This is a genomic window from Dactylosporangium sp. NPDC051484 (genome assembly GCF_040689395.1).
GTDB lineage: Bacteria > Actinomycetota > Actinomycetes > Mycobacteriales > Micromonosporaceae > Dactylosporangium.
Window position 1 is genome coordinate 535,425 of the sequence record NZ_JBFAZX010000001.1, and the last position, 57,671, is coordinate 593,095.

The following is a 57,671-nucleotide window of genomic DNA, read 5'->3' on the forward strand; positions in this document are numbered from 1 at the left end:
GGTCCAGCCGGAACAGGTTGGCCAGCTGGTCGGGGTCGGTCTCCGCCGACTCCAGCTGGTCCAGCAGCTGGAGCTGGCGCTCGACCAGCGTCTGCGACCGGCGGGCCAGGTTGATGAACATCGCGTTGACGTTGCGCCGCATGACCGCCTGCTCGACGGCCAGGCTGACCGCGCTGCGGTGCACGGCGGTGAACGCGTCGGCGACCTCGCCGATCTCGTCGGAGGAGCGGACCCGGGTCGTGGTGTCGACCGTGACCGTCTCACCGCGCGGCAGCGTCCTCAGGCGCTGGATCGCCTCGGGCAGGCGGTGCTGGGCCACGTCGAGCGCCTGCGCCCGCAGCTGGCGCAGTGAGCGGGCCATCGACCGGCCGATGAGCCAGGACAGCAGCAGCGCCAGGAGCATGACCAGCACGATGGCCGAGGTGGCGACGATCGCGTTGTTGCGCTGGGTCGTGCTGCGTTTGCCGGCGCCCTTGATGGCGTCCTCCAGCATCTCCTTCTCGATGCTGCGGAGGTAGTCCAGCTCCTGGGTGCTGGCGCGCCACCAGTCCTCGGCGGAGACGCCGACCGCGGCGCCCCGGGCGCGGGAGATGACTTCCCGCTGTAGCCGGGCGACGGTGGAGACCGCGGACTGGCGCAGGTTGCGGTCGTAGAGGGCGAGGTGGCGGGGGCTCGCCGAGGCACGGAACCGCTCGACGGCGGCGACCTGCCGGGCCTGGATCTCCGAGAACGTCTCGAAGTCGTCGGGCGCGAACCTGCCCGCGCTGGCCGCGGCGAAGATCCGCCCGCGCAGCTGGTCCTTGAGCTCCTTGGACTGCGCGAGATCCATCAGCGAGGAGACCTCGGCGACGGACTGGGAGTCACCGCCGATGTCCGGGCGGGCCGGCACCAGGTCGAAGAGGTGCTGGATCGTCACGGAGTACTGCGTGAAGACCGCCTCCTCGCGCAGCCAGCGCGACTTCACGCCGGCGCGCACGAGCGCGAGGTCTTGGAAGTCGGCGGTGACCCGGTTCTGCGTCTGGCTGAAGGCCGGGTTTTCCAGCAGCGGGTGGGCCTGCGTGGAGAAGGCCTGCAGCGCCGCGTCGGTCGCGGCGTAACTCGCCGCGAGCTCGTCGGCGGAGTTCGGGCCGGTGGGCGCGGCGGGGGTGTTCGACTTGGCGAGAACTCCGGCCGTTCGGTCCCTTTCGATCTGCAACTGGTGGATGAGTTCGGTCAGTTGGCGGCCGACCTTGACCCCTTGGGCGAATTGACTCAGCTTCGTCGCGTCCTGCACCGAGAGGTTGATCTGCACGCCGGCGATGACGAGGAAGGCGACGGCCGGCAGGACGAGGACGGCCGCGAGCTTGGTGGGCACGCGCCAGTCGCGCACCCGGAACAGCGATGCGCTGCGGCGTTGCGGTTCCCCCAGCCGTCTCCGCCGATGGCTGTTCACCTTCATTACGACGGCCGGAGCCGGCGTGGGAGGCGGCGAAGCGAAAGTCTGCACCCCTTCACACCTTTCGCATGCGTCATCGCGCTGCCTGAGCAGCGTGCGGCCCTTATCAAACCAGGGATGCGACTCGTGTCCAACCACGTCATAGTGGCGCAGGTCACATTACTCCAAGGCGGACGGCGGGCTTGCTCCGCATTGAGCGGACGGGAAGGATACGGCCGTCCGACCTGCCGCGCACCGCAAGGAGTCTTTCGCCGTGCTCACCCGGGGTCTCCGGCCCGCAGTGACCGCCCTGGTGCTCGCGTCGGCGTTACTCATGTCGGCCTGCACGGGCGGCGACACGCCGAGATCGCGCGCGCCGGCCACGATCGCGATCGGGCTGCTGGTGCCGACCAGCGGTGCCAACGCCGCCCTCGGCCAGCAGGCCACGCTGGGCGCGAAGCTCGCCATCGAACTCGTCAACCGGGACGTTCCGGCCCAGCCGCTGCCCCTGCCGCTCGGTCCCGGCGCCGGACTGCGTAACGGCACGAAGCTGACGCTGATTACGGGCAACACCGAGAGTGCGCCGGAAAAGGTCGAGAAGGAGGCCACCCGGCTGGTCGAGGAAGGCGCCGTTGGCCTTGTGGTGGCCGACACGATCGACGTGGCGTTGCCCGCCGGCCGGGTCACCGACCTGCTCGGCGTCTCGCTGATCGACGCGCTGAGCACCTCGGACACCTTCGGTGAACTCAACCGCATCGGGCACTTCCGGATCCAGCCGAGCGACCGGCGAATGGTCACCACGGCGCTCGACCTGCTCTACCGCCAGCGCGGCGGCGGGCAGTACAAGCGGATCGTCACGGCGGCCGGCTCGCCCGCGGGCCCGCTCGCCGACGAGGCTGCTGCCCTCAAGAACTCGATCGAGGACCTGAGCCTGGCCGCGGGCTACGAGGTGGCCGGCAAGGACCGTGTCGTACCGCTGACGGGCGCCGAGGCCGGGCAGTCCGGGGGCCAGGTGACCAAGGGCGACGCGGTGCTCGCGATCGTGACCAGCGCGGCCGAGGCGTCCGCGGCGAACGACCTCGCGGTGAAGCTCAAGGGCACTGCCCCGGTGGTCGCGATCGGGCCGGCCGTGTCCGCGCTCGACCTGGTGAAGAATCCGACCGCGCTGCGGGCCGCCGGCTGGTCGAACGAGTTCGCCGCGCGCAACCCGATCGCACAGGTCGTCGCGGCGATGTACGAGCAGGCGTTTCACACCAAGCTGACCGAGGTCGCCGCGGACGCCTTCATGGCGACGCTGGTGCTCGCGATGGCGATGGACCAGTCGCTCGACTACTCGAAGCAGGCGGTCCGCAACGCCGTGCAGCAGGTGACGTTCCCGGCCACGCAGACGATCATGCCGTGGAACGGGGTGCGCTTCGACGGCAACGGCGCCAACCAGCTCGCGGCCGGGCTCGTCGAGCAGCACGCGCCGAACGGCTACCTGGTCGTCCACCCGGCCGAGCTGGCGGCCACGCCGACGCTGAACCTGTGAGCGGCCGGCTCACCCCAGGTGGGCGCGCAGCCGGGCGGGGTCGCTGCGGACCAGCTCGTTGAGGTCGAGCACGCCCGAGTCGTCCGGGCCGACGAGCCGGCGGGGCAGGAGCGGGTGCTCGCGCCGCCAGCCCTGGCGCAGCAGCGCGTACTCCACCACGACCGCGAGCAGTGCCGCCCCCATCCACGGCGGCGCGGTGGCGTCGTCCTCGCCCCCGGGCGGCAGGCCGCGGCGGGCCCGCTCAACGTCGACCGGGCGGCGCAGCAGCGTGCCCGCGAGTTCGTCGCGCCCGTCCGGGGCGCGGCCCAGCACCTCGTGCACGGCCTCGACATATTGCCTCGCCCGCCGTTCGACGTCGGGCAGGTAGGCCTCGACGGGCAGGTCGGCGAGGCGCACCCAGGGGCCCTCGGCGGCGCTCAGCGCCTCGGCGGCGAGGGCGCGCCCGGCGGCGGGCCCCAGCTCGTCCAGGGCGACCGCGTCCGGGGCGAGCGCCACGAGCGGCCCGGCAGCCGCCGCGCGCAACTCCTCGGCGAGCCCGGGGTGCCGGGCCGCCAGCTCGCCGTGCAACGCCGAGGCGTCCTGAGCCGGGGCGCCCCATCGCTCGAGCCGTAGCCGCCAGCCGGCGTGCAGATCCTCCGCCCGGATCGGGCCGGCCGTGGGCAGCGATCCGGTCGCGAACGCCGAGATCGTGCCCGACGCCAGCGGGGCGGCGGCGAAGGTCGCGAAGGCTCCGTCGATCGCGGCGGCCTTGAGCAGAGCGAGGGCCGCGTCCTCGACCGCGCCGAGCCCGCCGCCGGCCGCGGTCACCGCCGCCGCGTCGCGGATCCGCTCGGCCTCGGCCAGCAGCGTCTCGGTCGCGGCCAGCAGCCGCGCGCGCCGGTCGGCCTCCTTCTCCGAGCCGGGTGAGCGTAGCCGCTCGTTGAGCAGCTCGCGGACCAGTTCGGGGTGGCGAGAGGCGGGCAGCGCGAGCTCGTGGGTCAGGAGGATTCGCAGCTGGTCGGCGGAGAGGCCCCACGCCAGCGGCAGCCCGATGACGAGTGCCCCGCCGGTCGTGCGCACGGTCGCGGTGCCGCCGAGGTGTATCGACTGCGGCGCCGGGACATCCGCGAATTTCAGCGCGTCGAGCACGAGCGAGTGCAGGGCCGCGTGGTTGCCCGCGTCGACCGCCGGCAGCGCGGGCGGCGACGGCTCGGCCGGGCTACCCAGCAGACGGCGACCACGCCAGACGGCCAGTCCGCCGGGAAGTCTCGCCATGGTTGATCAGTCTGCCGCAGAACAGCACCGAAATCGAAGGGCCTTCCCGGTACGTTACTCCTGGGTCACCATGGGGCATGCGTTACGACGTTGTGGTGATCGGGGTGAACCCCTCGCTGACGATCACCGCGCAGACCGAGCGGGCGATGCCGATGTGGCCCAACAGGGGCGAGGCCGACCCGCGCCCCGAGCTCGGCGCACCCTACACCCCCGTGGCGGCGATAGCTCCGTCACGCCCGGCGGTCCCGGCGCAGGCACCGGCCGCGCTCCGACTAGGCTTTTCGGCATGACCACGCCGCCGCCGGTTCTCGTCGTCGACTTCGGCGCCCAATACGCACAGCTGATCGCCCGCCGCGTGCGCGAGGCCCACGTCTATTCGGAGATCGTGCCGAGCTCGATGCCGGTCGCCGAGATGCTGGCCAAGCGTCCCGCCGCCATCGTGCTGTCCGGCGGTCCGTCGTCGGTATACGAGGACGGCGCGCCGCAGGTCGACCCGGCCCTGTTCGAGGCGGGCGTGCCCGTGTTCGGTATCTGCTACGGCTTCCAGGCGATGGCCGTCGCGCTGCACGGTGAGGCTCGCCACACCGGGCAGCGCGAGTTCGGCGGCACCGCGCTGACGATCACCGGCGGGGGCGGCGTGCTGCTGCGCGACCTGCCGGCCGAGCAGTCGGTCTGGATGAGCCACGGCGACTGCGTCACCGCGGCGCCCGAGGGCTTCACGGTCACCGCCGGGTCGGTGGGCGCGCCCGTCGCCGCGTTCGAGGACACCGTGCGCCGGCTGGCCGGCGTGCAGTTCCACCCCGAGGTGGCGCACACCCCGCACGGGCAGGAGGTGCTGCGCCGCTTCCTCTACGACATCGCTGGCATCGAGCCCACCTGGACCTCGAACAACATCATCGAGGAGCAGGTCGAGGCGGTCCGCGCGCGCGTCGGCAACAAGCGGGTGCTCTGCGCGCTGTCCGGCGGCGTCGACTCCGCGGTGGCCGCGGCGCTCGTCCACCGGGCCGTCGGCGACCAGCTGACCTGCGTGTTCGTCGACCACGGGCTGCTGCGGGCAGGCGAGGCGGAGCAGGTCGAGAAGGACTACGTCGCCGCGACCGGCATCAACCTCAAGGTCGTCGACGCGTCCGCGCAGTTCCTCGGCGCGCTGGCCGGCGTCACCGACCCCGAGCAGAAGCGCAAGATCGTCGGCCGGGAGTTCATCCGGGTCTTCGAGCAGGCCGCCCGCGAGCTCGACGCCGAGGAGCACGTCGAGTTCCTGGTGCAGGGCACGCTCTACCCCGACGTGGTCGAGTCCGGCGGCGGCACCGGAACCGCCAACATCAAGTCGCACCACAACGTCGGCGGGCTCCCCGACGACCTGAAGTTCGCGCTGGTCGAGCCGCTGCGGACGCTGTTCAAGGACGAGGTTCGCCAGATCGGCGCAGCCCTCGGCCTGCCCGAGGAGATCGTCATGCGCCACCCGTTCCCGGGCCCGGGGCTGTCGATCCGGATCATCGGCGCGATCGACGAGGAGCGGCTGGCCATCCTGCGCGCCGCCGATCTCATCGCGCGCGAGGAGCTCACCGCGGCCGGGCTGGACCGCAGCGTCTGGCAGTTCCCGGTGGTGCTGCTCGCCGACGTGCGCAGCGTCGGCGTCCAGGGCGACGGGCGGACCTACGGCCACCCGATCGTGTTGCGCCCGGTCTCCAGCGACGACGCGATGACCGCCGACTGGTCGCGGCTGCCGCACGAGCTGATCGCCAAGATCTCGACCCGGATAACGAACGAGGTCCGGGAGGTCAACCGCGTGGTCGTGGACGTCACGTCCAAGCCGCCGGGCACCATTGAATGGGAGTGAATCCCCCTTCAGGTGGTTTCCGGTCTTGCGGCCGGTGGTAAAAACCGGACAATTGATCGACGTGACTCCTGCGTTACAGCCGCTGCGGCGCATCGCGGCTTACTGCGTCTGCACTGACGGCGACGGGTTCCTGCTGGTCCGCGCCTCGGCCAAGTCCGGCACGCCGGGCGTGTGGTCGCTGCCCGGCGGTGCGGTCGACCACGGTGAAAACCCGATCGACACCGTCGTGCGGGAGACGGCGGCCGAGACCGGCCTGTCCGTCGCCGTGGTGCGGCTGCGCGACGTGCTCGCCGACATGCGGGCGCTGCCGCCGCGGGGGCTGACGATCCACACCGACCGGCTGATCTACGAGGTCTCCGTGCGCGGCGGTGCCCTGCGCGACCGGGTCGGCCAGCCCACCGACCTCGCCCGCTGGGTGACGCTCGAGGAGGCGCAGTCGCTGCCGCTGCGCCGGTTCACCGCCGACGCCCTCGGCCTGCCCGACGCCACGGCCGACATCCGGCCCGACGGGGTGCCCGAGGTGCCGTCCTTCTACGCGGTGCCGGGCCCCGACGGCCTGCACCGGGCGCAGCGCTTCGCCGCCTACGCCGTCTGCACCGACCGGCGCAGCCGCGTCCTGCTCACCCGCATCGCCGACGGCTACCCGGGCGGTGGCTGCTGGCACCTGCCCGGCGGCGGCACCGACTTCGGTGAGCAGCCCGGCGTCGCGCTCATCCGCGAGCTGGTCGAGGAGACCGGCCAGGAGGGCAAGATCGTCGAGTTGCTCGGCGTGGCCAGTCACCGTGACGCGGCGCAGCTGGGCCCCGAGGGCTATCCGATCGACTGGCACGGCGTGCGCGCCTTCTACCGGGTGCACGTGGCCCGCTCCAGCCGCCCGGTCATCCACGACGTCGGCGGCTCGACCGTCGAGGCGCGCTGGTTCGACCCCGAGGATCTGGACGAGCTGCCATTGACCGAGGTGACCGAGGAGGCACTGCGCGGCGTCGGCCTACGCTGATCACCATGACGCAGACTCGGTTGATCACGGTCTACGGGCGGCTGCCGGGCGCGGACGACGAGGTTGGCGGCCCGATCCGGCACGGGGAGAATCCCGCGTCCGCGGTGGTCCGCCTCTTCCGCGACGAGGCCGGGCTGCCGGTGGTGGTTTCGGCGGTACGCGAGGTGCGTGCCCTGGTTACCCCCGGCGTCCACGAGGACCGGGTGACCTTCGACGTGGTGCCCGCCGCCTCGTCGGGCTCGGCGCCCGCGCATGCCGCCGAGCCCGGCGCGGAGTCGGAGCTGCCGAAGGGCCAGCGGTTCGCCGCATACGGGGTCGTCACTGATCCTGCGGGGCGCGTGCTGCTGACCGAGATCGCCCGCGGGTTTCCGGGGGCCGGCCGCTGGCACCTGCCGGGCGGCGGCACCGACGTCGGCGAGCAGCCGGCCGACGCGCTGCTGCGCGAGCTGTACGAGGAGACCGGCCAACGAGGCGAGATCGTCGAACTGCTCGGGGTCACGCACCGGCGCAGCCTCGGAGTCGTCGGCCCGGAGGGGTATCCGATGAACTGGCACGCGGTCCGGGCGCTCTACCGGGTGCTGGTGCCCGAGCCGTCGATACCGAGCGTTACGGAGGCAGCCGGCGGGTCGACCGCGACGGCGGCATGGTTCGCGCCAGGGGAGTTGCCGGATCTACCCGTGACCGAGGTGGTCCAGTGGGCCCTCTCACTGCCTGCGACGGCGGAGTGACCGCTCTCGTTACTATGGACTGCAGGTTAACGAGAAACTACACCCTGTAGTCCCGTGGCTCGCCTCTGATGGCGGTTTCCTTCCTGAGGCATCGCCAACTGCGTCACGATATGGGATCGTGTAGATCGCGAGATAGGCTCGTGAAACGGACACCGGGGGTTAAACGACCCCGAAACGCGACCGTGGGAACCTCGTTCCTACATGGAGGATCAGTGCCGAGAGCACCTTGGCAGCGACGACGCACCACGGACAGTCCGCGACCTGGCGGGGGCCGGCAGTGGGCGGGACGGCTGCGACACAGCGGCTCCCTCGCCCGCCAGGTGCTCTTCGCCGGACGCGTCGGCCGCCGCGGTGAGGGCAATGTCGCCGGCGCGACCTCGCTGCTCGTGCCCCCCGCGGAGACCGACATGAGCACCGGCCGGGTCCGGCTGCCGCGCCTTCGGATGCACCGCAGTGACGGATTGTCACGGGACCTGGCCGCCGAGGCGATCTCGGCCGCGCCGGTCAGCCCGGCCGGTGTCGCCTCTCAGGCGGGCCAATCGCCGGCTGGCGTAGTGCGCGACGAGCCGCCGCCGCTGGCGATCCCGCTGCTGCCCGGCGAGCACACGATCGCCCGCCGCATCCGGTTCGCTCTGGTCAACGCCTGCACCCTGGGCAGCCTGATGCTCGGCCTGTCGGCGATCTTCATCGCGGTCAACAACGGCGACGTCCGGATCGCGGCCTCGCTGCTCATCGCGTGCGTCGTCTTCGACGGCCTTGACGGCTTCCTGGCCCGCCGGCTCGGCGTCGCGAGCCCGTTCGGTGCCCAGATGGACTCCCTCGCCGACATGTGCTCGTTCGGCCTGGCCGCTCCGGTCGTGGTGTTCGCCTGGCTCAACGGCTCGGCCCCGACTGGCCTGCTCGTGCCGGCCTGCGCGCTGGTCGCGTGCGCCGCGGCGATCCGCCTGGCCCGCTTCAACGTGTCGCCCAAGGACGGCCGCTTCTTCTGCGGCGTGCCGACCACGATGTGCGCCGCGGTGCTGGCCCTGAGCACGCTGATCGCTCCGCAGATGCCGCCCGTGCTGCGGGTGGCCGGCGTGGTGCTGCTGGGCCTGGCGATGGTCTCCAGCTTCCCCTACGCGAAGCTGGCCCGGCTGCTCAAGCTGCCGCCGTGGTTGCTGGTGCTGCCGGTCATCGGCGCGCTGGTCAACTACCGGATGACGTTCGTCGTGGTCGTGCTGGCCTACCTGGTCAGCGGCCCGCTGATCTGGCTGCGCCAGCGAAACCGCACCGCCTGACCGGCCCGAGTCGCGACGACGGCCCCCACCCGCTCGGGTGGGGGCCGTCTCGTTGAGCCGTAGCGCTCTTTAGTGCCAGGTGGCGATGACCGTCTGGCCGCCGACGACCCGGTCGCCCGGGGCCACGACCGGCGTCGCCCGCTCGGCGGGCAGGTACACGTCGGTGCGCGAGCCGAACCGGATCAGACCGAACCGCTCGCCCTTGGCCAGCAGCGAGCCGATCGGTGCCCGCTGCACGATCCGCCGCGCGATCAGCCCGGTGCGCTGCACGACCGCGACCGGCCCGTGCGCGGTCTCCAGCAGCGTGTACGCCGCCACGTTGTGCTCGGCCTCCGGCTTCATCGCCGCGGCGTATCCACCGTCCTCGACGAAGTAGTCGATCACCTTGCCGGCCACCGGCGCCCGGTTGACGTGCACGTCGAGGACCGACAGGAACACCGCGATCCGCAGGAACTCGATGTCGCCGAAGCGCTTGTCGTGCATCCGCTCCACGCCAAGCACCTTGCCGTCGCTCGCGGCCACCACGGCCCTCGGGTCCTCCGGCACGTCGCGCTGCGGGTCGCGGAAGAACGCCGCGACCGGGGCCGCGGCCAGCGCCGGGACCAGCCACAGCTTCGACTTCGGCCGGGCCGCCTTGGCCAGCGCGGCCAGGCCGAGCGCGATGCCGGCCGCGGCCACGCCGTTGGAGTCGATGTTCATGCCCCGGGTCAGCGGGACGCTGGAGGGGCGCAGCGCGGGTAGCAGGCTTTCCGCCGTGGCGTGGTCGGCCGGGGTGTGCCGCAGCCGGTGGATGCGCACCGGCGGCACGTTGCGCAGCACCAGGTCGCTGCCGACGCCGTAGAGCGCGGCCTGCCGCTCGACCTCATCGGCGGCGCCGCTGGGCAGCCGGGTGGCGGGCACCACCACGGCCAGCACACCGCCGGTGGTGACCAGCTTGGCCAGGCCGGCGAGCACCTCTCGGGCGTCCTCGGCGCTGCCGGTGAGCGCTTCGGCGTGAATCACCACGTCGGCGGGGTCGGCGGCGTCGACCGAGTCGATCACGCGGGTGCGCTCGGCGACCCAGCGGCCCTGACGCTCCACGTGCTCGCGCAGTGCGGCCGCGGCGTCGGGGCCGGACCCGACCACCGTCAGCCGGTCGTCCGGCAGCAGCGCGTCGATCGCCGCGGCGAGGGCGGCGGAGCCGGCGGTCGCGCCGATCACCAGGCCGGTCTTGGGGCCGCTGTGGCGGGCGAGCTCGGAGGCGAGGACCCGGGCGGCTCGGTCACCGATCTGGATCGGGCGGCGGGATGCGCCGGACGTGCCGCCAACGGGAAACTGGGTCATCTCGGAAGGACTCCTCAGGCAGAAAGACGAGAACAGGCAGCTGGCCGACGGGTCACCCGCCCCGCCGGCCAGCATATTCCGTGCTGCGGTCCGTCAGTCGACATCCAGGTCGTAGTCGTACGGATCCGCGTTCTGCTCGGCCTTGCCCCGCTCCGACGACTTGTCGGAGCGCAGCGCCCCCACCAGGCCGAGCCCCCCGAAAAGGATCAGGCCCACGGCCACGATCCAGCCCGCGTTGAGGTGCACCGAGACGGCCTGGTTGAACAGCCAGACCACCACGATTCCCAGGAAGATCAGGCCGAACGTCAGCGAGACGCCGTCCAGTCGGTGTGGCTTCATCGGGTCACCGTCACATTGCCGACTTTCACGTCAAGGTTGAGATGGAGTCTGCCCCCACCTTGGCCGTCCTCGCCGTAATCGGTGAACGACCTGGTCTGCCTGAGCCCGCCGCAGTCGTTGCCGAAGACCCGGCAGTCACCGGCCTGGATGCGCACGTCGACGGTGACGTCGACCTGCGGCGGTACCACGATCTGGAGGTTGCCGGCCCCGACCTGGAACGCCACCGTCACGTCCTGCTCGGCGAAGTTGATTTGACTGAGGTCCGCGTTGACGTTGCCGAAGTCCGTCGAGTACTGCGACTGCAGGGACCCAACCGATGCGGGTGTGATGCTGATGTTCTCGGTGCGGCGCGGCACGGGCGTGCTCGCCACGGTCGCGATCGCCAGCGCGATGCTCAGCAGGGCGCCGAGCAGGATCAGCACCCGCGCCCGGCCGAGCCACGCGCCCGTGATCAGGCCGAGAGCGGTGATCGCCAGCGGTACCGCGAAGAACGTGCTGGGCTTGAAGTCCGCCACGGTGACCTCGAGCACGGTCAGTACTCCCAGCGAGAGCAGGATCAACGAGAACGTGATCCGCCCGAGCTTCGAGCGCTCCTTCGGCGGCTTCGGCGGCGGTGGGGTCGGTGCCAGCCCCGGGTAGGGCGACGTCGGGACGCCGGGCGGCGGGTAGCCGAGGCTCGCCGCGTACGGGCTGGTGCCAGCGTAGGGGCCGTGCGGGGCGAACGGCGCCCGGTAGCCCGCCGGGCCGGCCTTGGGCAGGGGCGGCAAGGGCGGCAAGAACGGCAGCGGATTCGGTACTGAGGGTGCCTGCTCACTCACCGCCGAGTACGCGACGGGCTCGCCGGTGGCCGGGAACGCCGTGGTCGGTGCCGATCCGGTGGTGGGAGCGTAGGCGGTCCTGTCCTCCCGCGCCAGGCCGGCGGTGGCGCCCGGTTCGGCACCGCTCGCAGCGGCGGGGCCCGGCGGCGGGGTCCCGAACGATGCGGGTCCGAACGAGGGGGATCCGAACGATGGCGACCCGAACGGCCGGGGGCCGGACGATGCGGATCCGAACGAACCGGTCGCGCCAGGGCGGGCCTCGAACTGCGCGGCCCCGAACGGCGCCCCGGCCGGAGCGAACGGCCCCGGCTGGGCCGGGTTGGGCACGGCGGGCGGCACGAACGGACCGGCGCCCGGCTGCTGGTTGCCGCCCTGCCCGCGCATCACGAGCGCGACCACGCCGATCACGATGGCCAGCCCGACCAGGGCTGCGCTGAAGTTCTGCGACATGACGAGCAGGAACGCGAGCGTCGCGCAGACGCCGATGACGATCGCCTGCGTCGGCGAGGTGGCCGAGCGGCCGCGGCCGAGCAGCGCCTCGAGCGGGGAGCCGGTGTCGCCCTCGGCGGGCAGGAGCAGCCAGCCGAGCAGGTACGCGACGATGCTCACACCGCCGGCCAGCGTCAGCACGGCGAAGATGACCCGCCAGAGCGTGGGGTCGGTGTTGGTGGCCCGGCCGATGGCCGCGCAGACGCCGGCCACGTAACGGCCCTGCTGCGGCCGGACGAGCAGTGCCCGGTTGAACCCGGCCCCGAACGGCGGCTGGTTGCCGAAGGGCGGTTGGTTGCCGAACGGCGGCGGCGTGGCTCCCGGCGGCGGAGGTGGCGGCACACTGCCCGGCGGTGGCGTGCCGGGCGGCGGCACACTGCCCGGCGACGGCGTGCTGCCGGGAGGTGGCGTGCTGCCGGGCGGCGGCGTGGCCGCGCTCGATGGGGACGGCGTGGGCTCCTCCGCCGTCCTCGGCTCGTCGGGCGGCGTGGGGGTGCCGGCGGCGACGTGGTCCGCCTCGATGCGGGGTTCGTCGTCGAGGGTGCGGGTGGGGGCCTCGTCGCCGGCGCCGGATGCGGCGGGCCTCGCGGACTCGTGGGCGGACCGCTCGGTCGTGGCCGTGGCGGCCTCGTCCGGAGCGCGGTCTTCCACTGGCTGCGCGGCCCGTTCCGCGGCGGCGGCGTGGGCCGGCTCGTCGGCGGCAGGCGGTTTCGTCATGCCATCAATGCTCGCGGACCAGGCCCGCCCGCCGCCTCAGGCATCGACCCTGAGGCCACCCTGATTCTGCGGCTCCGGGGCGCTCGGAGTGGTCCGGCCGTCGCCGTTCGTGTGACGATCTGAGGTACCGAAGCCCGAACGGAGCAGAAACGAGCGCGATGAGCAGCCCAACCCCCGCCCGCCGCCTGTATCGCGAGCCCGCCGACCGGGTCGTCGCGGGCGTGGCGGCCGGCATCGCCGCGCACCTCGGCGCGCCGGTGCTGCTGGTCCGGGGGGCGTTCGTGGTGCTCGCCGTGTTCAACGGGCTCGGCGCGCTGCTCTACGCCGCCTTCTGGGCGGTGCTGCCGCTGCCGCCGCACGACCGCCGCGGCGGGCGCAACGTCAACCAGCTGTTCTCGTTCCTCGCGCTTGGCGTCGGCATCGCGGTCCTGCGCCTGATGGTGCAGCCCGGCGGCAGCGTCGAGGCCGTGATCGGCTGGCTCGCCGCGATCATCGCGCTCGGCGCCGGCATCATCTGGCACCAGGCCGACCCGAAGCGGCGGGAGCGCTGGTCGTCGACCGTGCCCGGCATGCCCTGGCTCGGCGCGATGATGGACAACAACCGCAAGTCGTACCTCATCCGCTTCGTCGGCGGCGGCCTGCTGGTCATCGTCGGGATCATCGGCGTGTTCGTGGTCGGCGTGGTCCCGCTGCGTGGCGTGCCGTTCTCCTCGATCGGCTACGGGCTGGCCTTCGCCGCCGTGGCGCTCGCGGGTGTGGGGCTGGCGCTCGCGCCCTTGCTGTATCGCATGTTCACCCAGCTCAGCGCGGAGCGCGAGGCGCGGGTGCGCGAGCAGGAGCGGGCCGAGCTGGCCGCCATGATCCACGACCAGGTGCTGCACACACTGGCGCTGATTCAGCGCAACGCCGGCGACGTCAAGGAGGTGCAGCGCCTCGCCCGGGGGCAGGAGCGCACCCTGCGCAACTGGCTGTACAAGCCCACGGCCTCGCCGATGGAGAAGTTCAGCGCGGCGCTGGAGGAGGCGTCCGCCGAGGTCGAGGACACGTTCGCGGTCGCGGTCGAGACGGTCGTCGTCGGCGACGTGGACGTCGACGAGAAGGTCGGCGCGATCGTCGCGGCGGCCCGGGAGGCGCTGGTCAACGCGGCGAAGCACGCGAAGGTGCAGACGATTTCGCTGTACGCCGAGGTGGAGCCCGACTGCGTCAGCGTCTTCGTGCGTGACCGGGGCGCCGGCTTCGACCTCGCCGCGGTGGACGATGATCGACACGGCGTGCGCGGCTCGATCATCCTGCGCATGCAGCGCCACGGCGGCAAGGCCGAGATCCGCAGCACGCCGGGCGAGGGCACCGAGGTGCGCCTCAGCATGCCGATCGACACGGAGGCTCGGCGCCGCAAGCCCGCGGCTCAGGGCGTAGGTCACAGTGAAGGCGGAGAAGGATGAGCACCGAAGAGACCCAGCGGCTGCGAGTGTTCCTGGTCGACGACCACGCGATGTTCCGGGCTGGCGTCCGCGCCGAGCTCGGCCTGCATGTCGACGTAGTGGGCGAGGCGAGCGCGGTCGCCGAGGCGGTGCAGAAGATCTCCGCGATCGAGCCCGACGTCGTGCTGCTCGACGTGCACATGCCCGACGGCGGCGGCCGCGCGGTGCTCGACGCGATGCGCCGCAGCCACCCGCACGTGCGCTTCCTGGCGCTGTCGGTCTCCGACGCGGCCGAGGACGTGATCGGGCTGATCCGCGCCGGCGCCCGTGGTTACGTGACCAAGACGATCTCCCCGGACGAGCTCGCCGACGCCATCCGCCGAGTCGCGGACGGCGACGCGGTGTTCAGCCCGCGGCTGGCCGGCTTCGTGCTCGACGCGTTCGCCGCGCGGCCGGACACCCCGGTGGCCGACCCCGAGCTCGACCAGCTCACCAACCGGGAGCGGGAGGTGCTGCGGCTGCTCGCCCGGGGATACGCCTACAAGGAGATCGCGAAGGAGCTCTTCATCTCGATCAAGACGGTCGAGACGCACGTCTCCAACGTGCTGCGCAAGCTGCAGATGTCCAACCGATACGAGCTGTCCCGGTGGGCCGCCGACCGCCGGCTGGTCTGAGGCTCAGGCGGTCGCGAAAATCGAGTAGCCCTCGGCGAGGCGGCCGTCGGGCAGGCCGCCTGCCTTCGCCACCATGGCGTGCCGCCCGCGCAGCATCTCGTCGAACCCGTCCAGGTGCGACGTCTGCGACACGTGCGCCCGCAGGGCCGCCAGCTTGCGCGGGAACACGTCGGTGACGTCGACGAAGTAGTCGGGGTTGGGGCCCCCGCTGTACCAGATCTCGCGCACCGTCCAGGGCTCCAGCCCGATGTCGGTGAACGTGAACGGGTTGCGCGCGTCCGGGTAGACCGCGCAGGTCGTGGCCTCGCCAGCGGCCAGGTGGTCGGGGTGACTGGGGCCGGCGATGCGGTCCCAGCGGCGCAGGGGAGAGCTGGTCAGGATCCGGTCGGGCCGGAAACGGCGGATCGCCGCCGTGATGTCCCGGCGCAGCCCGATCGTGGGCTCGAGGACGCCGTCGCGGTATCCCTCCAGGAACTCGACCTGCTTGACGCCCACGACCGCCGCGGCCGCCCGCTGCTCCGCCTCGCGCAGCGCGGGCATCTGCTCGCGGGGCGTGTCGTCGAAGCCGCCGGCGTCGCCCCGGGTCACCAGCAGGTATGCCACCTCGATGCCGGCATCGACCCAGGTCGCGACCGTGCCGGCCGAGCCGAAGTCGACATCGTCGGGGTGCGCGAGCACGCACAGCACACGCTGGACGTCGGTCAGGGGCGCGGCCGAGGGGGGAAAACTCATGTATCTATTAGTACCGTCCCCCGACCTACAGGGGACCCCGGCCGGCGCGCAGGATCAGCAGCGCGAGCTGCGTGCCGTCGGCGCCGAGCTCCGCGCTGAAGCGCTCGAGGATCTCGCGCTCGCGGGAGAGCACGAGCCGGGTGCCGCCAGCGGCGATACGGGTCTTGCCGACCTCCTGTGAGATCGCGGCGCGTTCCTTCCACAGCGCGACGATCGCGGCGTCGATCTCATCGATGCGGTTGCGCAGGCCGGCGATGTGGTTGTCCGGTGAGACCTGCTGGGCGTCGGAGGGCTGCTGCTCCATGGTGATGGTGGCCATTTCTCTGCGTCCTTGTCGGATCGGGTCCGGTGCTCCGCTCCCGGGAACGCGAACGCCCCGGGCTCGGAACCCGGGGCGTCGGTAGGTTTTTGCGATCAGGCGCAACCCACGGCTGCCGGATTCCGGTAGCCGTAAAAAAAGTAGTGGGGCGCCCGCTCGATCACGTAGCCGATTATGGCACGCGGTCAAGCGCTGCGGGAGGATCTTCCGCAGGTTGGGACGCGTCGGTTACCGGCCATCCATACGACCCGCACGGCACGCCGCCGGAAAACGCGCCCACTGCGCGGAGCGCCGCAGAAGTGTCCGCGGAGCGGGCATGGGGGTCCGGGGTGGGAACCCCCCCGGGCAGCGCCGCGCCGAAGGCGCCGCCAGGCTGGGAACTGCGCCGCCGAGCTGGGTACGGCATAGACTCGCCCCTGCGATGCATGCTCTCTTCGAGGTTCCCCAGTCCCGCCCGCCGCAGCCCGAGGCCCCGGCGGCGCAGCCCAGACCGCCCAAGCATGACCTGCTGGAAGGGCTCAACGGCCCACAGCGCGACGCGGTGACCCATGAGGGCCAGCCGTTGCTCATCGTGGCCGGCGCCGGGTCCGGCAAGACCAAGGTGCTCACGAGTCGCATCGCCCACCTGCTGGCGGCGCGCGGCGTGCACCCCGGCGAGATCATCGCCATCACGTTCACCAACAAGGCCGCCGGCGAGATGAAGGAGCGGGTCGCCCGTCTCGTGGGCAACCGCGCCCGGCTGATGTGGGTGTCCACGTTCCACTCCGCCTGCGTGCGCATCCTGCGCGCCGAGCACGACCATGCCGGGCTCAAGTCGACGTTCTCGATCTACGACGCCGACGACTCGCGCCGGCTCATGCAGCTCGTCGTGCGCGAGCTCGACCTCGACCCGAAGCGTTATCCGGCCCGCGGCCTGGCCACTCAGGTGTCCAACCTGAAGAACGAGCTGATCGACCCCGAGGCGTTCGCCGCGACCGCGAAGGGGCCGGCCGAGCGGGCGCTGTCGGAGGCCTACACGCTCTACCAGCAGCGGCTCAACGAGGCGCACGCACTCGACTTCGACGACCTGATCATGCGGGTCGTGCACCTGCTGCAGAGCCACCCCGAGGTCGCCGAGAGCTATCGCCGGCGCTTCCGCCACGTGCTCGTCGACGAGTACCAAGACACCAACCACGCGCAGTACATGCTGGTGAAGGAGCTGGTCGGGGACACCGGCGAGCTGTGCGTGGTGGGCGATGCCGACCAGTCGATCTACGCGTTCCGCGGCGCCACGATCCGCAACATCCTGGAGTTTGAGCGCGACTACCCCAACGCGCACACGATCCTGCTGGAGCAGAACTACCGCTCAACCCAGACGATCCTGTCCGCGGCCAACGCCGTGATCGGGCGCAACACCGACCGTAAGCCCAAGCGGCTGTGGAGCGACCAGGGCGCCGGCGAGCAGATCGTCGGCTACGTCGCCGACACCGAGCACGCCGAGGCCGACTGGGTGGCACGGGAGATCGACCGGCTCTCGGACAACGAGGGCGTGCGCCCCGCCGACGTGGCGGTGTTCTACCGGACCAACGCGCAGTCGCGAGTGTTCGAGGAGATGTTCATCCGCTTCGGCCTGCCGTACAAGGTCGTCGGCGGCGTGCGGTTCTACGAGCGCAAGGAGGTCCGCGACGCGCTGGCCTACCTGCGCGCCGTGGTCAACGAGGACGACACCGTCAGCGTCCGCCGGGTCCTCAACACTCCGCGCCGCGGCATCGGTGACCGCGCCGAGGCGTGCGTCGAGGCGCTCGCGAGCCGTGAGCGGATCTCGTTCGGCGCCGCGCTGCGCCGCGCGAGCGAGGCTCCCGGCATCTCCACCCGCGCGGTCAACGCCATCGGCGACTTCGTGACGCTGCTCGACGAGCTGCGGGTCATGGCCGAGACCGCGATGCCGGAGGAGGTCCTGGAGGCGGCGTTGGAGCGCTCCGGATATCTCGGCGAGATCGAGGAGAGTACCGACCCGCAGGAGGCGGGCCGGGTGGAAAACCTGCAGGAGCTGGTCAGCGTCGCCCGGGAATACACGGAGCGCACCGAGGCCACCGTCGCCGTCGCCGCCGAGCAGGGTGACGCGACCGCGGTGCCGGGGCCGAGCGTCGCCGGGTTCCTGGAGCAGGTCTCGCTCGTCGCCGACGCCGACCAGATCCCCAGCGACGATCCCGACCACACCGGGGTCGTCACGCTGATGACGCTGCACACGGCCAAGGGGCTGGAGTTCCCAGTGGTGTTCCTCACAGGGCTGGAGGACAGCGTCTTTCCGCACCAGCGGGCGATGAGCGATCGCAAGGAGCTGGAGGAGGAGCGGCGGCTGGCCTATGTCGGGATCACGCGGGCGCGGCAGCGGCTCTACATCTCGCGCGCCGTGACCCGCTCGGCGTGGGGGCAGCCGTCCTACAACCCGCCATCGCGGTTCCTCGAGGAGCTGCCACCGGAGCTGGTGCGGTGGGAGCGGACGGATACGGCGTACACCAGCTGGTCCGGGCGGGCGGGTGTCGGCGGTCGCGGCTCCGGGGCCACGCAGGCGCGGACGTCGTCGTTCGTGGGCGGGACGCCGAAGGCGGCGCAGCTGGCGGCCAAGCTGGGTCTGGACGCCTCGAAGCTGTCCACGGCCTCCGAGCTGCAGCGCGATGTGCCGTCGCTGGCCGTCGGGGATCGGGTCAACCACCAGCGGTACGGGCTCGGACGGGTGCTGGCCGTTGAGGGGGCCGGGGCTCGGGCTCAGGCGCAGATCGACTTCGGCGATCAGGTGATGTGGATCGTCTTGCGGCACGCGTCGCTGGAAAAGATCTGAAAGACCGGGCGTCCGTTTACGAATAGATCGCTTCCATGAATGTCACGGTAGCCACGCGATAATCCGCGGCACAGCCGAGCGGTGTGTGGCGAATCGTTCTGGGTACCTTCGGCTTGGGCCCCGCAATGATGCGGGACCGCACCCGGTGGCCGCCACGAACGGCCGGGAAGGACCGTAAGGATGAGCGCGCGGACCCGCGTCGTCATCGCCAAGCCCGGCCTCGACGGACACGATCGAGGCGTCAAGATCGTTGCCCGGGCATTGCGGGACGCCGGCATGGAGGTCATCTACACCGGCCTGCACCAGACGCCCGAGCAGATCGTCGAGACCGCCATCCAGGAGGACGCCGACGCCGTGGGGCTGTCGGTGCTCTCCGGCGCGCACATGACCCTCTTCCGGCGGGTCATCGAGCTGCTGGCCGAGCGGGGCGCGGCCGACGTGACCGTGTTCGGCGGCGGGATCATCCCCGACGAGGACCTGCCCGAGCTGGAACGGCTCGGCGTGGCGCGGATATTCACCCCCGGCGCGACGACGCAGTCAATTGTCGAATGGGCCCGGGAAAACATCAAAGTCTGATTGGTCGCAATCGATCGCAGTGGCGATTCAGGAATAGTTGAGGGACCGGACGTACCCCTCTCACGCCCGGCCCCTCTATCGCACGATGCCCCGCCGCCACCCCTCGACCGACAGGGCATCGGCCACCTTGGTGCCGGCCCTGCCCCCCCGAGAATTTTCCGTGGGCGGGCCGACACTGTTCTCAACGACGGATCGCCGGGGCGGTTACGCGTGTGCCGGGGCTGTCCTGCGGAAGTGAAAAAACCGGGTCGGCCCGGTCGGACCGAGGCGGAGTGGAATCGGGCACATCGGGAACCCGCGCGGCGCTCGACCATGGGGCCGTGGTTAGGCTGCGATCGTTGAGCCGTCCTCGCGATGGGGCAGGCGGCACGGTTGACGGAACGGGACCAACTGTGGACCTGTACGAGTACCAGGGGCGCGCCCTCTTCGCCAAGCACGGGCTCCCCGTGCTGGGCGGCGGTGTCGCGGAGACCCCTGAAGAGGCCCGGGCGATCGCCGAGGAGCTCGGCGGCCGGGTCGTCATCAAAGCCCAGGTGAAGGTCGGCGGCCGCGGCAAGGCGGGCGGCGTCAAGCTGGCGGACGACGCCGACGGCGCGACCGCGCACGCGACCAACATCCTCGGCATGGACATCAAGGGCCACACGGTCCACAAGGTGATGGTCACCACCACGGCCAGCATCGCCGAGGAGTACTACTTCTCCTACCTGCTCGACCGCGCGAACCGCACGTTCCTGTGTATCGCCAGCGTCGCCGGCGGCGTGGAGATCGAGACCGTCGCGCACGACGCGCCGGAGAAGGTGGCCAAGGTCGCCATCGACGCGGTGAAGGGCGTCGACGAGGCGACCGCTCGCGAGATCGTCGAGCAGGCCAAGTTCCCGGCCGACGTCGCCGACCAGATCGTGTCGATCGCGGTCAAGCTGTGGCAGGCGTTCGTCGCCGAGGACGCCACGCTGGTTGAGGTCAACCCGCTCGCGAAGACCGCGGACGGCACCGTGCTGCTCCTCGACGCCAAGGTCACCCTCGACGCCAACGCCGACTTCCGGCAGCCGGAGCACGAGGAGTACGAGGACAAGGCCGCGGCCGACCCGCTGGAGCAGGCGGCCAAGGAGAAGAACCTCAACTACGTCAAGCTCGACGGCAACGTCGGCATCATCGGCAACGGCGCGGGCCTGGTCATGTCGACCCTCGACGTGGTCGCCTACGCGGGCGAGGGGCTGGGCAGCAGGCCGGCCAACTTCCTCGACATCGGCGGCGGCGCCAGCGCCCAGGTCATGGCCAACGGCCTGGAGATCGTGCTCGGCGACCCCGACGTGAAGAGCGTCTTCGTCAACGTCTTCGGCGGCATCACCGCCTGCGACGCGGTGGCCAACGGCATCGTGCAGGCGCTGCAGCTGCTCAAGGACCGCGGCGAGGAGGTCACCAAGCCGCTCGTGGTTCGCCTCGACGGCAACAACGCCGAGGAGGGCCGCCGGATCCTCGACTCCGCCGCCAACCCGCTGATCGAGCGGGTCGACACGATGGATGGTGCGGCCCGTCGCGCCGCCGAGCTCGCAGCGAGTGGGGTGTAACGACCATGGCGGTATGGCTTACCGAGTCCAGCAAGGTCATCGTCCAGGGCATGACCGGTGCCGAGGGCTCCAAGCACACCCGGCGCATGCTCGCCGCGGGCACCGACGTGGTCGGCGGTGTCAATCCGCGCAAGGCGGGCCAGCAGGTCGACTTCGACGGCACCAAGCTGCCGGTGTTCGCCAGCGTCGCGGAGGCGATGGAGCAGACCGGCGCCGACACCAGCGTCATCTTCGTCCCCCCGGCCGGCACGAAGTCGGCCGCGATCGAGGCGATCGACGCGCGGATCCCGCTCGCCGTGGTCATCACCGAGGGCGTGCCGGTGCACGACACCGCCGCGTTCTGGGCCCACGCCCAGGCTCAACAGCGGTCGCATGGCAACCAGACGCGGATCATCGGCCCGAACTGCCCCGGCATCGCCAGCCCGGGCAAGTCCAACGCCGGCATCATCCCCGCCGACATCACCGGAGCCGGCAAGATCGGCCTGGTGAGCAAGTCGGGCACGCTGACGTACCAGATGATGTACGAGCTGCGCGACATCGGCTTCTCGACGGCCATCGGCATCGGTGGCGACCCGGTCATCGGCACGACGCACATCGACGCGCTCGCCGCGTTCGAGGCCGACCCTGAGACCGCCGCGATCGTGATGATCGGCGAAATCGGCGGCGACGCTGAGGAGCGGGCCGCCGAGTTCATCAAGGCCAACGTGCGCAAGCCGGTCGTCGGCTACATCGCCGGCTTCACCGCCCCGCCCGGCAAGACCATGGGCCACGCCGGCGCGATCATCTCCGGCTCGGCGGGCACCGCCGACGCCAAGAAGGTCGCGCTCGAGGCGGCCGGCGTCGCGGTCGGCAAGACTCCGACCGAGACCGCCAACCTCATGCGGGAGATCGTCACCGCACTGTGAGTGCAAGTCCGGACGGCCGGGGTTCGTGACCGGCCGTCCGGACTTTGGCAGAGTAAGGGCCGATGCCGACCACCCCAGAGGACCCAGACGAAGGGGCGCAGACCCGGCTCGCCGACCATGAGACCGTACGATTGCCGATCCAGCGGCACGCGGTTCACGGCGAGGATTCTGCCCGCCGCCCGGCCCGGCGTGCCCCGCTGGCCCTCGCCGCCGTGGTCAACTCGCTGTGGGCGGCGGTCGTCTCGCTCGTGCCGACCCTCGTCGTGGTCTGGCTGAGCTTCGCCCTCGACAGCCCCGGCGGCGCCCCGCTCGCGAACGTGCTGCGGCTGGGCCTGGGCGGGTGGCTGCTCGCGCACTGGGTACCGCTGCAGACCGGCATCGGCACGGTCAGCCTCGCCCCGCTCGGCCTGACCGCGGTGGCCGCCTGGCGGGTGTACCGCGCCGGTGTGCACACCTCCCGGGCCGTCGGCGCACGGGCCCGTCCCCGCGGCGCGCCGTGGTCCCCATGGCCGGCCGCCCGCGCCGGCGCGGCCGTCGGCGTCGTCTACGCCGCGCTCGGCGCCCTGGCCGCCGCCATCGCCGAACACAAGGGCCTCGACGTGTCCACGGTGCGCGTCACCCTCACCTTCGCCGCGTTCGGCCTGGTCGCCGGCACGCTCGGCGCCTTCGCCGAGGCCCGCGGGATCGCGCGGCTGGCCGCCCGCACGCCCCAGATAGTGCGCGACGCGACCCGCGCCGGGGCCGTCGCCGCGCTGCTCGTGCTGGGCGCCGGCGCGGCCACGACCGGCATGGCGGTCGCCTTCAGCGGCGGCGACGCCAGCCAGATCATCGACGACTATCACACCGGTATCGCCGGGCAGATCGGCCTCATCCTGGTGTGCGGGTTCTTCGCACCCAACGTGACCGCGTGGGCGGCCAGCTATCTCGTCGGGCCAGGCTTCAGCATCGGGTCGGAGACCTTCATCAGCGCGGCGCACGTGTCGGTGGGGCCTCTTCCCGCGGTACCGCTGCTGGCCGGTCTTCCCTCGACGCCCGCCACCGGCTATGCCCCGCTGCTGCTCGGCTTGCCGCTGGCCGCAGCCATGATCGCCGGGTGGCTGCTGGCGAGGCGGTCGCTACGCGGCGACCCTGGGCGCTCCTGGTTCCCGCTGCTCGGCGCGGCCGCCCTGGCCGGCCCGATCGCGGGCGTGCTGCTCGGGCTCTGCTGCGCCGCAGCCGGCGGCTCCCTGGGCGCGGGCGGACTCGCCGACGTCGGGCCGCACTCCGGCGCGGTCGCGTTCGTCGCCATGTTCATGGTCTCGATCGGCGCGCTGCTGTCAACGGCCGCGACCACGCTCGCGCTGCGCGCAAAAAGGGCGCGCGAGTAGCTCGCGCGCCCTTTATCCGGGGAACGGACTTATTAGTAGACCGTCAGGCTGCTCATGTTGAGCGCGAAGACCAGGATCAGCCACAGCAGCGACAGGCCGGCACCGATACCGCCGCAGATGAGGCCGGCGAGCGCCTGGCCGCGGTTGTTGGCCTCGCCCTGCTTCACCTTGTTCAGGCCCAGGTAACCGAGCACGACGGCGACAGCGCCCAGCAGCAGGCCGATGTAGCAGCAGGTGGCGGGGATCGAGATGATGCCCACGATCATGCTGATGAGGCCGAAGGTGTTCTGCGGCTGCGCGGGCGCGCCGTAGCCCGGCGTGCCGTAGCCGGCGGCCGGGTAGGCACCGCCAGAGGTCGGGTAGGCTCCGCCCGAAGTCGGGTACGGTGTGCCGGAGACCGGGGGCTGCTGCGCGTACGGGTCCTGGTAGGCGGGCTGCTGCGGCTGCGCGTAGGGGTCCTGGTACGCCGGCTGCTGCGGCTGAGCGTAAGGGTCCTGGTATGCCGGCTGGCCGTACTGCGGCTGCTGCCCGTACTGGGGCTGACCGTAGGGATCCTGATTGGGCTGCTGCCCGTACGGATCCTGGCCCGGTGGTGGGTAGCCCATGGCTGTGGCTCCTAAGGCTGGGGACGACTCTCGCTGCGACGGGTGGTGCGCACCAGGGTAGTCCCGAGGGACACGGAACCACGGCAGCCTACTTGCCCCGATCAACTCTGCGTAGGAGCAGAGCGGTGGAGTATCGATAACTGGACCACATCGTCATCGCATTTGCCCGATTTTATATCGTAATGACCGGCAGCCCGCCGCTGAGCAGGGCCAACCCGGTCGATACAGTTTCGTGGTGACAGTTCGGCTTGTGGTGCTCGTGTCCGGCTCCGGGTCAAATCTGCAGGCCCTGCTCGACGCGGCCGAGGACCCGTCGTATGGCGCCACCGTCGTCGCGGTCGGTGCGGACCGCCCCTCGGTCGAGGGGCTCGCCCGGGCAGAGCGCCGCGGTGTGCCCACGTTCGTCGTCCGGGTGAGTGACTTCGCCTCGCGGGACGAATGGGATGAGGCGCTGCTGTCGCAGTGTTCCCGGTTCAATCCCGACCTGGTCGTCTCGGCCGGGTTCCTCAAGCTCGTCGGGCCGCGCTTCCTGTCCGAGTATGAGGGCCGGTACATCAATACACACAACGCTTTGCTCCCGGCATTTCCGGGTATGCACGGCCCGCGCGACGCACTCGCCTACGGCGTGAAGCTCGCCGGCGCCACGCTGCACTTCGTCGACAGCGGTGTCGACACCGGGGCGATCATCGCGCAGGTAGCGGTGCCGGTCCTCGACGACGACACCGAGGACACGCTCCTGGAGCGGATCAAAGTAGCCGAGCGCAGCCAGCTGGTCGACACGGTCGGGCGGATGGCGCGCGAGGGCTGGACCGTCAACGAACGAAAGGTCAGGCTGGGCCGTGGCTAACCGCCGTCCCATCAGACGCGCGCTCATCAGCGTCTACGACAAGACCGGGCTCGAGGAACTGGCGCGCGCGCTGGCCGCCGCCGGCGTGGAGCTGGTCTCCACCGGCAGCACCGCGGGCCGCATCGAGGCGCTCGGCCTGCCGGTCACGAGGGTCGAGCAGCTGACCGGGTTCCCCGAGACACTCGACGGCCGGGTCAAGACCCTCCACCCGAAGGTGCACGCGGGCCTGCTCGCCGACCTGCGGCTGGAGGCCCATGCGGCCCAGCTCGCGGAGCTCGGTATCAAGCCCTTCGAGCTGCTGGTGTCCAACCTGTACCCGTTCACGGACACGGTCGCGTCCGGCGCCTCCGACGACGAGTGCGTCGAGCAGATCGACATCGGCGGGCCCGCCATGGTCCGGGCCGCGGCCAAGAACTTCCACAGCGTCGCGGTGGTCACCTCGCCGGCTTCCTATGATTCGGTACTGCAGGCCCTCGCCGACGGCGGCTTCACGCTGGACGATCGGCGCGACCTGGCCGGCCAGGCCTTCGCGCACATCGCCGAGTACGACGTCGCCGTCGCCGCCTGGTTCGCCCGCGACGACCAGCGGTTCGCGGGCACGGCCCTGCGCAAGGCGGCGACGCTGCGCTACGGCGAGAACCCGCACCAGTCCGCCGCGCTGTACACGGACCCCGCCGCCGCGCCCGGCCTCGCCCAGGCCGAGCAGCTCGGCGGCAAGGAGATGTCCTACAACAACTACGTCGACGCCGACGCCGCGTGGCGCGCCGCGCACGACTTCGCCGAGCCGTGCGTGGCGATCATCAAGCACGCCAACCCGTGCGGCATCGCGATCGGCGCTGACGTGGCCGAGGCGCACCGCAAGGCGCACGCCTGCGACCCGGTCAGCGCCTTCGGCGGCGTGATCGCCGTCAACGCCCCGGTGACCCTCGAACTCGCCAAGCAGATCAGCGAGATCTTCACCGAGGTCGTGGTGGCGCCGTCGTATTCCGATGACGCCCGCGAGCTGCTGACCGCCCGCGCCAACCTGCGGGTGCTGCGCGCGCCGGCCTGGTCGCCCGCCCCGGTGGAGCAGCGACAGATCTCCGGTGGCGTACTCGTGCAGGCCGCCGACCGCATCGACGCCGACGGCGACGCCGTCGCCGACTGGAGGCTCGTCACCGGCGAGCCCGCCGACAAGGAGACGCTGCGCGACCTGGAGTTCGCCTGGCGTGCGGTCCGCGCCGTGAAGTCCAACGCGATCCTGCTCGCCTCCGGCGGCGCGACGGTCGGCGTCGGCATGGGCCAGGTCAACCGGGTCGACTCGGTGCGGCTCGCGGTCACCCGCGCGGGCGAGCGGGCGGCCGGCTCGGTGGCCGCGTCCGACGCCTACTTCCCGTTCCCCGACGGCCCGCAGGCCCTCATCGACGCCGGCATCAAGGCGATCGTGCAGCCCGGCGGCTCGATCCGCGACGAGCTGACCATCGAGGCCGCGCGCGGCGCGGGCGTGACCATGTACTTCACCGGCACCCGGCACTTCTTCCACTGACGCCGAAGTCGTCGCCTTCCCCGGTCACGGCAGCGTGACCGGGGCGGGCACCTTCGCCCCGAAGTATGTCGCGACCGCGTCGCTCACCGTGTGCGCGCCCTTCTCCAGCGTGCCGCCCGGCTTCTGCTCGTACATGACGGCCACCACGTATCGCTCCCCGTCTCCGGCGAACCCGACCGTGTGCGTCACCCAGACGTTCTTGCCGTTGACCGGTTTCTCCGCCCAGCCGTCCTTGTTGCCCGGCTTGAGGCTTGGCCCGGCCGCCCACACGCCCCAGTGCTGGTTGCCCGCGACCTTCCGCAGGGTCGTCACCAGGTAGGACCGGCTCTGCGCGTCCAGCTTCTCCAGGACGTACGACATCAGGTTCTGCAGGTCCTCGGCGCTGCACCGCAGGTTGCGCCAAAAGGTCTCATATCCGTTGATGACCGCGAGGCTGCTCATGCCCTGCTTCGACCGGAGGCGCTCCAGCATGCCCGGCCCGTCGTACTTGTTCCACAGCGCCGTCGTCGCGTCGTTGTCGGAGTTGATCAATGCCTTGTCGAGATTGGACCGATCCGTCGCGTCGAGCGTGATCTGCTTGGCCTGGTTACGCTCCAGCAGATCCGTGGCGATCGCGAGCTTGATCGTCGACGCCGTCCACGTGGTCGCCTTTGTGTCGCCGGCCTTCCACACCGTCCCCGTCGTCCGGTCCCGCACGATGATCCCGAACGTCCCCGGGAGCTTCTGCACGAACGCCGTGGCCTGCTCGCCCTGACTCTTCGCGCTCGGCGCCGCCGACGCACTCCTGCTGCCCAGCCCCGCCACCGCCTGCGGCTCCTGCTGCACCTGCGGCCCTTGGCTCTCGGCCACCACCGGCTGCTGCTCGGGGACAGGGTTTTCATCGTGGCCACACGCCGTCAGCGTGAGCAGGGTGAGGAGGGCGACAACGCCGCGCCGGAGCAGCACGCCCTGCACTCTAATGGCAGGATCGGAACCCGTGACGGCAACCATTCTCGACGGTAAGGCAACGGCGACCGCCATCAAGGACGAGCTGCGCGAGCGCGTCAAGGCGCTCGCCGAGCGGGGCATCGTCCCCGGCCTGGGCACGATCCTGGTCGGCGACGACCCCGGCTCCCACGCGTACGTCGCGGGCAAGCACCGAGACTGCGCCGAGGTCGGCATAGCGTCGATCCGCCGCGACCTGCCCGCGACCGCCACCCAGGCTCAGGTCGAGGAGGCGGTGCACGCCCTCAACTCCAACCCCGCCTGCACCGGTTACATCGTGCAACTGCCCCTGCCGAAGGGCCTGGACGAGCAGCGCATCCTGCAGCTCATCGACCCGGACAAGGACGCCGACGGGCTGCACCCGACCAACCTGGGCCGCCTGGTCCTCAACATCCCCGCACCGCTCCCGTGCACCCCCAACGGCATCGTCCAGCTCCTGCGCCGCTACGACATCCCGATCGCGGGCGCCGAGGTGACCGCGATCGGCCGCGGCACCACCGCCGGCCGCCCACTGGGCCTGATCTTCACCCGCAAGAGCGAGAACGCCACGGTGACCCTCTGCCACACCGGCACCCGCGACCTGCCCGCCCACACCCGCAACGCCGACATCATCGTCGTCGCCGCCGGCTCCGCCGGCCTGCTCACCCGCGACATGGTCAAGCCCGGCGCCGCGGTCCTGGATGTGGGCGTGACCCGCGTGGTCGGCGAGGACGGCAAGGCCCGCCTGGTGGGCGACGTGTCCCCGGACGTGGCCGAGGTGGCCGGCTACCTGGCCCCCATGCCCGGCGGCGTAGGCCCGATGACGAGGGCGATGCTCCTGACGAACGTGGTAGAACTCGCCGAACGCCAAGCCTCGTAACACCCACCGCCCCACCCTCGAACGCCGCGCCGGCTCAATCCACAGCGCTCAGGTACAGCTGCGTTGCCTTCTCCTCTCGGGTGGCGATGACGGCGTGCGAGCCGGCGGCGGCGATCGAGATCTCCGGGCACCGGGCGGTGCAGGCGACGGCGCGCATCTCCTCGGTCGATCCGTCGCCGGTCGACGCGGTGAGTAAGCGCAGGGCGCCCGACGGGCTGCGCCACAGCAGGTATGCGTGGCCGTCCGCCGCCGTGCCCGCCACCGGCTGGTATCCGCCCAGCCACGCCAGGCCGACGTTCCACTGCGCGGCGCCGGTCCGGGCGTCGACGGCGGTCAGGTGCCCCTGAGCGCTGCCCTGATCGGCGTAGATCAGCCTCGCCCCCGTGGCCACGGCCAGCGTGCCGGCCGCGTCGTGGCGCGCGCCGACCGTGCCGGCGTTCGCCTCCAAGTACGTGACCTGTTGCGGCGTCGCTCCGGTCAGCGTGGCGAAGCCGGACCCGGTGGAGTGCACCCGAAGCCCCGTGCCGCCCCGCTGGATCGCGTGCCACGACCAGCGCTCGGCGCCCGTCGCCGCGGCCAGGCCGACGGCCACGTCGTCGACGCCCTGCGCGCGGCACCGCAGCGCCACCGCGACGGTCTCGGCGTTGGCCGCCAGGTCGGTCACATCGCACGCCGTGCCGTTGCGGGCCGGGGCCCACCGCCATCGCTGCGTGCCGCTGCGCGCGTCGATACCGAGCAGATCCTCGGCGCCGATGCCGACCCCGGACAGCACCGCCGTGCGACCCGCGGCGTGCACGGTCGCCATTTTCCCCGATCGGTATCGCTGGGAGAACCGCTCCGCCCCCGTTTCCGCCTCCAGCGCCGTCACCAGCACCCCGTCATCGGTGCCGAACGCGACCACGACCGCGTCGTCGACCAGGCCGGCCGCCTGGCTGGACAGGTCGGAGCGCAGATACTGCCAGGCCGTGGTGCTGCTGCCGAGCCAGACCGCCCGGATGCCGTCGCTCGCCCGCAGAATCGCCAGCCCACCGCGCATCCCCACGAGCTCGACGCCGGTGAACGGCAGGGGCCACGACGACGCCTGGGTCGCGGGTGCGGCGCCGGCCGTCGTCGCGTCGACGAAACGCCCCTCGCGGGCCCAGTCGACCGCGAACCCGGCGACGACCACCAGCACAGCCGCCACGCCCCCGACCGCGGCCCAGGGTCGCCAATCCGCGCGCGGCAGCGCGCCGGCGCCGGTGACCGCGAGCGTCGCCCAGCCCAAGACCAGCGCGGCCGACCCCGCGACCGTGAGCGGCCCGCCGAGGCCGATGCCCGCGCCGGGCTCGACCAGCCGCGCGAGCGCCGTCGCGATCACCCCCGCGGCCGCGCCCGCCACCCCGGCCACCGCGGCGATCAGCCGGGACCTGCGCGGCTCCGTTCGCGCGTATGCAAGACAGAGCGCGCTCAGCAGCGGCCCGAGGAACGCGATCCCGGCGACCGTGACCAGGTCGGGATGCCGGCCGCCGACCAGCGTCCAGGGCAACGCCAGCCCGGCGATGGTTGCGACCATGCCGAGCCCCACGACAACGGAGCCTGCGGCGCGAACGAGGAGATGCACGAGGACAGGATGACGGGTGGCTACGACAGTTTTCGCCCGGCCTGGTAGCGCCGTCCCTGTCGGTGATTGATGGACAACGCTCTGTTGTGGCAGGTGGGCGGAAACGCCGCCGGCCCCGCACCGAAAAGGGGCGGGGCCGGCGGCGTTGCCGTGCGAAACCTCGTCAGGCGCTGAGGCGCTTCGCGAGGTTCTGGTCCAGCGCGTTCATGAACTCGTCCGTCGTGAGCCACGGGGCGTCACGCGAGATGAGCAGGGCCAGGTCCTTCGTCATCTGGCCGCCCTCGACGGTGTCGATGCAGACCTGCTCCAGCGTGTTGGCGAAGTTCGTGACCTCGGGGGTGCCGTCGACCTTGCCGCGGTGGGCGAGGCCGCGCGTCCAGGCGAAGATGGACGCGATCGGGTTGGTCGAGGTCTTCTCGCCCTTCTGCCACTGACGGTAGTGACGGGTCACCGTGCCGTGCGCCGCCTCGGCCTCGACGGTCTTGCCGTCGGGGGTCATCAGCACGCTGGTCATCAGGCCGAGGGAGCCGAAGCCCTGGGCCACGGTGTCCGACTGGACGTCGCCGTCGTAGTTCTTGGCGGCCCACACGAAGCCGCCCTCCCACTTCAGCGCCGCGGCGACCATGTCGTCGATGAGGCGGTGCTCGTACGTGATGCCGGCCGCGGCGAACTCGTCCTTGAACTCGCTCTCGAAGACCTCGGCGAACAGGTCCTTGAAGCGGCCGTCATATGCCTTGAGGATGGTGTTCTTGGTCGACAGGTACACCGGGTAGCCGCGGTCCAGCCCATACCGGAACGACGCGCGCGCGAAGTCGCGGATCGAATCGTCGAAGTTGTACATGCCCATCGCGACGCCGCCGCCGGGGAAGTTGGCGATCTCGAACTCCAGCGGGGCGCCACCGTCGGCCGGGGCGTACGTGACGGTGACCTTGCCCGGGCCCGGGACCACGAAGTCCGTCGCCTTGTACTGGTCGCCGTGGGCGTGACGGCCGATGATGATCGGCTTGGTCCAGCCCGGCACCAGGCGCGGCACGTTGGACATGATGATCGGCTCGCGGAAGACCACGCCGCCGAGGATGTTGCGGATCGTGCCGTTCGGCGAGCGCCACATCTTCTTGAGCGAGAACTCCTCGACGCGCGCCTCGTCGGGCGTGATCGTGGCGCACTTGACCCCGACGCCGTACTGCTTGATGGCGTTCGCGGCGTCCACCGTGACCTGGTCGTCGGTCTCGTCGCGGTACTCGATCGACAGGTCGTAGTACTTCAGATCCACGTCGAGGTAGGGCAGGATCAGCTGCTCGCGGATCTGCTTCCAGATGATCCGGGTCATCTCGTCGCCGTCGAGCTCGACGACAGGGTTGTCTACCTTGATCTTCGCCATCGGCCGGGCGCTCCTCTCGCGCTGCTTTCCGGGGGTCTCCACCGCCGTCGGGGCAGTTTCTCGCTGATTCCAGCTCTGTCCGCCGCGCTCCGCCGGGCGGGTACGGCGTCGCTTAGCAGTACGAGCGTACTGCACTCCCGCCGGTGACCGTGTCGGCCCCACTCCAGTCAAGTCTGTGCCGATCCCGTTATGGAGGGCCGGACTTGTCCAAGGACTGACGGGGTGGACGGCGTGACGCCGGCCAGTCCGCCAGGGCGGCGCCGCGATCAGCCAGGAGTCAGGCCGCGCGGACGGTGCCGACGCGGGGTGGCGAGGTGAAGATCGGTCTGTGGTGCGGCGTCAGTCGACACCGGCCGATGCGAATGGTGTCGGCCAGCACGTAGGCGTCGAACCGGGTCGCGCTGGGCGATGCCCGGCGAGGTCGTCTTCGTCAGTCCGCCTGTCGGTCGCTGCGAACCTCGCTGCCAGTCTTGCGTGGAGCGAGCCGGAAGTATAGTGGATTGGTCCATCCGCCGGATTTGAGACCTTTGTGCACGTCGCGTGACCGGGATTTGGGAAGAGGCCGTGCTCCTGGCGACTCTTCAAAGCCGCTGCTGGATCAGCGCAGCGGCGGCGGCCACGCGGACGATCGTGCTTGTCGTCCGCGTCACTCCCGGCTGCGTCCAGCCCCCCATTGCCGCCGCCCGTTTATTTATAGGACCCTACCCGGTCTGGGAGGGTGAGAGAAATGCGAACACAGAACGATCCATGCAACCTTGTCGACACGCTCGGCCAGCAATTCCATGTTTGCGCGTTCTTCAATGGCATCGAAGAACAGTACAGCGTTCTTCGCTCGTACATCGCAGCCGGATTTGATTCGGGGGAGAAGGCCTTCCACCTCGTTGACCCCGAACTACGTGACGAACATCTGAAGCGACTTGGCGAAGTGGGTGTCGATGTCGAGGCGGCGCTGGCGTCGGGCCAGCTGGAGGTTCGGCTGTGGCAGGACTCCTACCTTCGCGATGGCCAGTTCGACCAGGACGCCATGCTGGCCTGGCTCAGAGAACAGTTTGAGTCGATCGTCGCGGCAGGGTTCCAGCGCGCCCGGCTGATCGCGCATATGGAGTGGTGGCTGCTCGACGAACTCGTCGGGGATAGCCTGTTCGAATACGAGGCGCGCATAAACCTCATGATGCCCAGGTACGGAAACGCGGCGATCTGTACATACGAGCTGCCGAAACTCAAGGCGAGCATGATGATAGATCTCCTGCGGACCCATCCACTCGTGATTATCGGCGGCCTACTCCAGAGCAATCCGTTCTTCGTTCCCCCCGAGCAGTTCCTCCGTGAAATTCGCGAGCGGCGGTCGGTTTCCGATGCCGCGGGCGGGGTTGATTAATGGGTATCGATAGTGACAGGGAGATTCTCCGGCTACGAAACCTGCTCAGGGATCTGGTGGCGCTCTCCACCATCCCGACGGCGTGGATCGGGAAAGAACCACCTGTCGTGGCCGCTGGACTGGCTGACGCGCTGGTCGGTCTGTTGAAGCTTGATCTTGCTTTCGTGCAGTTGCGCGACCCCCATGGTGCTGTACTGGCGGATGTCACTCAAGGGCGTGCGTGCAGGGAATTTCTGGAATGGCTGGAACATTACCTTACTTCGCGCAGCCAGCTCCCGCGTAACGAGATCATTCCCAATACGTGCGGCTGTGAGAGGCCGCACCGAGGAATTGCCATTCCCATCGGAGTCAATGCCGAGCATGGAGTGATCGCGGCTGCCTGCGATCGCACAGACTTCCCCACCGAAGTTGATCAGCTAGTGCTTTCATTGGCGACGAATCACGCGGTGACGGTGTTCCAGAATACGCGCCTGATCCACGAGCGAAGCAGGGCGGAAGAAAAACTTCGCAAAGCCCGAAATGAACTCGAGCTGAGGGTGGTCGAGCGGACGGCCGAGTTGCGAAGAAGCAAAGCCTATCTGACCGAGGCGCAGAGGCTGACCCATACCGGAAGCTTTGCGCTGAACACCTCCACCGGCTCGCCGACCCACATGTCCGACGAACACTGCCGCGTGTTCGGCTTCGATCCCAGGCGGGAGGTTCCTTCATTCGAAGAACATCTGCAACGCGTTCATCCGGAGGATCGGGCGAAGTATGTCGACACGCTCGAACGAGCAATTCGCGGGGAGACAAACTTCGATCTTGAGTTTCGAGTTATCCTTCCTCAGGCTCAGTTGAAGCACATTCGCTCAGTCGTCTATCCGGTCTTCAATGCGTCCGGTGAACTCGAGGAATTCGTGGGCACCACGATGGACGTGACCGAACGTAAGCGCGCTGATGAAGAACGCCAGGCACAGCTCTGGTTCTTCGAAAGCATGGACAGGATCAACCGCGCTATGCAGGGCACCAGCGATCTCGAACAGATGATGAGCGAGGTTCTGGATGTCGTGCTCACGATCTTCGAATGCGACCGAGCCTGGCTGATTTACCCCTGCGATCCGGAGGCGGCGCACCATCGAGTGCGAATGGAGCGCACCCGGCCGGAATACATGGGAGCCTTCGGACTCGGCCTGGAAATCGAAAATGATCCGGAAGTCGCCGGCGTGTTCAAAAGTGTGCTGTCATCCAGTAGTCCAGTACGATTCGACCCGGAATCCGGGAATTCGCCGCCAGCAGCGATTTCCGAAGTGTTCAACATCAAATCCATGATCGCCATGGCGCTTTATCCCAAGGCGGACGCGTCGTACATGTTCGGACTGCACCAGTGCTCTTACCCACGCGTCTGGACTCCCCAGGAGGAGAGGCTGTTCCAGGAGGTCGGGCGGCGGCTGACCGCGACCCTTGACACGCTGGTAGTGGTTCGTGACCTGCGCGAGAGCGAGCGCAGGCTCGCGGCGAGCCGGGCCGAACTCGCCGCCTCACGGGTGCGGATCGTCGCGGCCACGGATGAGACGCGGCGCCGGATCGAGCGGGATCTGCATGACGGCGTGCAACAGCGTCTCGTGTCGCTCGGGCTCGAGCTACGCGCGGCCGAAGCATTGGTGCCGGCCGAACTCGATGAGCTCAAGGCGCGGCTGTCACACACAACTGATGGTCTGGCCGGTGCCTTCAACGACCTTCAGGAGATCTCGCGGGGCGTCCACCCGGCCATCCTCTCCCAGGGCGGCCTCGGATCCGCGCTCAAGGCCCTCGCCCGCCGCTGCCCCATCCCAGTCAACGTCAATCTGGGCGTCCAGCGACGGTTTCCCGAGCGTGTGGAGGTGGCCGCGTACTACGTCGCATCCGAAGCGCTCACCAACTCCACGAAACACGCGCACGCATCCGCGGTCAGCATCCACGTCAGCATCGACAGCGAGGCGGAGCGTGAGTCCCTCGTGCTCAAGATCTGCGACGACGGTGTCGGCGGCGCCGACACCAATCTCGGCTCCGGGCTCATGGGCCTCGTGGACCGGGTGGAGGCGCTCGGCGGACGGATGCAGATCGCGAGTCCGGCAGGTGGCGGCACGTCGCTGCTCGTCCACCTCCCGGTCGTGACTGACTGGCAACAGCCGCTCTGACCCGGATCCGGGTCCTGGGCGTGACTGCGCACCCCTGGCGAGCGGGGACTGTTGGCGGCCCCACGAAGACACGCTGCCGAGCCGGACGGTCTCGGCGCTCAACGCGCGTATCAGCGCGACGAGGATCTCACCACCGACCAAGCGACCCACGACCTGCGCATGCTGCTCGACCGCGGCCTGCTGGAGCAGCGCGGCAGAGGCGCGGGCGCTACGACGTCGAGGCCGGTCCGATCCTCGCCATCGCCGAGAGCCTCGGGCGGCCGGTGCCCTTGCGGGATCCCTGCCTAGGCTGAGCGGCGCTCGGTGGTGCGGACCGTCTCGATGTAGGTCAGGGCGGCCTCGCGCAGGGCGGCCTCGGCGTCGGCGTCCGTGGCGCGGGCCTCGGCCACCACGGCGAACAGGCGCCCGCCCAGGGTGTCGGGGGCCGGCGGTGGCACGTCGAGGCCGGCCCGCTCCACGCGCTGCAGAAGCTTCGCGGCCAGGGCCAGGGCCGGCTGGGAGAGCGCGACGCCGTCGACCGCGGAGCTGCGGGACTTCTCGGCCTTCTTGATCTGCTCCCAGTTGGCGATGATCTCGTCGATGCCGCCGACCTCGGTGTCCGCGAAGATGTGCGGGTTGCGCCGGATGAGCTTGTCGACCAGGTCGCCTGCCACGTCGTCGACGGTGAAGCCGGCGGTCTCCTCCGCCAGCCGGGCGTGCAGGATCACCTGCAGCAGCACGTCGCCGAGTTCCTCGCGCACCGCCTCGGCGTCGTCGTCGCGGATGGCGTCATACAGCTCGTATGCCTCCTCGAGCAGGAACGGCGCCAGGCTCGCATGCGTCTGCGCCCGCTTCCACGGGTCGCCCGCGTCCGGGTGCATGAGACGGTCCATGACCGTGACGACGTCGAGCACGCGGGCGCCCGGAGGGTCCCAGGAGCCGTAGAGCAGCTCCAGCTCGGCCAGGCCCGGCTCGCGGGCCAGCCGCAGGCCCAGCTCCCGGGCCAGGCGCTCGTCGCCGTCGGGGGCGGCCAGCCAGATCACGGTGCCGTGCTCGGCGATCGCGGCGACCAGAGCGTCGGCCGTGGCCGGCGTGACGGTGACCGTCGCGCCCGCGGCCCGCAGCGCGGCGGCCTGCTCGGACTCCTCCGCCGCGAGCACCGGGTGCGCGCGGACCAGGTCCCACGCCTGCGCGGTCAGCACCCCGGCCGGCAGCCGGGGCGACGTCACCAGCAGCACCACTTTGCCCGACACGTCAGCCCTCCTCGGCGGCGAACGAGATACCGATTTGCCGGGCCTGGGAGCCCCTCACGACCTGGCCGCGATCGGCTCGCCGAGGACCGAGGTCAACAGCTCGGCCGCCCAGTCGAGCAGTTGCGTGTCGCGCATCGGCTCGCCGCCGACCCGCCGGGTGGACGGGCGCGGCAGCGACACGGTGTCGGCCGCCGCCTTGTAGACGGACTCCGGGTAGAGCCGCTTGAGCCGCATCTGCTTGGAGTCGGGCAGCTGCAGCGGGCCGAAGCGCACATGCTTGCCCTGCAGCGACACGTCGGTCAGCCCATAGGAGCGGGCCAGGAACCGGAACCGGGCCACCGCCAGCAGGTTGGCCACCGGCAGCGGCGGCTCGCCGTAGCGGTCGCGCATCTCGGCCACGATCTCGTCGAGCGCGGTGTCGTCCTTGGCCCCGGCGATCTTGCGGTAGATCTCCAGCCGGAGCCGCTCCGCCGAGATGTACTCCAGCGGCAGGTGCGCGTCGACCGGCAGATCGATCTTGACGTCGGGCTCCTCTTCCTCGGGCCGCTCGCCCTTGAACTGCTGCACCGCCTCGCCGACCATGCGCACGTAGAGGTCGAAGCCGACGCCCTCGATGTGCCCGGACTGCTCGCCGCCGAGCAGGTTGCCCGCTCCACGGATCTCCAGGTCCTTCATCGCCACATACATGCCGGCGCCGAGCTCCGTGTGCTGCGCGATCGTCGCCAGCCGCTCGTGCGCGTGCTCGGTCAGCGGCTTGTCCGGCGGATACAGGAAGTAGGCGTAGGCCCGCTCCCGGCCCCGGCCGACCCGGCCGCGGATCTGGTGCAGCTGGGCCAGGCCGAGCAGGTCGGCGCGCTCGACGATCAGGGTGTTGGCGTTGGGGATGTCAATGCCGCTCTCCACGATCGTGGTGCAGACCAGGACGTCATGTTCCTTCTCCCAGAAGCCCACCATGATCTTCTCAAGGGCCTCCTCGGTCATCTGGCCGTGCGCGACCGCGACGCGTGCCTCGGGGACCAGCTCGCGCAGCCGGCGGGCGGCCCGCTCGATCGACTCGACCCGGTTGTGCAGGTAGAAGACCTGGCCGTCGCGCAACAGCTCGCGGTGGATCGCCGCGGCCACCTGCTTGTCGTCCTGGGCGCCGACGAACGTGAGCACCGGGTGGCGCTCCTCCGGCGGCGTGGCGATCGTCGACATCTCCCGGATGCCGGTGATCGCCATCTCCAGGGTGCGCGGGATCGGGGTGGCGGACATGGTCAGCACGTCGACCGAGGCCCGCAGCTGCTTGAGGAACTCCTTGTGCTCGACGCCGAAGCGCTGCTCCTCGTCGACGATGACCAGGCCGAGCTGCTTGAACCGGGTCGCGGTCTGCAGCAGCCGGTGGGTGCCGATGACGATGTCGACGGTGCCGTCGGTGACCTTCTCCAGGGTCAGCTTCGTCTCCGTCGGCGTCTGGAACCGCGACAGCTGCCGCACTTCGACCGGGAACTGCGCGACCCGCTCGGAGAAGGTGTTGAAGTGCTGCTGGGCGAGCAGCGTGGTCGGCACCAGCACAGCGACCTGCTTGCCGTCCTGCACCGCCTTGAACGCCGCGCGCACCGCGATCTCGGTCTTGCCGTAGCCGACGTCGCCGCAGATCAGCCGATCCATCGGGACCGACTTCTCCATGTCGGCCTTGACCTCCTCGATCGCGGCCAGCTGGTCGGGCGTCTCGTGGTAGGGGAACGCGTCCTCCAGCTCGCGCTGCCAGGGCGTGTCGGCGCCGAAGGCGTGACCCTGCGAGTTCTGCCTTACGGCATACAGCTGGATGAGCTGCGCGGCGATCTCGCGCACCGCCTTGCGCGCCCGCGACTTGGCCTTCTGCCACTCCGAGCCGCCCATCTTGTGCAGCGTGGGCGCCTCGCCGCCGACGTAGCGCGACAGCTGGTCGAGTTGGTCGGTCGGCACGAACAGCCGGTCGCCGGGCTGGCCGCGCTTGGACGCCGCGTATTCGATCACGAGATACTCGCGGTCGGCGCCGTTGACGGTGCGCTGGACCATCTCGACGTATCGGCCGATGCCGTGCTGCTCGTGCACCACGAAGTCCCCGGTGCGCAGCTCCAGCGGGTCGATCTGGTTGCGCCGCCGGCTGGGCATCTTGCGCATGTCCTTGGTGGACGCGCCCCGCCCGCCGGAGATGTCGGCGCCGGTGACGACCGCCAGCCGGGCGTCCTCGTCGAGGAACCCGAGCTCGAGCGAGCCGGTGGCGACCGCGACGACGCCTGGCTCCGGCGCCCGCTCCAGCGACTCCACCAGCGACACGCCGAGGTCGGAGCCGCGCAGCACCTCGGCGGCGCGTTGGGCCGGCCCGGTGCCCCCGAACACCAGGGCGACCCGCCAGCCGTCGCCGGTCAGCCGCTTGAGGTCGTCGACGACCCGGGCCGTCTCCCCGTGATACAGCGGCACCGCCTGCGCCGCGATCGTGATCGACACGGCGTCGTCGGAGACCGTGACCTCCCGCTCCTCGCCGAGGCGCCAGGGCTCGTCCGCCTCGCGCGTCGTCTCGGCCGCCGCGAACGGGCTCAGCGACCACCACGGCTGCCCGAGCGAGGCGGCCGCGGCGCGCACCTCGCCAAGGTGGCGGAACGCCGCCGCGCCGAGGTCGATCGGCGCCTTGCCGCCGACCGCCGCCGCGGCCCAGCTGGCCTCCAGGAACTCCTCGCTGGTGCGGACCAGATCGTGCGCCCGGGTGCGGATGCGCTCCGGGTCGCACAGCAGCACGTGGGTGCCCGGCGGCATGGTGTGCAGCACCAGCTCCAGCGATTCGGTGCCGCCCAGCAGCGCCGGCGCGAGCGACTCCATGCCCTCCACGGGGATGCCGCCGGCGAGCTTGTCGAGCATCTCGGCCAGCTGGGGGTGGTCGGTGGACAGCGCTGCCGCCCGGGCCCGCACCTCCTCGGTGAGCAGCAGCTCCCGGCAGGGCGGCGCCCAGAGCCGGTCGGCCTTCTCGATGGTGCGCTGGTCGGCCACCGCGAACGAGCGGATCTCCTCGACCTCGTCGCCCCAGAACTCCACGCGCAGCGGGTGCTCCTCGGTCGGCGGGAACACGTCGAGGATGCCGCCGCGGACCGCGAACTCGCCGCGCTTGGTGACCAGGTCCACCCGGGTGTAGGCGAGCTCGGCCAGCCGGACGGTCAGCGCGTCGAGGTCGGCCGAGCCGCCCGGCCGCAGCTCGACCGGCTCCAGGTCGCCCAGGCCCTTGAGCTGCGGCTGCAGCACCGAGCGGACCGGCGCGACGACCACTCGCGGGCGAGGTGCCTCCTCCGTCGGATGGGCGAGCCGGCGCAGCACGGCCAGACGCCGGCCGACCGTGTCGGAGCGAGGGGAGAGCCGCTCGTGCGGCAGCGTCTCCCAGGACGGATACACCGCGACGGAGTCCGGCTCGAGCAGGCAGCCCAGCGCGCTGGCCAGGTCCTCGGCCTCGCGCCCGGTGGCGGTCACGGCCAGCACCGGGCGCTCGGCGGCGATCACTGCGGTCACGAAGGCGCGCAGGGCCGGCGGCCCGGTCAGGTCGACCTGGTCGACCTGACCGGTGCGGGCGAGGTCACGCGCGCGGGCGAGGGCGGGATCGTCGAGGGCGGCGGCGGTGAGACCGGCAAGCTTCATGGTGATATGCACCCACTACTTCTGGTGTCGACGCTGCACGGCAAACAGCCCCGCGCCCGGACCGGGCGGGGGTGCTTGATGCGGGTACCAGACTATCCGGCGGGTGTGACAGAAAAGCCGGGGGCGAAGCCACGTGAACACCGGGTGAGATCTTGAGACGTGACTCACCGCGGCGCTACGGCGCGTCGCCCAGCCGATACGATGCCGGGGAAGCAGTCCGACACGGACAGAAAACGGACAGCGCCGTCCCCAGCCGAGCTGAGACATACTTGGGAGGGGACAGAATCATGTCTGCTGAGGCCCACGAAGCGTCGACCGCCGACGCCGCACTGCGCGCCGACATCCGTCGGCTCGGCTCCCTGCTCGGCCAGAGCCTCGTCCGTCAGGACGGCCAGCAGCTGCTCGACCTCGTCGAGGAGGTCCGCGCGCTGGTCCGCACCGACCCGGAGGCGGCCGCCGAGCGGCTGCACGGGCTCGACGTGGTGACGGGCACGCAGCTGGCGCGCGCCTTCTCGACCTATTTCCACCTCGCCAACATCACCGAGCAGGTCCACCGCGCCCGCGAGCTGCGCCGGATCCGCGTCCGTGAGGGCGGCTGGCTGGAGCGGGCCGCGAAGCTCATCGCCGACCGCGGCGTCGGCGTCCGCGAGATCGGGTCGGTCGCCTCCAAGCTGGCCGTCCGCCCGGTGTTCACCGCGCACCCCACCGAAGCCGCGCGCCGCTCGATCCTGACCAAGCTGCGCGCCGTCGGCGACGAGCTCGACGCCGAGGCCGTGGCCACCGCGCTGGACGGCTCGGCCGAGCCGGACAAGACCCGCACCGCGCGCACCGACCGGCGCCTCGCCGAACTGCTCGACCTGCTCTGGCAGACCGACGAGCTGCGCCTGGAGCGCCCGGAGCCCAGCGACGAGGCCCGCAACGCCGTTTACTACCTGGCCGACCTGGCCGAGGGCGCCGCACCACAGGTCCTCGACGACCTCTACGAGACGCTGCGCGATCTCGGCGTGCAGCTGCCGCCGACGGCGCGGCCGCTGACCTTCGGCTCGTGGATCGGCGGCGACCGCGACGGCAACCCGTTCGTGACCCCGGCGGTGACCCGCGACGTGCTGCTCATCCAGCATGAGTACGGCATCCGCATGGCCGAAAGCGTGATCGACGGCCTGATCGACGAGGTCTCGGTCTCCAAGCGCCTGCGCGGGGTGTCGCTGGACCTCTCCGCGAGCCTCGCCGCCGACCTGGACAACCTGCCGGAGCTGCCGGCCCGCTACCGCCGGGTCAACCTGGAGGAGTCCTACCGGCTCAAGCTGCGCTGCATCCGGCTCAAGCTCGACCACACCCGGACCCGCCTGGCCACCGGCACACCGCACAAGCCCGGCCGCGACTACCTCGGCACCGGCGAGCTCATCGCCGACCTCGAGCTGATGCGGGCGTCGCTGGCGCGCAACGGCGGCCAGCTCGCCGCCACCGGCAAGCTCGCGTCCGCGATCCGCGCGCTGTCCGCGTTCGGCCTGCAGCTGGCCACGCTGGACGTGCGCGAGCACGCCGACGCGCATCACGAGGTCCTTTCCCAGCTGTACCGCCGGGTCGGCGAGGTCGACTACGGCACGCTGGACCGCGACGCGCGCCGCCAGCTGCTCATCGACGAGCTCAACGGGCGCCGGCCGCTGGCCACCCGTGACACCGGCCTGACCGACAGCGCGCGCAAGACGTTCGACGTGTTCGCCGCGATCCGCGAGGTGCAGGAGCGCTTCGGCCCCGAGGTCATCGAGACGTACATCATCTCCATGACCCAGGGCATCGACGACGTGCTGGCCGCGGTCGTCCTCGCTCGCGAGTGGGGCCTGGTCGAGGTCAGCGCCGGGGGCGGCTTCGGCGGCGCCTCGATGGAGTCGGCCCGCGCCCGCATCGGCTTCGCGCCGCTGCTGGAGCAGGCGCGGGAGCTGGAGCTGGCCGGCGAGCTGCTCGACGACCTGCTGTCCATCCCGGTCTACCGCGCGATCGTCCGCGCCCGCGGCGACGTGCAGGAGGTCATGCTCGGCTACTCCGACTCCAACAAGGACGCCGGCATCACCACCTCGCAGTGGATGATCCACAAGGCCCAGCGGCAGCTGCGCGACGTCGCGGCCCGCCACGGCGTGCGGCTGCGCCTCTTCCACGGCCGCGGCGGCACCGTCGGGCGTGGAGGCGGCCCCACCCACGAGGCGATCCTGGCCCAGCCGTGGGGCACGCTGGACGGCGCGATCAAGGTGACCGAGCAGGGCGAGGTCATCTCCGACAAGTACACGCTGCCCGCCCTGGCCCGGGAAAACCTCGAGCTCACGCTGGCCGCGGTGCTGCAGAGCGCCCTGCTGCACACCGAGCCACGCCAGCCCGCCGAGTCCCTGGCCCGCTGGGACGCCGCGATGGAGACCGTCTCCTCCGCCGCGTTCACCAACTACCGGGCCCTGGTGGAGAATCCCGACCTGCCGGCGTATTTCTGGGCGGCCACCCCGACCGAGCTGCTCGGGGCGCTTAACATCGGCTCGCGCCCGGCCAAGCGACCCAACGCCGACGCCGGCCTGTCCGGCCTGCGGGCCATCCCGTGGGTGTTCGGCTGGACCCAGTCGCGTCAGATCGTGCCCGGCTGGTTCGGCGTGGGCAGCGGCCTGAAGGCGGCCCGCGAGGCCGGCCTCGCCGACGTGCTGCGCGAGATGCACGAGAAGTGGCACTTCTTCGCCACGTTCCTGTCCAACGTCGAGATGATGCTGGCCAAGACCGACCTGGAGATCGCGTCGCGGTATGTCGAGACGCTCGTGCCCGAGCCGCTGCGGCCGATCTTCGACGTGATCAGCGAGGAGTACGAGCGGACGGTGGCCGAGGTGCTCGCCATCACCGGCGAGGCCGTGCTGCTCGACCGCCAGCCGGTGCTCCAGCGCACGCTCGGCGTCCGCGACAGCTACCTGCAGCCGCTGCACCATCTGCAGGTGACGCTGCTCGGACAGTACCGCGCGAGCAAAGCCGTGGACAGCGGCGCCTGGCCCGGCGGCCGGCGATCCGTGCCGGATCCGGCGCTGGAGCGGGCCCTGCTGACCACGATCAACGGCATCGCGGCGGGTATGCGAAACACCGGATGACCGTTGTGGCAGGCTTGCGGGCGTGTCTGTGAACGGTTGGGTAGTCGATGGATGGGCGTTGCCGGACGAAGTGTTGCGGGATGCCCCGACCCATACGCCGAAACCGTCCGAGCTCGCCGATCTGGAACTGCTGCTCTCGGGCGCGTATGCGCCCCTGACCGGCTTCCTGGGCTCGGCAGATCTCATCGCGCTGCGCCGCTACGGCCGGCTCGCCGACGGCACGAGCTGGCCGGTGCCGGTCACCCTGGAGGTGCCCCGCAGCCTCGCCGAACAGCTCGACGTGACCAACCCGCTGCGGCGGGTGCTGATCCTCGCCGATCTTGAGGGTGCACCCGTCGCGGCGCTGGACGCGGTCGAGCTCTACCCGGCGCGCAAGACCACGCTCGGCGCCGCGGGCCGCGTCCGCCGCCTCGGCGACGGCGGCCACGGCGCGTTCCGCCGGATGCGCCGAACCCCGGCGGAGGTGCGCGGCTCGCTGCCGCCGGGCCGCATCCTCGGCGTCATCGCCGACCGCCCCCTGCACCGCCCCCAGCTGGCGCAGATCGCCCGCGCCGCTCGCACGCTCGCCGCGCACCTGGTCGTCCTGGTGCCCGTCGACGACCCGGGCCCCGACGGCCTGGCCCCGGAGGCGCTCGTGCGCTGCGTGCTGGCCGCCCGTGACCGGATGCCGGCCTCGACGATCGTGGCCCTGCCGCTGCCCCGCCACGACGGCGACGACATCCGCGACGCCATGCTGCGCACCCGGGTCGCCGCCGCCTACGGCGTCACACACCTGCTCGCGTCGAGCGAGTCCATGCTCTCCGGCGGCGGCCTGCGGGTGCTGGTACCCCGCGAGCTCGCCTACGACGGCCGCGACGGCCAGTGGCGCTCGCTCGACGACATCCCACCCCGGCACCGCCGCCTCCCGCTGACCTTCGCCGAGATCGACGACCACCTCGACCGCGGCACGATCCTGCCCGAGTGGCACACGCCCCCGGCCGTGGCGCGCGAACTCGCCCGCGCCCGCCCTCCCCGCCGCCAGCGTGGCCTCGTGGTCTTCTTCACCGGCCTGTCGGGCTCCGGTAAGTCCACGATGGCCACCGGCCTCGCCGACGCGCTGCTGGAGACCGGCGAGCGCACGGTGACCCTGCTCGACGGCGACATCGTGCGCCGGCACCTCTCGGCCGGCCTGGGCTTCTCCGCCGAGGACCGGGACACGAACGTCCGCCGCATCGGCTGGGTCGCCGCCGAGGTCGGCCGCCACGGCGGGGTGGCGATCTGCTGCCCGATCGCCCCGTATCGCGACGCCCGTGCCGCGGCCCGCCAGTTCGCCCACAACGCGGGTGCGGGCTTCGTGCTGGTGCACGTCGCGACCCCGCTGGCCGAGTGTGAGCGCCGTGACCGCAAGGGCCTGTATGCCAAGGCCCGCGCCGGCCTGATCAAGGGCATGACGGGTATCGACGACCCTTACGAGGAGCCGCTCGACGCCGAGCTCACGATCGACACGACGAACCTGTCCCAGGGCGAGGCCGTCACGACGGTGCTGCGTTACCTGGGCAGCCACGGCTGGCTGGACCCCCGCCCGATCCCGTGACCCACGCCGGGTCTGCCGGCCGCGCGGTCAGAACCTTTGCGAACACCAGTTCATGCTCGTCCCGTGACGCGTCGGCGTGATCGACCTCGATGCGGTTTGTCGTTGTCTCGCTCGCCATGCGCGCTGTGACCGCGGGCACGAGACATGCCACAGCGACGGCGAGCAGGAAGCGGGCGTTTTCGGTGATGACCGCCGTGGGCAGGCTTCGCCCCACAGAAGTAATCGGCAGAACCACCAGCGCGATCACTGAGACCGACCACACCAGATTGAGCGATCTGCGATCGCTTACCGCGACGAAGGCTGCGAGCACCAGCCAGATCTGATGGTGCGCCCAGGAGACGGGCGAGAATATCAGGCCCGCAGCTCCTACGATGACGACCGCGGTGAAGGAATTGCCTGCCTGGTAGGCGCGCGCTGCTCTTTGAAGTGCCACCGCCACGACAACAAGGCCTAACCCGACAGCGATCGGTGCGCGCCACGGGTCGGGGACGGAAAGCCGAAGTAGCACCCCTTGCAGGGATTGGTTGGCGGTGACGGAGATATCGCCGATCCGGTTCAGGTTGTGAACCTCGGTGAACCAGAACCGGTGGGACTCTCGCGGAAGCGTCAGCCAGGCCAGGGCTGTGCAGCCGATTGTGGTGCCGAGAGCGACGGCGGCTGCTCTTCTGCGCCCCGAAACCCATAGCAAGAGTATGAAGATTCCAGGAGTGAGCTTGATCGCTGCCGCGATTCCAGTAGCAATTCCTCGAATTTTGGGCGGCACGATTTCCAAGGCGTCGAGCATCACCATCGCCGCCAACGGGAGGCTCACCTGACCGAACCGGATGTTGCTCGATACCGGCGCCGACACGAGGAGGAGGAATGCCGCCGATGGCACAAGAATGCCAGTCGGAAGGTATCGTGACGCGTCCGACTTCGTCGTCGTCGCTGCCACGAAGGCCACGACCAGAATGGTCGCGGCGGTCCACAGGATTCGTAGCGGTGCTTCCGGCAGGTAGGCCAGTGGCATGAAGGCGATGCCCGCGAATGGCGGGTAGGTGAAGGGGTCGCCGTTTCCCGCTGCGAAGTCATACAGGCTGCGACCGTGAGCCAGCATTCGCGCGGATCCCCAATAGACGTGGAGGTCTGCGAGCCGATCATACAGTGGACGTGTGAGCGACGATCCGACTTGAATGGCCGCAGCGACTACCGTGGCGACAAAGAGCAAAAAGGCGGCGTATCGACGCACCGGAACCTGCATGCGCGCGGAAGCTTGCCCCATTGCGTCCTATCGATAGGAGGCTGGCGGTGGCATTGACCATACCAGCTGGCCTGTCTCGATGGGGGGCAAGGAGGGCGGGCGCGCGACTCGGCCGCACACGTGACCTGCGGTTGCGAAGCCTGTCAATGACGTGTGCGGTTGCGTTGAGCGTCGGAAGTGGCTCTGGCCGGGCGATCGAGGCGGGGGCGATCCCCGCTCAGGCTCGCCCGGTGGCCTGGAGGGCGGCGAGGTCCGCGTAGTGCCCGCCCCGGGCGAGCAGCTCGTCGTGGCTGCCCTGCTCCACGATGCGCCCGCCGTCGAGGACGTAGATGACGTCCGCGTCGCGGACCGTGCTCAGCCGGTGCGCGATGACGATGCGGGTCTGCGGCAGCGTGGCGAGCTCCTGCTCGATGTAAGCCTCGGTGGCCGGATCGAGGTTGCTGGTCGCCTCGTCCAGGAGCAGCAGTCGGGGCTCGGGCAGCAGCGCCCGAGCCAGGGCGATCCGCTGACGCTGGCCGCCGGACAGGCCGCCGCCGTCGACCAGCAGCGTGTCGTACCCCATCGGCATCGCTGAGATCTCGTCGTGGATGCCGGCGGTCATCGCGGCGGCGGCCACCCGGGGCAGCGGCGCGCCCGGGTCGGTCAGGCTGATGTTCTCCCGCACGGTACCGGTGAACAGGGTCGGGTCCTGGGTCACCACGCCGAACTGGCGGCGCAGCGCGCGCACGTCGAGCGTCGCCGCGTCGTGCCCACCGTGGTACACCTGCCCCTCGGTCGGCTGGTACAGGCCCAGCAGGAGCCGGGCCAGGGTGCTCTTGCCTGAGCCGGACCGGCCGACGAACGCCACCTTCTGCCCCGGCTCGATCGTGAACGTCACCCCGCGCAGCACCCAGGGCGCCCGCGGGTCGAACCGGAAACCGAGGTCACGCACCGCCACCCGGCCGTCGAGGGCCGGCACCTCCCGGCCACCCGCCTCCGGCTCCTCGACCAGAATGTCGTCGAGGCGGGCGAGGTGCGCGCCGGTCTGCTGCAGCTGCTGCAGGTTGTCCACAATGGATGAAAGCGGCGCGAGCGCGGCGGTGGCGAGCGCGCCGAGCGCCAGCATGGTGCCGAGGCTCAGCTCGCCGTGCAGGACCCGCTGCGCGCCGATGAGCAGCAGCAGCGCGGGCGCCAGGTACTGCAACGCCCCTAGGGCGGTCTCCAGACCGCCGCGCACCAGGCCGTGCCGGGTGCCGGCGTTGAGCTGCCTCGCGAACAGGTACGACCAGCGCTGCACGGCGCGTTCCTCGGCGCTGGCCGCCTTGAGCGTCTCGATGCCGCCGAGTGCCTCGATGAGCTGGGCCTGCGCCTTGCCGGAGGCGTGCAGCTCCCGCTCGGCGAGTTCGCCCACGCGGCGCCGGGTCACCAGCAGCACCGCCAGCTGGACGCAAGCGAGCGCGGCAAGACAGCCGCCGAATACCGGGTCCCGCCACAGCACCAGGCCGAGGTAGCCCAGCGCCAGCGGCGCGTCGAGGAGTGTCGACAGCACGTGGCCGGAGAGCATGTCCCGCAGCGCCGCGACGCTCTGGGTGCGCATCACCAGGTCGCCCGTGCCCCGTTCGGCGAAGAAGCGGTACGGCAGGGCGAACAGGTGCCGCACCACCCCGCCGGTGACGTCGTCGTCGGCGCGTGAGCGCAGTGTCAGCAGTAGTCCGGTGCGTAGGAAACCGAGCACGGCCTGGGCCGCGACGGCAACCGCGACGGCGAGTGCGAGCGGTGCCAGCAGGTCGGTGGAGCCGGTGGGCAGCAGCCGGTCCACCAGCAGCGCGGACAGGGCCGGTACCGCCAGGCCCAGCAGTTGCAGCAGCAGCGAGGCGAGCAGTACCTGGGCCAGCACCCAGCGGTAGCGGCGCAGCGCGGCGGCGAGGAACTGCCGCCGCCAGGGCGGCGTGTCCGGTTCGCCGTCGCCGGGCCGGAAGTCCGGGCCCGGTTCGAAGCCGATGACGACGCCGGTGAAGCCGGCGTCGAACTCCTCGCGGCTGAGCCGGCGCCGGCCGGAGACCGGGTCCAGCAGGTGGACCCACCGGTGGCCCCAGCGCTCCAGCAGCACGTAGTGGTTGAAGTTCCAGTACAGCATCGCGGGTGTCGGTACCGCGGCCAGCTCCTCGGGCCGCAGGGAGAACGCCCGGGCGTGCAGCCCGTAGCCGGTGGCCGCCTCGACCAGGGCCAGGGCGCTCAGCCCGTCGCGTGACACCCCGAGGTCGGACACCACCTGCCGCACCGTGGTGTGCCGGCCGTGGTAGGTGAGCACCATGGCCAGGCAGGCGGCGCCACAGTCGGCCGCCTTGACCTGCCGCAGCTCCCGCAGCCGCCGGCTCATCGCGCCACCGCGAGCACCAGCGGGACCAGGCAGGCCAGCAGGAGCACCCCCGCCAGCCACAGCGCCGCGAAGAGCCGGCCGGGCAGCACGCGCAGGTGCTCCTCCTCGACCCGGCCGGCGTCCGCGTGGCGACGCACCGCGGCCGCCAGGAAGACGCCGTTGCGGGTGATGTTCAGGTCATCCATGGGGGCCCCAGTTCCACTCGATCCTCGCTTCGGCCCGGCGTTCGGCCAGCCAGTCGGCGAACAGCCGGCGTGACACCGCCTCCCGGGTGGCGGGCTGAACGCCCAGTACCGACGCGACGAGGAACCGGTCGCCGAGCGGAACCGGCCCGTTGCCGGCAATCGCCTCAGCCAGCTCGGGTCCGAGGTCCGCGCGTGTCACCGTCACCAGGGCCGGCGCCGGGCCGGTGCCGGCGGCGAAGTCGGCGGCCGCGGCGGCGAGCAGATCGGGAGCCTCTGTCAGCCGGGCCAGCCGCGCCGCCGCGGCGGAGTCCGGATGCTCGACCCGCACCAGCCGCAGCTGGTCGTAGCGGTGCGGGTCGGCGGAGAGCTCGGCGTCGACGCGGCCGGCCGTGACCCGCTCCCGCAGCCGTGCCACCTGTGCCTGGTGGACCACCAGATCCTCGAACTGCCGGTCGCTGAGGCGTTCGCCGCGCATCCACTCGCGGGTCGCCTCGGCGGTGAGCAGGCCGCGGGCCCGCCGGAACGCGTCGGCGGCATCCTGCAGCGCCGCGTCGTCGAGATCCTCGCCGTCGGCTTCCAGCACCTCGCGCACCAGGCACGTGTCGACGAGCCGGTCGCGCAGCGGTGCTTCCCGCCACAGCACGTCGAGGAAGCCGATCGCGTCGGCCACCTCCAGCTCGACGCCGTTGACCCGCACCAGCAGCATCTCGCCGCCGCGCTGCACGCCGCGCAGCGGCCACGGCAGGGCGTCGTCCGGGCACCACGACAGTGACACCACGCCCGCGTCGGTGTCAGGTTCCCGGACGAGCAGGTCGTAGTGCAGCGACCCGTCGTACTCCTCGCGCTGCCACAGCAGGCGCAGCGCCGCGCCGGGGTGCCGGTCGCGCAGCGCGTCGACGCGGGTGCGGGCCTCGGCCGGCTCGACCTTCTCGGCGGTCGCCGCGCTCAGCAGCCCGACCGCCTCCGCCAGCAGTGTCATACCGGTACCTCCACCGGACGCACCTCGCCGGTGAGCAGCAGGTCGGCGACCGCGGCGGTGATGGGCAGCCCGGTGGCCAGCTCCAGCCAGTCGTACTGCCCGTTGGGGTTGATCTCCAGGAACACGTAGCGGCCCTCCGGGGTCAGGATCAGGTCGATGGCGCCGTAGCTGAGGCCGAGCCGGCGCACCAGCGCGCGGCAGCGCTCCGCCACGTCGCCGGGGAGCCGGTGGACGTGCAGCGGGGTGTTCTGGTGGTCGTAACGGCGCCAGTCGTACCGCGTGTGGCGGGTGGCCTGGGAATGGATCTCGACGGCGAAGACGGCGTCGCCGACAACGGTCACGCGCAGCTCGACGTCCTTCGGCACGTACGCCTGGACGATCATCGGCGCCAACCGCAGCGCGGCGACGTAGCTGAGGTCGCGGTTACTCACCGGCTCGGTGTAGCGGCCCATGGGTGCCTCGGGGGTACCGCGTGGCGAGCGGTGCAGCGGCTTGGTGATGATCTTCCCGTCGTGCGTGTCGTAGAAGTCCAGCAGCCGGTCGGGGTCGGCGGTGATCAGCGTCGGCGGTACCGCGAACCCCAGCTCGACCGCGACCGTGAGGTGGTACGACTTGCGGTCGGCGCGGTCGATCACGTCACGGGTGGCGGGCACCTGGCGGCAGGCCAGCGACCGCCACACGCCGTCGAGGTAGGTCTTCACCTCGCCGGCCAGGTGGGCCCGCACCTCCGGGTCGCCGACGTTGTGCGGTGGCACCGGCGCGCTCGGGCGCCGGTGCCACACACACGTCAGACCTTCCAGATCGACGCCCTGGCCGTCGAGACGCAGCCACCGGCGAACGGGGCCGGTGCCCTCGGCGGTCATCTCCACCTGCGCATCCGTCGGCACGGCTCCCGGATCGAGCCGGAGTACCTCAGCTCCCCGGGAGGTGAGCAGCCCCGCGACCCGCTCGGCGGTGACGTCGTCGGCGGCGGTGAGGACGAGGATCTGTGCGGTCATGGCGATTTATCGTTCAGCGCTTCGTCCGGTATCCGGTCAGTCGCTCATGCCGTCGCCGGAGCACGACCAGCCGCCGCCGCCCTTCGTGCAGACCTGGCTCTTCGCCCCGCCACTGATCTGGCGAAGCTCGTCCTCGCGCAGCTCCAGGCCGCTCTGGGTCAACTGGTCGAGCCTGATGCGCGTCGTGGCCTTCTTGAACATCGGTGCAGCTCCTTCTTTTGTTGGTGATACCGGACCGTGCGGTTCGGTGATCACCATTGGAGCCGCGGTGACTTAAGACCTACTTGCGACGTTCTTGCAGTACTCTGTCACTAATCAGACGGCGGTCCCCTGGTATCACGTCGCACTTGTGGCGACAAGTGCTGTGGCCTGCGCCTGGGCCGTACCCGAGGCGGTGAGTGGCCGCCATTCATCCGGAAAAACGGCGACCGGAGCGAGGCGGCGACGGGGCATGGGCGCCGAAAGCGCGGCGCCGACGCGCCGCAATGCGAGGCGGACCGCCCGGCGCCCGGGCAGACGATAACGTCGAGGCATGTCCCAGGATTTCGTGCCACTGGCCGAGCACATCGCCGACGCGCTGCTCGAGTGTGCGCCCGGGCTCGCTGCCAGCGCGGGCGACCACCGCTTCGACGACCGGCTCCCCGACTACTCCACCGACGGGGTGGCCGCCGACGTCGAGATGCTGCGCGACGCCTCCGCGGCGCTGAGCCAGGTCGACGTCGACGAGCTCGGCGTACAGGACCAGGTCGACCACGCGATGCTGCTCGCCCGGGTCGAGCGGATGCTGTTCGAGCGGTCGGAGATCCGCGAGCACGAGTGGAACCCGCTCGTGCACAACCCAGGCAGCCTGCTGCACGGGCTCATCTCGCGGCCGTTCGCGCCGGCGGAGGAGCGGCTCGTGTCGATCGCCGCGCGGCTGTCGGCGATTCCGGACTCGCTCGCGACGGCGCGGGCGGTGCTGGGCGACGCGCCGCGGGTGCACGTGGAGACGGCGATCGGGCAGTTCGGCGGGACCGCTCGGCTGGTGCGCGAGGAGCTCGGCGAGCTGTTCAAGGAGGCGCCCGGCCTGGCCGAGGTGGTCGCGCCGGTGCAGGAGCGGGCCGCGGCCGAGCTCGACGCCTTCGCGGAGTGGTTGCGCGGGCGGCTGGAGCATGCCGGGGAATCGGCCGAGCGCGACCCGCGGCTGGGCCGGCGGCTGTGGGAGGCGCGGCTGTGGCACACGCTGGACACCGAGCTCAGCGCGCGAACGGTGCTCGAGCGCGCCGAGGCCAATTTCGAGCGGGTGAGCGGCGAGCTGCGGGCCGTGGCGGCGGAGCTGACCGGTGGGGCGGAGTCGACGGAGACGGTGCGGGAGGCGCTGGCCCGCGCGGCGGCAGACGTGCCGGACAACGACACGATCGTCGAGCTGGCGAAGGTGTCGCTGGACGAGGCGACCGCGTTCGTGCGGGACCACGATCTGGTCACGCTGGTCGACGACCCACTGGTGATCATGGAGATGCCGGAGTTCGCGCGGGGGGTGGCGGTGGCGTACTGCGACCCGCCGGGCCTGCTGGAGCCGGCCGAGCTGCCGACGTTCTTCTGCATCTCGCCGACCCCGGCGGACTGGCCGGAGCAGCGGGTGGCGTCGTTCTACCGCGAGTACAACAGCCACATGCTGCGCGACCTGACCGTGCACGAGGCGACGCCGGGACACTTCCTGCAACTGGCGCACGCGCGCCGGTTCCGGGGCCGCACGCGGGCCCGGGCGATCAACTGGTCGGGTCCCTTCGTGGAGGGCTGGGCGGTCTACGCCGAGGAGCTCATGGCCGAGCGCGGCTTCGGCGGCCTCCCGGTGCGCCTCCAGCAGCTCAAGATGCAGCTGCGGATGAGCATCAACGCGATCATCGACCAGCGGGTGCACTGCGACGGGATGACCGAGGACGAGGCGATGGCGCTCATGATGGAGCGCGGCTTCCAGGAGGAGGGTGAGGCGGCCGGCAAGTGGCGGCGCGCGCTGCTGAGCTCGACGCAGCTCTCGACGTACTTCGTGGGCTACACCGAGGTCCGGCAGATCGCGGATGAACGTCCGGCGAACGTCACGCTCCGCGACTGGCACGACCGGATGCTGGCGCACGGCTCGCCCCCGCCCCGCCACCTGCGCACGCTGCTGGATCTTTAACCCGAAGCACAGGCAAGATCCGCCCGGACTAGGCTCAGAGGTGCCGCACCGCGGCGGCCGACCAAACTTTTTTCTGCAGGGAGTGACACGACAGTGGCCACTATCGAAGCAATCGGCGCGCGGGAGATCCTCGACTCGCGGGGCAACCCGACGGTCGAGGTCGAGGTCGTTCTCGACGACGGCACCCTGGCCCGGGCGGCGGTGCCCTCGGGCGCCTCCACCGGCGCCTTCGAGGCCAACGAGCTGCGCGACGGCGACAGCAAGCGCTACCTCGGCAAGGGTGTGGAGAAGGCCGTCGACAACGTCAACGAGCGCATCGCCGAGGCCGTCCGCGGCTTCGACGCCACCGAGCAGCGCCTCGTCGACCAGGCCATGCTCGACCTCGACGGCACCCCGGAGAAGTCGGAGCTCGGCGCCAACGCGATCCTCGGTGTCTCGCTCGCGGTGGCCAAGGCCGCCGCCGACTCATCGGGCCTGAGTCTGTTCAAGTACCTGGGCGGCCCCAACGCGCACGTCCTGCCGGTGCCGATGATGAACATCCTCAACGGCGGCGCGCACGCGGACTCCAACGTGGACATCCAGGAGTTCATGATCGCGCCGATCGGCGCCCCGTCGTTCCGTGAGGCGCTGCGCACCGGTGCCGAGGTTTATCACACGCTCAAGTCGGTGCTGAAGAAGAAGGGCCTGGCCACCGGCCTGGGCGACGAGGGCGGCTTCGCCCCGAGCCTGCCGACCAACGCCGCCGCGCTCGACCTGATCGCGGAGGCCGTGGAGAAGGCCGGCTACTCGCTGGGCAGTGACGTCGTGCTCGCGCTCGACGTGGCCGCCACCGAGTTCCACAAGGACGGCGCCTACGGCTTCGAGGGCGGCAGCAAGTCGTCCGACGAGATGATCGCGTACTACACGCAGCTCGTGGACGCCTACCCGATCGTCTCCATCGAGGACCCGCTGTCCGAGGAGGACTGGGACGGCTGGAAGGCGATGACCGGCGCGCTCGGCGGCCGCATCCAGATCGTCGGCGACGACCTGTTCGTCACCAACCCGCAGCGCATCGCCCGGGGCGTCGCCACCCAGACCGCCAACGCGGTCCTGGTGAAGGTGAACCAGATCGGCTCGCTCACCGAGACGCTCGACGCCGTCGACCTGGCCCACCGCGCCGGGTTCCGCACGATGATGAGCCACCGTTCGGGTGAGACCGAGGACACCACGATCGCCGATCTCGCCGTCGCCGTGGGCAGCGGCCAGATCAAGACCGGCGCGCCCGCCCGATCCGAGCGGGTCGCGAAGTACAACCAGCTGCTGCGCATCGAGGACGAGCTCGACGACGCGGCGCGCTACGCCGGGCGCGGGGCCTTCCCGCGGTACCGTTAACCGTTCTTGATGGCCCACGGCCCGCGCGTGATGCGCGGGCCGCGGGTCGCGGATCGCGCGGACCTTGGGGGAGGGCATGCAGCAGCGCACCAGGCCGAGTGGGCCGGGCGGACGCGGCGCGGGGTCCCGCGGCTCGGCGCCCAGGGGCCAGCGTGGCGGTGCGGGCCGTGCGCCCTCCCGCCCGATGGTGGCCCGGCGGGCCGTCACGACCGGCGGCGCGGCGATGCGCACCCGCGCGCCGCAACCGCGCCGGTTCACCAGCCGGGCCGTGTTACTCAGCATCGTCCTGCTCGTGCTGCTGCTCGCCTACGCCTATCCGGTCCGGGTGTATCTTGCCCAACAGGCCGAGATCCAGTCGTTGGAGGAGAGCCAGCAGCGGCAGACCGTCAAGGTCGCCGAGATGGAGGCGCGGGCGAAGAAGTGGGACGATCCCGAATACGTGATCTCCCAGGCCCGCCAGCGGCTGCACATGGTGCTGCCCGGCGAGAAGCCCTATGTGGTGGTCGACCCGGCCAACAGGCAGGAGACCGACCTCACCGATCTGCCGGGTGCGTCGAAGCCGCCCCGGCCCTGGTACGGCAAGCTGTGGTCGAGCGTCGAGGCGGCAGGGAAGCAGTGACGGAGTTCGACAGAGTGGACGCCGGGGAGCCCGTGAAGGCCACCGAGGAGGATCTCGCGGTGGTCGCGGCGCAGCTCGGCCGCACGCCCCGGGGCACCCGCGCGGTCGCCCACCGCTGCCCGTGCGGGCTGCCTGACGTCGTGGAGACCACGCCGCGGCTGCCAGACGGCACGCCGTTCCCGACGCTGTTCTATCTCACCTGTCCCCGGGCGGTGCACGAGTGCAGCCGGCTGGAGTCCTCCGGGCTGATGCGCGAGATGGGCGCCCGGCTGGCCGAGGATCCGGAGCTGGCCGCGCAGTATCAGCGCGCGCACGAGGACTACCTGTGCCGCCGGGAACAGGTCGGGCACGTCGAGGAGATCGCCGGGGTGTCCGCGGGCGGCATGCCGATCCGGGTGAAGTGCCTGCACGTGCACCTCGGCCACGCCCTCGCGGTCGGTCCGGGCGTCAACCCCTTCGGGGACGAGACCCGTGAGCTCGCGGGTGAGTGGTGGAAGGCGGGGCCGTGTGTCTCGATCGACGGGGCCGCCCCACTCGATGCTGGTGACGACTGAGCGCATGAGCTGACCACCGGGAGCCCGTGGTGTCCACGAGCTCCCCGGTGGTGGCGTGAACACCCTGACAAGGTGCGTGTCACTTGCTCGGTGCGGGCGGAGCGGTGCCCTCGATGATCTGGGCGCCCTTCGGGGGTGCGAACGCCTGCGGGTCGACCTTGTCGCTGTACTTCGTCAGCTCCACGCCGATCGGCTTGTCGTCCGTGCCGACCCCCTTGAATCGCGTGAGCACGCCGCTCTCCGAGACGCAGACGTGGAACTCTTTCGCCGTGACCGCGTTGGGGTCGGCGTCGCGCGGAATGCCCGTCACATCGAGACAGTCGCTCTTCTGACCCGCGATCGTCGCGGTGCTCTCGACGATCTTGACGCCCGGCACGACGGCGGCGGCGGTCATGAACATCAGTACCATCTGGGCGTTGACGAACCCGCCGCCGGCCACCGCCGACAGGTAGGCGGACTGGTCGGACTTCGACAGCTCTCCGGTCTGCACCGGACTCTTGTGGCATACGAGCTTGGCGCCGGCCTTGCCCGCGCAGTTGTACAGCGTGTCGCCGGTGAGGATGAACCGTCCCTCGGTGCCCAGGTAGGCCGCCTTCGGCGGCTGCTGCACGACGGTCGTGGTCTTCCCGTCGTTCTTGGAGCCGTCGATGTTCTTGTAGTCGGCGGTGAAGGTCAGCTCACCGGACTTGCTGAGCCGGTCGGAGAGTTTGGAGATCGCGTTCACGTTGTCGACGGCCTGCTTGACCTTGCCGAGCACGCCGCAGCCCAGCGCGCCGGCGCCGAGCACGATTGCGGTTGCCGTGGCGAGCAGCCGGGATGCGGTTCGGTTCATGTCGCACAATGTGGGGGCCGCTCGGCTGTTCTGGCAACCATGTGTCAGCAGGGCGACCCGTTCACCGAGCAACTCGTCGGCTGCACGGCCGCGCCCTTGGCCTCGAAGCCCATCCGGATGGCCCCGCCGGCCTCGAGATAGGTGTTGTACGCCTGTGAGTGCATCACGAGCCGGCCCGGCTGCAGCTCCGCCTTGGCACCCCATGTCGAGGTCACGTCGATGCTCTCGGGCAGCCCTAGCTGGACCGTCCAGCCCATCAGCGGTTGGCTGCCCAGGTTGGTGAGCGTCACCTCGGCGTTGAAGCCGTCCTTCCACTGGCTGCGCACCGAGTACGCGGCCTTGACCGTCCCGGGGGCGGCCGTGCCACGGACGCTCGGGGTGCTCTTCGCCGTCGCGGTCGGCCCGTTGGTGCCCACCACCCGCGCCGGCTGTGGATTCTCGTCGCCCTTGGTCACGTACAGGACCGTCATCGTGCAGGCCAGCACCGTCATCACCGCAGCGGTGATCATCAGCACCCGGTCGCGTGTCAGATGCCACATCCGCGCGCCACTACCCTTACGCCCATGGAGGTAACCGTTCGGCGGGCGCGAACCGCCGACGTGCGGGGGATCCGGCGGCTCGTCGCGATGTACGTCGCGGACCGGCGGCTGCTGTCCAAGCCCACCGTCGCGCTCTACGAGGCCGTTCAGGAGTTCTGGGTGGCCGAGCGGCAGAGCGACCGCACGATCGTCGGCTGCGGCGCCCTGCACGTGATGTGGGAGGACCTGGCCGAGGTTCGCACGGTGGCCGTCGACCCGCTGCTGCGCGGGCACAAGATCGGGCACCGGATCGTCGCCGAACTGCTGGCCGCGGCTCGGGAGATCGGTGTGCGCCGGGTCTTCGTGCTGACGTTCGAGACGCACTTCTTCGGCTCGTTCGGCTTCGTGCCGATCGACGGGACGCCGGTCACCCATCAGGTGTACGAGGAGCTGCTGCGCTCCTACGACGAGGGTGTCGCGGAGTTCCTCGACCTGGAGCGGGTCAAGCCGAACACCCTCGGCAACCATCGGATGCTGCTGCATTTGTAGGCCTGCCGCCTTTGTAGGGTTGGTCACCGTGAAGCGAGTGGCGGCGATCGACTGCGGCACCAACTCTGTCCGGCTCCTGATCGCGGATATCAGCGAAATGTCGGAAATCTCGGATGTGACCCGTCAAATGCGGATCGTCCGGCTCGGCGAGGGCGTCGACCAGACCGGCCGGCTGTCCCCGGCGGCCATCGAGCGGACCCGGCTCGCCCTCGCCGACTACGCGGCGGACATCGCGAAGTCGGGCGTGGACGCGGCCCGCATGGTGGCCACCAGCGCCTCCCGCGACGCGGAGAACGCGGCCGACTTCCGCGCCATGGTGTTCGACACGCTCGGCTTCGAGCCCGAGGTGATCACGGGTGACGAGGAGGCCCGGCTCTCCTTCGCCGGCGCGGTGCGGGGCCTCGCGGCGCAATCGCCGTACCTGGTGGTGGACATCGGCGGCGGCTCGACCGAATTCGTGCTGGGTTCCGTGGGGGCCGCCGACGAGGTCGACGCGGCGCTCAGCGTGGACATCGGCTGCGTGCGCATGACCGAGCGCCACCTGCGCGCCGATCCGCCCACGCCGGAGCAGGTGGCGGCGGCCGAGGCCGACATCACCGCAGCCGTGGACCGGGCGCTCGTCGCCGTGCGTGGTGCCCGGGCCCGCACGCTGGTGGGCCTGGCCGGCTCGGTGACCACGGTGGCCGCGCTCGCGCTCGGGCTGCCGGAATACGACCCCCGCCGCATCCACCGGGCCCGGATCTCCGCCGCCGACGTCGCCAAGGTCACCGCCGACCTGCTGGCGAAGACCGCGGAGCAGCGCCTTGCCAGCCCGGTCATGCACCCCGGCCGTGCCGACGTCATCGGCGCTGGGGCGCTGATCCTGCGGATCATCGTCGAGCGGTCCGGTGCGGATTCGGTCATCGCGTCCGAGTCGGACATCCTCGACGGAATCGCCCTGTCGCTCGCGTAGCCGTCGCTGTCGGGTTTACGTCAGCGCTGCTCAGCGGGGTCAGCCGGTCCGGCGGACCTCGGCGCGGGACTGCTCGCGGGGCCCCGCGTCGTCGCGGGACCACCACCAGCCGTAGGTGAGGACGCCATCACTCGGCATCGTGATGATGATCTTGGCTGGCAGGGCGCCCTCGTAGGCGTTGAACACCCCCGGCTCGCTCTGCGCGAATCGGGTCACGCCGGGGAGCTCAAGGCACGTGACGTGCAGTTCCAGCCGGCCGGCCTCGCTCGCGGTGAGGATCGTGTGCTCGACGTGCTGCAGTCCCTTGCTGTCGCTGACCGCTTCGTAGTCCAGCGTGATGGCGTTGCCG

Annotated in this window: 47 protein-coding genes and 1 pseudogene (2 of these 48 cut by a window edge); 26 read left to right on the top strand and 22 right to left on the bottom strand. The window is 70.9% G+C overall.

All coding sequences use genetic code 11. From position 1 onward, the window contains the following. Positions 1-1,369: the beginning of a nitrate- and nitrite sensing domain-containing protein gene (locus AB0367_RS02685; protein ID WP_366224394.1), read on the bottom strand. 1,673 nt of this gene lie to the left of the window's left edge; 1,369 of the gene's 3,042 nt are visible here — the first part of the coding sequence; it begins with the start codon at positions 1,367-1,369; its stop codon lies beyond the left edge, outside the window. Positions 1,370-1,688: 319 nt separating this feature from the next. Between AB0367_RS02685 and AB0367_RS02690 the strand changes: the two genes are divergently transcribed. Further along, a complete protein-coding gene (locus AB0367_RS02690) occupies positions 1,689-2,945 on the top strand; it encodes an ABC transporter substrate-binding protein (RefSeq protein ID WP_366224395.1) in 1,257 nt (418 codons plus the stop codon). 9 nt (positions 2,946-2,954) lie between these two features. Here AB0367_RS02690 and AB0367_RS02695 read toward each other — a convergent pair whose 3' ends face one another. After that, a complete protein-coding gene (locus AB0367_RS02695) occupies positions 2,955-4,199 on the bottom strand; it encodes a hypothetical protein (protein ID WP_366224396.1) in 1,245 nt (414 codons plus the stop codon). A 98-nt stretch (positions 4,200-4,297) separates the two neighbouring features. Here AB0367_RS02695 and AB0367_RS02700 point away from each other — a divergent pair. From AB0367_RS02700 to AB0367_RS02720, 5 genes and pseudogenes are all read left to right on the top strand, one after another. Next, positions 4,298-4,489: pseudogene (locus AB0367_RS02700) on the top strand (cholesterol oxidase); the annotation flags it as partial. Then, entirely contained in the window at positions 4,486-6,039 is a 1,554-nt protein-coding gene (guaA, locus tag AB0367_RS02705) for a glutamine-hydrolyzing GMP synthase (RefSeq protein WP_366224397.1), read from the top strand. The pseudogene AB0367_RS02700 and the gene guaA, both read left to right, overlap by 4 nt. A gap of 61 nt (positions 6,040-6,100) precedes the next feature. After that, on the top strand, positions 6,101-7,036 hold the full coding sequence (locus AB0367_RS02710) for an NUDIX domain-containing protein (RefSeq protein WP_366224398.1): 936 nt from the start codon (positions 6,101-6,103) through the stop codon (positions 7,034-7,036). A 5-nt stretch (positions 7,037-7,041) separates the two neighbouring features. Beyond that, a complete protein-coding gene (locus AB0367_RS02715; protein ID WP_366224399.1) occupies positions 7,042-7,764 on the top strand; it encodes an NUDIX domain-containing protein in 723 nt (240 codons plus the stop codon). 290 nt (positions 7,765-8,054) lie between these two features. Then, the gene (locus tag AB0367_RS02720) at positions 8,055-9,041 is read left to right on the top strand and encodes a CDP-alcohol phosphatidyltransferase family protein (RefSeq protein ID WP_366224647.1); all 987 of its coding nucleotides are present in this window, start codon (positions 8,055-8,057) and stop codon (positions 9,039-9,041) included. 69 nt (positions 9,042-9,110) lie between these two features. Here the strand turns inward: AB0367_RS02720 and AB0367_RS02725 are convergent, their stop codons facing one another. From AB0367_RS02725 to AB0367_RS02735, 3 genes are all read right to left on the bottom strand, one after another. Beyond that, positions 9,111-10,364 carry a phosphatidylserine decarboxylase gene (locus tag AB0367_RS02725; protein ID WP_366224400.1) on the bottom strand — a complete coding sequence of 418 codons (1,254 nt, stop codon included), beginning with the start codon at positions 10,362-10,364 and terminating at the stop codon, positions 9,111-9,113. A 93-nt stretch (positions 10,365-10,457) separates the two neighbouring features. Beyond that, on the bottom strand, positions 10,458-10,703 hold the full coding sequence (locus AB0367_RS02730) for a hypothetical protein (protein ID WP_366224401.1): 246 nt from the start codon (positions 10,701-10,703) through the stop codon (positions 10,458-10,460). Then, positions 10,700-12,727 carry a PspC domain-containing protein gene (locus AB0367_RS02735; protein WP_366224402.1) on the bottom strand — a complete coding sequence of 676 codons (2,028 nt, stop codon included), beginning with the start codon at positions 12,725-12,727 and terminating at the stop codon, positions 10,700-10,702. The genes AB0367_RS02730 and AB0367_RS02735 overlap by 4 nt, the downstream gene beginning before the upstream one ends. A 158-nt stretch (positions 12,728-12,885) precedes the next feature. Between AB0367_RS02735 and AB0367_RS02740 the strand changes: the two genes are divergently transcribed. Both AB0367_RS02740 and AB0367_RS02745 read left to right on the top strand, forming a co-directional pair. After that, a complete protein-coding gene (locus AB0367_RS02740; RefSeq protein ID WP_366224403.1) occupies positions 12,886-14,169 on the top strand; it encodes a PspC domain-containing protein in 1,284 nt (427 codons plus the stop codon). Next, positions 14,166-14,822 carry a response regulator transcription factor gene (locus tag AB0367_RS02745; RefSeq protein ID WP_366224404.1) on the top strand — a complete coding sequence of 219 codons (657 nt, stop codon included), beginning with the start codon at positions 14,166-14,168 and terminating at the stop codon, positions 14,820-14,822. The genes AB0367_RS02740 and AB0367_RS02745 overlap by 4 nt, the downstream gene beginning before the upstream one ends. 3 nt (positions 14,823-14,825) lie before the next feature. Here AB0367_RS02745 and AB0367_RS02750 read toward each other — a convergent pair whose 3' ends face one another. Beyond that, positions 14,826-15,554 (bottom strand): PIG-L deacetylase family protein, encoded by a 729-nt coding sequence (locus tag AB0367_RS02750; protein ID WP_366224405.1) that lies wholly within the window; start codon positions 15,552-15,554, stop codon positions 14,826-14,828. A 25-nt stretch (positions 15,555-15,579) separates the two neighbouring features. Further along, complete coding sequence (locus tag AB0367_RS02755) at positions 15,580-15,873, bottom strand: chorismate mutase (protein WP_366224406.1); 294 nt, start codon at positions 15,871-15,873, stop codon at positions 15,580-15,582. Between the two features lie 421 nt (positions 15,874-16,294). Here AB0367_RS02755 and pcrA point away from each other — a divergent pair, with 421 nt between their 5' ends. The 5 genes from pcrA (at position 16,295) to AB0367_RS02780 (ending at position 23,110) form a co-directional block, all read left to right on the top strand. Further along, the gene (gene pcrA, locus AB0367_RS02760; protein WP_366224407.1) at positions 16,295-18,694 is read left to right on the top strand and encodes a DNA helicase PcrA; all 2,400 of its coding nucleotides are present in this window, start codon (positions 16,295-16,297) and stop codon (positions 18,692-18,694) included. Positions 18,695-18,874: 180 nt separating this feature from the next. Further along, on the top strand, positions 18,875-19,270 hold the full coding sequence (locus tag AB0367_RS02765; RefSeq protein ID WP_366224408.1) for a cobalamin B12-binding domain-containing protein: 396 nt from the start codon (positions 18,875-18,877) through the stop codon (positions 19,268-19,270). A 392-nt stretch (positions 19,271-19,662) separates the two neighbouring features. Beyond that, entirely contained in the window at positions 19,663-20,838 is a 1,176-nt protein-coding gene (sucC, locus tag AB0367_RS02770; protein WP_366224409.1) for an ADP-forming succinate--CoA ligase subunit beta, read from the top strand. Positions 20,839-20,843: 5 nt separating this feature from the next. After that, positions 20,844-21,743, top strand: coding sequence for a succinate--CoA ligase subunit alpha (sucD, locus tag AB0367_RS02775; protein WP_366224410.1), 900 nt, complete (start codon positions 20,844-20,846; stop codon positions 21,741-21,743). Between the two features lie 62 nt (positions 21,744-21,805). Beyond that, on the top strand, positions 21,806-23,110 hold the full coding sequence (locus tag AB0367_RS02780; RefSeq protein ID WP_366224411.1) for a DUF6350 family protein: 1,305 nt from the start codon (positions 21,806-21,808) through the stop codon (positions 23,108-23,110). A 32-nt stretch (positions 23,111-23,142) separates the two neighbouring features. On the opposite strand, the gene AB0367_RS02785 is transcribed toward AB0367_RS02780, so the two are convergent. Continuing rightward, on the bottom strand, positions 23,143-23,715 hold the full coding sequence (locus tag AB0367_RS02785) for a DUF4190 domain-containing protein (protein ID WP_366224412.1): 573 nt from the start codon (positions 23,713-23,715) through the stop codon (positions 23,143-23,145). Positions 23,716-23,947: 232 nt separating this feature from the next. Between AB0367_RS02785 and purN the strand changes: the two genes are divergently transcribed. Both purN and purH read left to right on the top strand, forming a co-directional pair. After that, a complete protein-coding gene (gene purN / locus AB0367_RS02790) occupies positions 23,948-24,562 on the top strand; it encodes a phosphoribosylglycinamide formyltransferase (RefSeq protein WP_366224413.1) in 615 nt (204 codons plus the stop codon). Next, positions 24,555-26,087 carry a bifunctional phosphoribosylaminoimidazolecarboxamide formyltransferase/IMP cyclohydrolase gene (gene purH / locus AB0367_RS02795; RefSeq protein WP_366224414.1) on the top strand — a complete coding sequence of 511 codons (1,533 nt, stop codon included), beginning with the start codon at positions 24,555-24,557 and terminating at the stop codon, positions 26,085-26,087. The genes purN and purH overlap by 8 nt, the downstream gene beginning before the upstream one ends. 24 nt (positions 26,088-26,111) lie before the next feature. Here the strand turns inward: purH and AB0367_RS02800 are convergent, their stop codons facing one another. After that, on the bottom strand, positions 26,112-27,032 hold the full coding sequence (locus AB0367_RS02800) for a serine hydrolase (RefSeq protein WP_366224415.1): 921 nt from the start codon (positions 27,030-27,032) through the stop codon (positions 26,112-26,114). A gap of 31 nt (positions 27,033-27,063) precedes the next feature. On the opposite strand from AB0367_RS02800, the gene AB0367_RS02805 reads away from it, so the two are divergent. Beyond that, positions 27,064-27,930 carry a bifunctional methylenetetrahydrofolate dehydrogenase/methenyltetrahydrofolate cyclohydrolase gene (locus tag AB0367_RS02805; protein ID WP_366224416.1) on the top strand — a complete coding sequence of 289 codons (867 nt, stop codon included), beginning with the start codon at positions 27,064-27,066 and terminating at the stop codon, positions 27,928-27,930. Positions 27,931-27,964: 34 nt separating this feature from the next. Here AB0367_RS02805 and AB0367_RS02810 read toward each other — a convergent pair whose 3' ends face one another. Both AB0367_RS02810 and AB0367_RS02815 read right to left on the bottom strand, forming a co-directional pair. Beyond that, on the bottom strand, positions 27,965-29,530 hold the full coding sequence (locus AB0367_RS02810) for a hypothetical protein (RefSeq protein ID WP_366224417.1): 1,566 nt from the start codon (positions 29,528-29,530) through the stop codon (positions 27,965-27,967). A 163-nt stretch (positions 29,531-29,693) separates the two neighbouring features. Then, on the bottom strand, positions 29,694-30,911 hold the full coding sequence (locus AB0367_RS02815) for an NADP-dependent isocitrate dehydrogenase (RefSeq protein WP_366224418.1): 1,218 nt from the start codon (positions 30,909-30,911) through the stop codon (positions 29,694-29,696). 727 nt (positions 30,912-31,638) lie between these two features. Here AB0367_RS02815 and AB0367_RS02820 point away from each other — a divergent pair. Beyond that, positions 31,639-32,289, top strand: coding sequence for an MEDS domain-containing protein (locus tag AB0367_RS02820; protein ID WP_366224419.1), 651 nt, complete (start codon positions 31,639-31,641; stop codon positions 32,287-32,289). Beyond that, positions 32,289-34,445: a PAS domain-containing protein gene (locus tag AB0367_RS02825; RefSeq protein WP_366224420.1), complete on the top strand. Its 2,157-nt coding sequence runs from the start codon at positions 32,289-32,291 to the stop codon at positions 34,443-34,445. The genes AB0367_RS02820 and AB0367_RS02825 overlap by 1 nt, the downstream gene beginning before the upstream one ends. 284 nt (positions 34,446-34,729) lie before the next feature. Here the strand turns inward: AB0367_RS02825 and AB0367_RS02830 are convergent, their stop codons facing one another. Beyond that, positions 34,730-35,677, bottom strand: a complete 948-nt coding sequence (locus tag AB0367_RS02830) for a MazG family protein (protein ID WP_366224421.1) — start codon at positions 35,675-35,677, stop codon at positions 34,730-34,732. Positions 35,678-35,731: 54 nt separating this feature from the next. Further along, a complete protein-coding gene (gene mfd / locus AB0367_RS02835; protein WP_366224422.1) occupies positions 35,732-39,322 on the bottom strand; it encodes a transcription-repair coupling factor in 3,591 nt (1,196 codons plus the stop codon). A 287-nt stretch (positions 39,323-39,609) separates the two neighbouring features. Between mfd and ppc the strand changes: the two genes are divergently transcribed. Then, complete coding sequence (gene ppc, locus AB0367_RS02840) at positions 39,610-42,435, top strand: phosphoenolpyruvate carboxylase (protein ID WP_366224423.1); 2,826 nt, start codon at positions 39,610-39,612, stop codon at positions 42,433-42,435. Between the two features lie 28 nt (positions 42,436-42,463). Then, on the top strand, positions 42,464-44,008 hold the full coding sequence (gene cysC / locus AB0367_RS02845) for an adenylyl-sulfate kinase (RefSeq protein WP_366224648.1): 1,545 nt from the start codon (positions 42,464-42,466) through the stop codon (positions 44,006-44,008). Here the strand turns inward: cysC and AB0367_RS02850 are convergent. From AB0367_RS02850 to AB0367_RS02875, 6 genes are all read right to left on the bottom strand, one after another. Beyond that, on the bottom strand, positions 43,947-45,248 hold the full coding sequence (locus AB0367_RS02850) for a glycosyltransferase 87 family protein (protein WP_366224424.1): 1,302 nt from the start codon (positions 45,246-45,248) through the stop codon (positions 43,947-43,949). The two genes, cysC and AB0367_RS02850, sit on opposite strands and share 62 nt — an antisense overlap. 217 nt (positions 45,249-45,465) lie before the next feature. Next, positions 45,466-47,607: a peptidase domain-containing ABC transporter gene (locus AB0367_RS02855; RefSeq protein WP_366224425.1), complete on the bottom strand. Its 2,142-nt coding sequence runs from the start codon at positions 47,605-47,607 to the stop codon at positions 45,466-45,468. Next, positions 47,604-47,792: a hypothetical protein gene (locus tag AB0367_RS02860; RefSeq protein ID WP_366224426.1), complete on the bottom strand. Its 189-nt coding sequence runs from the start codon at positions 47,790-47,792 to the stop codon at positions 47,604-47,606. Before AB0367_RS02860 ends, AB0367_RS02855 begins: the two co-directional genes overlap by 4 nt. Then, a complete protein-coding gene (locus AB0367_RS02865; RefSeq protein WP_366224427.1) occupies positions 47,785-48,771 on the bottom strand; it encodes a TIGR04500 family putative peptide maturation system protein in 987 nt (328 codons plus the stop codon). Before AB0367_RS02865 ends, AB0367_RS02860 begins: the two co-directional genes overlap by 8 nt. Beyond that, on the bottom strand, positions 48,768-49,769 hold the full coding sequence (locus AB0367_RS02870) for an MvdC/MvdD family ATP grasp protein (protein ID WP_366224428.1): 1,002 nt from the start codon (positions 49,767-49,769) through the stop codon (positions 48,768-48,770). The genes AB0367_RS02865 and AB0367_RS02870 overlap by 4 nt, the downstream gene beginning before the upstream one ends. A gap of 36 nt (positions 49,770-49,805) precedes the next feature. Beyond that, positions 49,806-49,970, bottom strand: coding sequence for a hypothetical protein (locus AB0367_RS02875; RefSeq protein WP_366224429.1), 165 nt, complete (start codon positions 49,968-49,970; stop codon positions 49,806-49,808). A 331-nt stretch (positions 49,971-50,301) separates the two neighbouring features. Here AB0367_RS02875 and AB0367_RS02880 point away from each other — a divergent pair, with 331 nt between their 5' ends. The 4 genes from AB0367_RS02880 to AB0367_RS02895 all read left to right on the top strand — a co-directional run bounded on the left by AB0367_RS02880 (position 50,302) and on the right by AB0367_RS02895 (position 54,471). Next, complete coding sequence (locus tag AB0367_RS02880; RefSeq protein ID WP_366224430.1) at positions 50,302-51,927, top strand: DUF885 domain-containing protein; 1,626 nt, start codon at positions 50,302-50,304, stop codon at positions 51,925-51,927. A gap of 93 nt (positions 51,928-52,020) precedes the next feature. After that, on the top strand, positions 52,021-53,298 hold the full coding sequence (gene eno, locus AB0367_RS02885; RefSeq protein ID WP_366224431.1) for a phosphopyruvate hydratase: 1,278 nt from the start codon (positions 52,021-52,023) through the stop codon (positions 53,296-53,298). 184 nt (positions 53,299-53,482) lie between these two features. After that, on the top strand, positions 53,483-53,917 hold the full coding sequence (locus AB0367_RS02890) for a septum formation initiator family protein (protein ID WP_366224432.1): 435 nt from the start codon (positions 53,483-53,485) through the stop codon (positions 53,915-53,917). Positions 53,918-53,931: 14 nt separating this feature from the next. Then, positions 53,932-54,471, top strand: a complete 540-nt coding sequence (locus AB0367_RS02895) for a DUF501 domain-containing protein (protein ID WP_366224649.1) — start codon at positions 53,932-53,934, stop codon at positions 54,469-54,471. Between the two features lie 79 nt (positions 54,472-54,550). On the opposite strand, the gene AB0367_RS02900 is transcribed toward AB0367_RS02895, so the two are convergent. Next, entirely contained in the window at positions 54,551-55,303 is a 753-nt protein-coding gene (locus AB0367_RS02900) for a hypothetical protein (protein WP_366224433.1), read from the bottom strand. Between the two features lie 44 nt (positions 55,304-55,347). Beyond that, positions 55,348-55,842 (bottom strand): cellulose binding domain-containing protein, encoded by a 495-nt coding sequence (locus AB0367_RS02905; RefSeq protein ID WP_366224434.1) that lies wholly within the window; start codon positions 55,840-55,842, stop codon positions 55,348-55,350. A 24-nt stretch (positions 55,843-55,866) separates the two neighbouring features. On the opposite strand from AB0367_RS02905, the gene AB0367_RS02910 reads away from it, so the two are divergent. Together AB0367_RS02910 and AB0367_RS02915 are read left to right on the top strand one after the other, a co-directional pair. Beyond that, positions 55,867-56,370: an amino-acid N-acetyltransferase gene (locus AB0367_RS02910; protein ID WP_366224435.1), complete on the top strand. Its 504-nt coding sequence runs from the start codon at positions 55,867-55,869 to the stop codon at positions 56,368-56,370. Between the two features lie 37 nt (positions 56,371-56,407). Continuing rightward, on the top strand, positions 56,408-57,322 hold the full coding sequence (locus tag AB0367_RS02915) for a Ppx/GppA phosphatase family protein (RefSeq protein ID WP_366224650.1): 915 nt from the start codon (positions 56,408-56,410) through the stop codon (positions 57,320-57,322). 39 nt (positions 57,323-57,361) lie between these two features. Here AB0367_RS02915 and AB0367_RS02920 read toward each other — a convergent pair whose 3' ends face one another. Beyond that, positions 57,362-57,671, bottom strand: the 3' portion of a protein-coding gene (locus tag AB0367_RS02920; RefSeq protein ID WP_366224436.1) for a hypothetical protein. 113 nt of this gene lie beyond the right edge of the window; 310 of the gene's 423 nt are visible here — the last part of the coding sequence; the start codon falls outside the window, past its right edge — the gene reads right to left on this strand; it ends in the stop codon at positions 57,362-57,364.

What these genes read in the sequence shown, in the direction of transcription:
- AB0367_RS02695 (WP_366224396.1), bottom strand. Translation starts at nt 4,199, where the DNA reads ATGGCGAGACTTCCCGGCGGACTGGCCGTCTGGCGTGGTCGCCGTCTG.
- guaA (WP_366224397.1), top strand. Translation starts at nt 4,486, where the DNA reads ATGACCACGCCGCCGCCGGTTCTCGTCGTCGACTTCGGCGCCCAATAC.
- AB0367_RS02715 (WP_366224399.1), top strand. Translation starts at nt 7,042, where the DNA reads ATGACGCAGACTCGGTTGATCACGGTCTACGGGCGGCTGCCGGGCGCG.
- AB0367_RS02725 (WP_366224400.1), bottom strand. Translation starts at nt 10,364, where the DNA reads ATGACCCAGTTTCCCGTTGGCGGCACGTCCGGCGCATCCCGCCGCCCG.
- AB0367_RS02730 (WP_366224401.1), bottom strand. Translation starts at nt 10,703, where the DNA reads ATGAAGCCACACCGACTGGACGGCGTCTCGCTGACGTTCGGCCTGATC.
- AB0367_RS02735 (WP_366224402.1), bottom strand. Translation starts at nt 12,727, where the DNA reads ATGACGAAACCGCCTGCCGCCGACGAGCCGGCCCACGCCGCCGCCGCG.
- AB0367_RS02740 (WP_366224403.1), top strand. Translation starts at nt 12,886, where the DNA reads ATGAGCAGCCCAACCCCCGCCCGCCGCCTGTATCGCGAGCCCGCCGAC.
- AB0367_RS02745 (WP_366224404.1), top strand. Translation starts at nt 14,166, where the DNA reads ATGAGCACCGAAGAGACCCAGCGGCTGCGAGTGTTCCTGGTCGACGAC.
- AB0367_RS02750 (WP_366224405.1), bottom strand. Translation starts at nt 15,554, where the DNA reads ATGAGTTTTCCCCCCTCGGCCGCGCCCCTGACCGACGTCCAGCGTGTG.
- AB0367_RS02755 (WP_366224406.1), bottom strand. Translation starts at nt 15,873, where the DNA reads ATGGCCACCATCACCATGGAGCAGCAGCCCTCCGACGCCCAGCAGGTC.
- pcrA (WP_366224407.1), top strand. Translation starts at nt 16,295, where the DNA reads ATGCATGCTCTCTTCGAGGTTCCCCAGTCCCGCCCGCCGCAGCCCGAG.
- AB0367_RS02765 (WP_366224408.1), top strand. Translation starts at nt 18,875, where the DNA reads ATGAGCGCGCGGACCCGCGTCGTCATCGCCAAGCCCGGCCTCGACGGA.
- sucD (WP_366224410.1), top strand. Translation starts at nt 20,844, where the DNA reads ATGGCGGTATGGCTTACCGAGTCCAGCAAGGTCATCGTCCAGGGCATG.
- AB0367_RS02780 (WP_366224411.1), top strand. Translation starts at nt 21,806, where the DNA reads ATGCCGACCACCCCAGAGGACCCAGACGAAGGGGCGCAGACCCGGCTC.
- AB0367_RS02785 (WP_366224412.1), bottom strand. Translation starts at nt 23,715, where the DNA reads ATGGGCTACCCACCACCGGGCCAGGATCCGTACGGGCAGCAGCCCAAT.
- AB0367_RS02815 (WP_366224418.1), bottom strand. Translation starts at nt 30,911, where the DNA reads ATGGCGAAGATCAAGGTAGACAACCCTGTCGTCGAGCTCGACGGCGAC.
- AB0367_RS02820 (WP_366224419.1), top strand. Translation starts at nt 31,639, where the DNA reads ATGCGAACACAGAACGATCCATGCAACCTTGTCGACACGCTCGGCCAG.
- AB0367_RS02825 (WP_366224420.1), top strand. Translation starts at nt 32,289, where the DNA reads ATGGGTATCGATAGTGACAGGGAGATTCTCCGGCTACGAAACCTGCTC.
- mfd (WP_366224422.1), bottom strand. Translation starts at nt 39,322, where the DNA reads ATGAAGCTTGCCGGTCTCACCGCCGCCGCCCTCGACGATCCCGCCCTC.
- ppc (WP_366224423.1), top strand. Translation starts at nt 39,610, where the DNA reads ATGTCTGCTGAGGCCCACGAAGCGTCGACCGCCGACGCCGCACTGCGC.
- AB0367_RS02850 (WP_366224424.1), bottom strand. Translation starts at nt 45,248, where the DNA reads ATGCAGGTTCCGGTGCGTCGATACGCCGCCTTTTTGCTCTTTGTCGCC.
- AB0367_RS02855 (WP_366224425.1), bottom strand. Translation starts at nt 47,607, where the DNA reads ATGAGCCGGCGGCTGCGGGAGCTGCGGCAGGTCAAGGCGGCCGACTGT.
- AB0367_RS02860 (WP_366224426.1), bottom strand. Translation starts at nt 47,792, where the DNA reads ATGGATGACCTGAACATCACCCGCAACGGCGTCTTCCTGGCGGCCGCG.
- AB0367_RS02865 (WP_366224427.1), bottom strand. Translation starts at nt 48,771, where the DNA reads ATGACACTGCTGGCGGAGGCGGTCGGGCTGCTGAGCGCGGCGACCGCC.
- AB0367_RS02870 (WP_366224428.1), bottom strand. Translation starts at nt 49,769, where the DNA reads ATGACCGCACAGATCCTCGTCCTCACCGCCGCCGACGACGTCACCGCC.
- AB0367_RS02875 (WP_366224429.1), bottom strand. Translation starts at nt 49,970, where the DNA reads ATGTTCAAGAAGGCCACGACGCGCATCAGGCTCGACCAGTTGACCCAG.
- AB0367_RS02880 (WP_366224430.1), top strand. Translation starts at nt 50,302, where the DNA reads ATGTCCCAGGATTTCGTGCCACTGGCCGAGCACATCGCCGACGCGCTG.
- AB0367_RS02890 (WP_366224432.1), top strand. Translation starts at nt 53,483, where the DNA reads ATGGTGGCCCGGCGGGCCGTCACGACCGGCGGCGCGGCGATGCGCACC.
- AB0367_RS02900 (WP_366224433.1), bottom strand. Translation starts at nt 55,303, where the DNA reads ATGAACCGAACCGCATCCCGGCTGCTCGCCACGGCAACCGCAATCGTG.
- AB0367_RS02905 (WP_366224434.1), bottom strand. Translation starts at nt 55,842, where the DNA reads ATGTGGCATCTGACACGCGACCGGGTGCTGATGATCACCGCTGCGGTG.
- AB0367_RS02910 (WP_366224435.1), top strand. Translation starts at nt 55,867, where the DNA reads ATGGAGGTAACCGTTCGGCGGGCGCGAACCGCCGACGTGCGGGGGATC.